We start from the raw sequence: 54,054 nt of genomic DNA, 5'->3' as shown, positions 1-54,054 counted from the left end.
TGCAGACCCAACCGCAGCGCGCGAAGCGAGCAGCGGGATGAATGAGCGCCTTGTCACTGACATTGAAGGTGCGAGGCGACAGACGCTCCGGAGCCATTCACCATTTATGGCGAGATGTGAACTGTGGCAGGCATTGGCGGTTTGAGCGGCTTTCTTTGCCTACTTTCTTTGCCGCCGCAAAGAAAGTAGGTGCCGCCCCGCACAGGGGCAACACATGCATACCGACGCGAAAACAAGGAAAGGCCAAAAAAAGCGCCCAACCGGCAAAAAAAGTCAATGCAAGGAACCACTAACACCCACCTCAGCAAGCGCAGCACCACTCCGCAATAGCGCATCGAGATCCGCCAACTGCACCGCATCCTGCCCACTACGTTGCGCACGGAACATAACCGGCGGCACCCCGAACTGCTTGCGAAACTCACGCCCAAGATGCGAAGCATCCGAAAACCCGCAACTAGAAGCAATATCGGCAACGGTGCGATCCGAACTCGTGAGTAACCAGGCGGCCGTCCGCAGACGCAACGCATTGGCAAACGCGCGCGGACTCTTCCCCGTCTCCGCCTTGAAAAGGCGTTCGAGTTGCCGCGGCGAGAGGTTCAGCTTGCAGGCCAGTTCTTCCAGCGGCACGTTGCGGCCAACCTGCTGCTCCATCAACAGTACGGCGCGCTTCACCTTCGGGTGCGTGGCAGGCTCGAGACCGGGCGGATGAGGCTGAGGCGCATTGCCCTTTTGCATTTCGCCGACCAGCAAAATGCGCAGCGCCTTCTGCACAGTCGCATGATCGAAGTGGCGCAGCAAAATGGCAGCGGCGACGTCGATCGACGCGCGGCCGCCCGAGCAGGTAATGCGGCGCCGGTCGATCGCGAACAGACGGTCGGCGACGATGGAATCGGCATTGACGTTAGGGAAGCGCTCGATGAAGTCCCAATAGTGGAACCAGCTCACGCAAATACGGTGACCATCGAGCACGCCGGCGCGCATGAGCGCGAAAACGCCTGTGCAGATCCCGACGACTGTCGTCTCGGCGCCGGCCGCGCGACGGATGTACTGAAGCGTCGCTTCGCTGGCGTGCGGGCCGGAGTGCAGCAGTCCGCCCACGACCACGAGATAGTCGACCGGTTCGGCTTCGGCGAAGGTTTCCCAAGGCGCGATCTGGATGCCGCAACTCGCACGCACGGGTGCGAGCGTTTCGCCAATCACGCGCCACGAGCAGCGCACTGGCTTGCTGTAGTCGCCTTCGTCGGCAGACAGACGCAGCATGTCGACGAAACCCGAGAACGCGGTCAGCGTGAAGTTCGGCAGCAGCACGATGCCGAAACGGATGCGCTCCTTGGGAGCGGCGTCGATGGAAACGGCGGTGGCGAGTGTGTCGGACATGGAGGCACAGGAAAGCGACGATGCGGTTTTAGCCAAGCTTCCCCGATAAGGCCCCGAGGCGCTTGTCGATTTCCGCCATCGATCTTCGCAAAAGCGAAGTTTTGAAGGAATACACGCAGCATGGCGGGGCGGTTCCGCCGCTCTGGCGCGTTCATTCTAGCGGCGGCGCCGCCGCTTTGGTCAACTCCCTAGCGGGCACACGCCCCACGCTGACCCCGTCCACGAGGCCTGCTGTCATGCCGCGCACCGCAACCGTCGAACTCAACAAACGCGCCTGTCACGGCGACGCCGAAGCCGCGCTCGCCCTGCTGGAGCAAAGCATGGCGTGCGGACACGGGCGTATCGGGCTGCTGCGCTATCTGCAGGCGCGTTGCGTGGGCGCGCCGCTCGCGCAGCGGCATCACGACTATGCAGAGCGGGTGGCGAGCAGGATGAGCGAGGGCGCGTTCGCGGCGCTGGCGGCACAGGCGCAGCGCCGCCACAGCATGGCGGCGTGAACGCTCATACGCTTGCTTACAGTACGACGGTGCGGCCGTCGTTGATGAAGACCCGGCGCTCGAGAAATACGCGCACGGCGCGCGCGAGCGTCACGCATTCCACGTCTCGGCCGACGGCCAGCAGGCGCTCGGGGTTCAGCGAGTGGTCCACCCGCTGCACTTCCTGCTCGATGATCGGGCCTTCGTCGAGATCGTCGGTGACGAAGTGCGCGGTCGCGCCGATCAGCTTGACCCCGCGCACGTGCGCCTGGTGATACGGGCGCGCGCCCTTGAAGCCGGGCAGGAAGGAATGGTGGATGTTGATGGCGCGGCCGGCCAGCCTCCGACTCGTTTCGTCTGAAAGAATCTGCATGTAGCGCGCGAGAATCAGCAGTTCCGAACCGGTCGAATCGAACAAGTCGAGGATGGCGGCTTCCTGTTCACGCCGCGTTTCAGGCGTGACGGGGAGATAGTGAAACGGCAGGTCATGCTGTTTTGCGAGCGGCTCGAAATCGCGGTGATTCGAGGCAATGCCCGCAATGTCCATCTGCAGCTCGCCCATGCGCCAGCGAAACAGCAGGTCGGCGAGGCAGTGTTCGAGCTTGGACACCATGATGAGCACTTTGGGACGCACCCGCAGGTCGTGAATGGCCCAGGTCATTTCGTGCTTGCGCGCGACGCTCGCGAACTCGTCCCGCAGGCCCGCGAGATCGAAGCGCTCGCCCGCGCCGGGCTGCACGACCTCGTGAAAGACGCAGCGCAGGAAGAAGCGCGTGCTGATGTCGTCGTCGAACACCGTGAGCTCGTCGATATAGCCGCGGTGCGCGTCGAGAAAGCCGGCGACCGCGGCAACCTGCCCCGCGGCGGCGGGGCAGGATAGCGTGAGCACGTAGCGGTGCTGCGGGTCTTCGGTGGGCATGCGCGTTCTCCTCGTGTCGTGGTGCGCCCGCTGCATCTTGCGCGTCGTGCGGGGGCGCTGGCTTGATGGCGCAAGTAAGCCACCAATCGGCATGCCGCACATAGAACCCACGCGCTGTATCGAGAGAATGAATACGCCAACCCAACGCCAAACCTGCACCAGCAACAAGAAGGTCGTTTTTGCCCCTATGGCTGTCGCGTTCCTCCTATCCGCCGCTTTTTTCTCCGGCAAGCATGGGCTGCGGCGATACGGGAGCGGAGATGGAGAGTTATCTGGGTCTGCAGGCTAGGGCGTTGAACGGGCAGTGTGCCGCGCTTTTTCGCGTGCGCACATCGGTCACCGATGTGTATATGTCGGTGAGCCGCTCGAACTACGGCAACGACGAACGGGCCGTGGTCGAAGTCGACTGCGCGCGCTTCCTGAGGCTCTGGCGTGCCGACCCGCGCAGCGAGCACGCCGGGCTCGCAGACGGCAATCCGCAAATATGGCGTGCCGACCCGCGCTTCGAACTGGCGGCCGAAGGTTTCAGTTTCGGCGAAGAAGATCCGGTGCCGCTTGCGGAAGTCAGTTGCCCGGCGAGCGCCGCCGTGCCGTATGTTGCGTTCACCGATGGCGTGATGCGGACCCTCTGGCTAGCCGCTTACTCAGCGAAGTCCTTTCCGGTGGAATGCGGCGTGAAAGACGCCGAGGCGCTGCAGCGCCTGGCTGGCACGCCTGGCAGCCGCTGGTTCAGCGTTGCCGAACTCGTTCCGCCGCAAGCCGCTCGAGCCCGTGAATGACGCGATAGCGTCAGTGTGCGAGCGCCCACATGAGCGACACGGAGAAGGCGCCCACCACGACGGACGCGCAGCGCTGGAAGAACGCGGGACGAATGAACGGTGCACGACCGTTGCGCGGCGCGGCGCCAATGGCGATCCACGTCAGGCCGATGGGAATCAGCAAGACCGCGAAGATCGCCATGGCCTGGGACCACGTCATGACGCTCGCGAACGCCGCGGGCGGGAAAATCGAGCCCGCGAACAAAATGGCCTTGGGATTGAGCACCGTGGCGCTGAACAGCGTGCGCGTGCTCACTACGCCCCTGGCCGAGGTTTCGATCGAGTTGGCCGTGAACCAGAGGCGCAAGGCGAGCCACGCCAGATAGAGGCTGCTGGCCACACGCAGCACCTTCGGCAGCCAGCCCAGCGAATGCGATGCATGGGTGAAGCAAAGCCCCCAGACGGTAATCGACACCAGGTAGCCGGCCAGTTCGGCTGCGGTCAGATGCGCGGAGCGGCGCAGGCCCTGCCGCAACCCGGCGGCAGCGAGCAGCGTGTTGGTCGGCCCCGGCATGAGCAGCACGATCGCACAGCCCGAGACCATCAGCCCGATGGTGGAAATGGAAAGCATGGGAGCGACTGGGGAATAGGGTGTTCGGATGATTGAAAGCCGACTGTAGGGCGTTATGGCAGCCAGTGACGAAAACTGTCCCGCGGCGCCCGCATTCTACGGCTTGCGCCGATATATGCCTATTTCAGCCGGGTTCGATGCGCTAAACCATCGACCGATATTCGTCATGCTGAGAGCGGCATCTGCTTTGTCCAAATGCGTGCTTATGTCGCGCGCCTAAATTATTGATTTCAATGTATCTCTTGATGCGTAACAAATCATTTCAAAATATTTCGTGCTCCACCCTAAATAACTCGCGATTCCCGCCGTTAAAGTACGCACGAGAACTCTGCCCAGAAAATTTACGGGCCGAGGAAGAATAAACACACGCCGTCCGGGGTCGAGAGCCCGCACGCTGCGGCCGCCGTTATCAACCCCTATGCCTGATTTGTCGTGGACCATGCCCGTGGCGCGCTGGTCCTTCTGGTCTTCCGCATCGGAAAGTGTGCCTGAGGTTGCGTTCGTCGATCCGATGATGCGCCGCCGCCTGAGCGCGCTTTCGCGGATGGCGCTGAAGGTGGCGGGCGACTGCGTCGATGCGCAAACCAGGCCGCGCCTGGTCTTCGCATCACGGCACGGCGAGTTGCGCCGCACAACGGACATTCTGCGCGACATCGAAGCACACAAGCCCGTTTCACCGAACGCCTTCAGCCTTTCCGTGCTCAATGCGATGACGGGGCTGTTCGGCATCGTGCGCGGCGACCGTTCGCCGGCTACGGCCCTCTCGGCAGGGGCACAGACGCTGGGCTACGCGCTGCTCGAAGGCCATGCGCTGCATACGGAAGACCCCGAAAGCCCGGTCCTGGTCGTCTACGCCGACGAACCCGCCGACGCGCGCTACGGCACGGTCGAGCAGGAAGTGCAGCGCGGCGCGTTCGCGTTGCTGCTCGATGCGAGCGAGGCGCCGCAAGGCCGGCTCGCGTGCTCCATCGCGGAAAACAAGCCGGGCTCGGCAGCACAGGCACGCCAATTCGCTACGCAAAGTGAAGCGCTGCATCACTGCCTGAGCGGCGGCGAAAGCGCCGCGTGGCAGGGCAGCGGCGGCACATGGCAATGGAGCTGGCATGTCGGCTCGGCTTGATTATGGCTGGCGGCTCTTCGCCACCGGCTTCAGTCTCGCGTTTTTCGGCGCGTGCGGGCTGCTCTTCTCGGTGATCGTATTTCCGCTCGCAGCGGTCTGGCCGCATCGCGCTTCGCGGCAACGCGCGGTCACCACGGTCATTCACTGGTTTTTCCGCTCGCTCGTGGCCGCCTTGCAGCGCGCGGGCGTCATGAAGCTCGACGTGGCCGGCGCAAACGCGCTGCGCTCGGGCGCACCCGCCATCGTTGTCGCGAACCATCCCACCTATCTCGACGTGGTGGTGCTGCTCGCGCTCACGCCTTCGGCCTGTTGCGTCGTGAAGAACGCGCACTGGCGCAACCCGTGCTTCTGGGGCATCGTGCGCGCGGCCGAGTACGTGAGCAACGCCGATCCCACAGGCTTCGTGCAGGACTGCGCGCGCCAGCTCGCGAACGGCTACAGCATGATCATTTTTCCCGAAGGCTCACGCAGCCCCGCGCCGAATCGCCTGCATGCGTTCTCGCGCGGCTTCGCGCATACGGCGCTCGAGGCCGGCGCGCCGGTTCTGCCTGTGCTCATGCACTGCGATCCGCCCGCCTTCACCAAGCAGATGCGCTGGTATCACGTTCCGCAGCGGCCCTTCCGCATGAGCGTGAACGTGCTGGCGCCCATCGGCATCCAGCCGCTCGCGCCGCGCGACATGCCTTCCGCACTCGCCGCGCGCAACGTTACGCGCACCATCGAGGCGCAAATCACACAGCACCTGTTTGACTATGGATACTTTAAAACTGGAAATTAAGCGGCTCCTGATCGAGGCGCTCGATCTCGAGCATCTCACGCCCGCCGATATCGACGACGACGCGCCGCTGTTCGACACCGACGGCGTGGGGCTCGACTCGATCGACGCACTGGAGATCGGCATCGTGCTGCGCCAGCGCTATCAACTGACCATCAACGCCGACGACGAAAACGTGCGCGGCTACTTCCGGTCGATCAACACGCTCGCGGCGCTCGTCGCGGGGCACACAAACGAAAACGAGGCGCTGGAAGCCACTGCAGGGAAAGGGGATTGAATCATGAACGAAGCTGAAATTCTCGACCGTATCCGCGAGATCTTTCACGAGAACTTCGATATCGATCCGGCGCGCGTCACGCCGGAGGCGCACCTGTTCGAGGAACTGGATCTGGACAGCATCGATGCCGTCGATCTGGCCATCAAGCTCCAGGAAATGACGGGCCGCCGCATCAAGCCGGAAGAGTTCAAGCAGGTGCGCACCGTGGGCGACGTGATCGTCGCGGTCGAGACGCTGCTCGTGACCCAGGCCTGAGGCGATTCGTGACGGTTCTTCGCGGGCACGGCGCGGCGGAGCCTGCCGGTGCAGGTGAAAGCGACGCAGCAGCTGGCCGGGCACGCAGCAAGTGGCGGTTGCTGGCCAGTCTCGCCTACCCGGTCGTGATCCTCTGCGCGTGGCGCTGGGATTCGCCGCGCTTCGTGGGCTTGCTGCTGCTCGTTCTGCTCTGGATGCAGCGCGTGGCCGGCACGGGCGCGCTCGCGGCAACGCTGCGCAAGCTCACGCCGGTGGACTGGGCCGTTGCCGTCATGCTCAATGTCGCCTCGGTGGCGATCGTCATCACCAATAGCGAACGGCTCATGCGCCTGTATCCTTCGCTCGTGAATATCGGGCTGCTCGTCGCCTTCGGCGCGACCCTCGTGAAGGGCCCGTCGATGGTCGAAAAATTCGCACGCCTGACCTATCCCGATCCGCCCGCGCACATCGTGTGCTATACGCGCCGCGTCACGCAGCTCTGGTGTATTTTCTTCGCTTTGAACAGTGCGTTTTCTGCCTGGACGGCGCTTGCCTGGCCCACGCGCGCCTGGTCGCTCTACAACGGCATGCTCTCCTATCTGATCATCGGTGCGCTGCTCGCCGGCGAGTTCGTCTGGCGCAAATGGATCATGCTGCCGCGTGCTGCGCGACGGGAGGCGGTGTGATCGCATTGCACGAGCTCCTCGTGGCGCGTTGCCGCGAGCCGCGCAGCGCCGTTTGCGTCGATGGCGCGAACGTAACGGACTTCGATACGTTCCGTGCGCATGCGCTTGGCATCGCTGAGCGCATGCGCACGCGGCCGGGCCTGCGCTTCGCGCTCTGGAGCGACGACCCGTATCCGTTCGCCTGCGCTTTGTTCGGACTGCTTGCGGCCGGCAAGGTGCCCGTGATTCCGGCGAACGCGACGCCGGGCTATCTCGCCGAACTGAGCGACGCGTACGACGCGGTGCTCGACGAAAACGAGCTTGCCGCCTGGTGTGCCGATACCCCTGCGGATCAACCCGTCGAGCCCGGCATGGCGTTCGACGCGAACGCATTGCTCACGCTCTTCACGTCGGGCAGCAGCGGCACGCCGAAGCCCGTACACAAGACGCTCGCGCAGTTCGACGCGGAAGTGCATACGCTCGAAGCCGCGTGGGGCACGCTGCTGGGCGACGCGGCCGTGCTCGCGAGCGTGCCGCATCACCACATTTACGGGTTACTGTTCCGCGTCTTCTGGCCGCTGGCCGCGGGCAGGCCGTTCGCCCGCGCGACCTGTGCCGACCCCGCTCAATTGCAGGCGCGTATCGCCGAATGTTCGGCGCAATGTGCCGCGACTGTCGTCGTCTCGACGCCTGCACAGCTCTCGCGCTGGCCCGATCTGCCGGGGTTCGCGACGCTCGCTGCGCAGCCGCGCGCGTTTTTCTCGTCGGGCGGCCCGCTGCCGCTCGACACGGCGAAGCAATATGCCGCCACGTTCGGCGCCGCGCCGCTGGAGATCTACGGCAGTACGGAAACGGGCGGCATCGCCTGGCGCAGACAAACCGAAGCGCAAGCGTGGACGCCCATGCCGGGCATCGCCGTGCGCGCGGCCGCAGCGGAAGAGGGCGGCGCGCTCGAAGTGCGCTCGCCGCACCTCGGCCACGACGGCTGGCATCGCACCGACGACAAGGCCGCGTTCGATGAATACGGCCGCTTCGTGCTGCAAGGGCGGCTCGACCGCGTGGTCAAGCTCGACGGCAAGCGTGTGTCGCTCAGCGAGATGGAGAGCAAACTGCTGCTGCATCCCGGCGTTGCCGAAGTGAGGGCGGTACTGCTCGAAGGCGGCTCGCGCGAGCGCATCGGCGCGCTCGTGGTGCTCACCGCAGAGGGCCGCGAAACGCTGCGTCGCGACGGCCGCGTTCTGCTCCTGAAAGCATTGCGCCGCCATCTCGCCGCCTGGTTCGACACTGTCGTTCTGCCGCGCCACTGGCGCATTCATCGCGCGCTGCCAGCCGACTCGCGCGGCAAGGTTCAGGCACAAGCGGTCGCCCGCGCGTTCGCGGCCAGCGAAGAAGGGTTCGAGCTGCTCGCTCAATGGGACGACGCAGAAGGGCGGGCATTCGAATTACGCGTGCCGCACACGCTCGTTCATTTCGCGGGCCACTTTCCGGGGCTGCCGATTCTGCCGGGCGTCGTGCAGGTGGACTGGGCGATGCGTTTCGCGCGCGACTGGGTGCCCGGCGTGCGCGCGCTCGCCTCGATCGATCAACTGAAATTCACCATGCCGGTACCGCCGGGCGTGCTGCTCAAGCTCGTGCTCAAGCACGACGCCGTGCGCCGCCGCGTAGCGTTCGCGTGGCGCGTCGGCGAGCGTGACTGCGCGTCCGGCGCTTTCGTATACAGGGAGCCCGCATGAGCCTCGCGGCCTGTATCGTCATTCCGATCTACAACCACAAGGACGCGATCGGCGGCACCGTGGCGAATCTGATGGTCCACGGCCTGCCGCTCATCGTCGTGGACGACGGCAGCGACGAAGCCACCCAGCAGGTGCTGGCGGACCTCGCGCGCCGCTACGCCGGCAAGCTCACGCTGCGGCGCCTGCCCGTGAACGGCGGCAAGGGCGCGGCGGTGATGGCGGGGCTGCGCGTCGCGCGCGACGCCGGCTATACGCACGCGCTGCAGATCGACGCCGACGGCCAGCACGACGCCGCGGACGTCCCGCGCTTTCTCGCCGCCGCGCAGGCCAATCCGCGCGCGGTCGTGATCGGCCAGCCCGTGTACGACGAGAGTGTGCCGAAAGCGCGCCTCTATGGGCGCTATCTGACCCACGTCTGGGTGTGGATCGAGACGCTCTCGTTCACGATTCGCGATTCGATGTGCGGCTTTCGCCTCTATCCGCTCGACCTCGCGTGCGCGCTGATCGACAGCGTGAAGCTGCCCGAGCGCATGGACTTCGACATCGAGATTCTCGTGCGCCTGCACTGGCGGCGCGTGGCGTTCGTCTCGATTCCGACCGCCGTCACCTACGCGGCCGATGGCGTCTCGCATTTCGACGTGCTGTGGGACAACGTGCGTATCAGCCGCAGCCATACGCGGCTCGTCGCAGGCATGCTCGCGCGTCTGCCGCTGCTCCTCGTGCATAAGGTCCTGCCGCAGGTTCTGGCACGGACGGCGGCTGCGGGCGACGGCAACGATCCGTGGTGGCGCACTGCCGAACGCGGCAGCCGGCTCGGCATGGCGCTGCTCGCCTGGAGTTGCGGCCTGTTCGGGCGGCGCTTCACCGCGCTTTGGCTGCATCCGATCGTCGCGTACTTCCTCGTGACGGGCCGCCCCGCGCGGGACGCCTCGCGGCGCTATTTCGACCGGCTGCAGCAGTGTTCGCCGGAGCGCGAGACGCCGCGCCCCGGCTGGTTCACGGCCTACCGCCATATGCTCTCGTTCGCGCAATCGGGCTTCGACAAGCTGGCCGCCTGGACGGGCCGCGTCGGTCCGGCCGACGTGGAGATCGACGACCCACGCGCGTTCGACGCGTTGATCGCGAGCGGCCGCGGCGCGCTCGTGATCGGCTCGCACCACGGCAACCTCGAGATGGCGCGGGCGCTGGCCGTGCGCGGCGCGCAGACGAAGGTGACGGCCATCGTCTACACGGAGCACGCGAAACGCTTCAACAGCGTGCTGGCTACCGCCCATCACGATTTCGCGCAGCATCTCGTGCCGGTGAGCGACTTCGGCCCGCAAACGGCGCTGATGATGCAGGAGCGCATCGAGCGCGGCGAGCTGCTCGTCATCGTCGGCGACCGCACGCCTGCGCGCGAAACGGGCCGTACCACCGAGGCGCAATTCCTCGGCGAGACCGCCGCGTTTGCTCAGGGACCTTATGTATTGGCGCATGCGCTCGCGTGCCCCGTTTATCTGTTGTTCTGCCTGAAAGAGCGCACGGGCTACCGGCTTTACTTCGAGCCGTTCGCCGAGCGTATCGAGCTGCCGCGGCGGGGCCGCGCCGAGCATATTGCGGCATGGGCGCAGCGCTTCGCGTCGCGCCTCGAACACTATTGCCGCAAGGCGCCTTACCAATGGTTCAACTTCTACGATTTCTGGGCGCGCCCCAGTGGGGGAGCGAATGGCAGAGACTGACCTGAAGGATGCCGGAGTCAAGGCGGATGCCGTGGTATTCGGCGGCCGCCATTTGACGATCGAGGACGTCGTGGCGGTGGCGCGTGGCGGCGCCGCCGTGCGGCTCAACGATGACCCGGCCTGGCGCGAACGCATCGCGCGCGGCGCGGAGTTTTTGCGCCGCCATCTCGAAGCCGGTGCGACCGTGTACGGTGTCAATACGGGCTACGGCGACGCCTGCGTCGTCGACGTGCCGATGGCGCTCGTCGAGGCCCTGCCGCTGCAGCTCACGCGCTATCACGGCTGCGGCATGGGCGAGTATCTCGACGACGCCTCGGCGCTCGCCGTGATCGCCGCGCGTCTGAATTCGCTGGCGTTCGGGCTTTCGGGCGTGCGACCGGTGCTGCTCGAACGTCTCGCCGATCTCGTCAATCATCGCGTGTTGCCGCGGATTCCCGCGGAAGGCTCGGTGGGCGCAAGCGGCGACCTCACGCCGCTTTCGTATGTCGCAGCGGCGCTGGTTGGCGAGCGCGGCGTGCAGTTTCGCGGCGCGCCCTGCGAGGCACGCGACGCGTGGTTCGCGCTAGGCCGCGAACCGCTCACGCTCGCGCCCAAGGAAGGCCTCGCGCTGATGAACGGCACGGCGGTCATGACGGGCCTCGCGTGCCTCGCGTTCACGCGCGCGGCGCAGCTCTCGCGCCTCGCCGCGCGCCTCACCGCGCTCGCCACGGTGGCGCTCGACGGGCGCGCCGCGCATTTCGACGCGTTCATCTTCGAAGCCAAGCCGCACGCCGGGCAGGGCGAAGCGGCGGCCTGGATCCGCGCTGACCTGGCCGGCCGACCGGACACGCCGGGCCACCGCTTGCAGGACCGCTATTCGATCCGTTGCGCGCCGCATGTAATCGGCGTCGCGAACGACGCGCTCACGTGGATGCGCCGCGACATCGAGAACGAACTGAACAGCGCCAACGACAATCCGCTGATCGATCCCGACGGCGAGCGCGTGCTGCACGGCGGCAACTTCTACGGCGGCCATATTGCGTTCGCCATGGACGGCCTCAAGACGGCCGTGGCGAATCTTGCCGACCTGATGGACCGGCAGCTCGCCTTGCTCGTCGACGACAAGTTCAACAACGGCCTGCCGCGCAACCTCACGGGCGCGACGAGGGCGCGCGCGCCGATCAATCACGGCTTCAAGGCTGTGCAGATTTCGTCGTCGGCGTGGACGGCGGAGGCGCTCAAGCACACGATGCCCGCGAGCGTGTTTTCCCGCTCGACGGAAGCACACAATCAGGACAAGGTGAGCATGGGGACGATCGCGGCGCGCGACTGCTTGCGCGTGCTGCAACTCACGGAGCAGGTCGCGGCCGCCCACGCGCTCGCCACCGTGCAGGCCGCGCGACTGCGACTGCGCGGCAATGCCGAGACCGTCATTCCCGAGCCGCTTGCCGCATTCATGGAAGACGTGGCCGCGACGTCGCCATTCGTCGACGAGGACCGTGCGCTCGAACACGAACTGCGCGCCATGACGGAGCGAATCGCAACCGGCGAATTCCTCGGGCCGAACGCGGAGGGCAGGCCATGAGCGAATCACGCAAGGTTGCGCCGATGTTGAGCGCGAGCGCGAATGTGGAAGTGCCGTTCCATGACGTGGACGCGATGAATGTCTGCTGGCACGGCCACTATCTGAAGTATTTCGAGTTCGGCCGCGCGGCGCTGCTGCGCAAGTTCGACTACGACTATCGCGAGATGCAGGCGTCGGGGTACGTGTGGCCCGTGGTCGAAGCGCATTTGAAGTATGTGCGGCCCGCCGTTTATGGGCAGCAGCTCGAAGTCTGCGCACATCTGCTCGAGTACGAAAATCGCCTGAAAATCGGCTACGAAGTCTACGATCGCGAATCGCGCACGCGGCTCACGAAGGGCTACACGATCCAGGTCGCCGTGAGCGCCGCCACGCAGGAGCTGCAGTTCGTCTCGCCGCCTGTCGTGTTCGAAAAGCTGGAGCGTGCATGGGCGCGTTGAAACGATGCGCGGCGGTGGCCGCACTGCTTGCGCTTCAGTCGATGTGGATGCCGGCGCAGGCCGCGACGGCGCCCGTGAACCTGAGCACGGACGCCGGCGACGCGGCACTCGTCTCGCAGATCGCGTCGCGTCTTGCGCGCGCGAACGGCGTGCGTGCGCATTTCACGCAAACGCAGACGCTTGCCGCGATGAAAGCCCCGCTCGTCAGCACGGGCTCGCTGCTGTTCTTTCGCGAGCGCGGCGTGATCTGGCAGGTCGAAACGCCGTACAGGAAAACGTGGATCATGCGCGACAGCGGCGTCACCGTGATCGATGCCAACGGTCAACCCGATCAGCGCACCCGGAACGACGGCGCGCAGGGCGCGCGCGGTGCGGCAGAGATTGCGAAGATGATGCGGGCGATGCTCGGCGGCGACCTGAGCGGGCTGTACTCGCAATTCGACGTAGCGGCGCGCGGCACGCCTTCGCAATGGCAGATGCGCCTCGTGCCGCGCCAGCCGCAGATCGCGCAGGCGCTGCGCGGCATCGAGATGGAAGGCGGCGACTTCCTGCACAGCTTGCGCATCACGTTCGCCAACGGCGACGTCACGCAGTATGACTTTAGCGGCAGCGCGCAGGTGTCCGAACTCTTGCCCGCCGACCAGAAACTTTTCGGAACGCCATAGTGAGTTCCTCGGAGCTTCGCACCGCAACCCAGCCGTGGCGGCAGTGGACGCTGCGCGCCATGTGGCTGCTGCTCGCGCTCGCGGCGGCGCTGTATTGCGCCTGGCGCTTTGCGGGGCCGACGCCCCTGCAGACGAACCTGCTCGCACTGCTGCCGGCAACCGAGGCCGACTCCGTGGCCGAAGAGGCCGTGGACCAGCTCGCGAGCGCGCTCGGCAACCGCGCCGTGCTGCTCGTGTCGAGCAGCGACGCGGCGCACGCGAAAGCGGCAGCGGGCCAACTGGGCGCGGTGCTGAGCGCGAGCCACGCGTTCGCTTCGGTGACGGCACAAGTTCCGCCATTCGATCTCGGCCGCATTACGCGTTTCTACCTGCCATACCGCTTTGGCCTGCTGACCGCGCAAGACCGCGCGACTGCCTCGGGGAGCACAGAAACGCTGCGCGGCGCGCTCGCCGAGCGCCTCTATGGCCTGCCGAACGCGGGTCTCGCAACGTCGCTCGCCGACGATCCGTTCGGCTGGCTTCAGCACTGGCTCGCAGGGCTGCCGCTCGCGGCATCGAATCTCACCATCGAGGACGGTTTCCTCGTTGCGCATCGCGGCAACACCACGAGCGTGCTCGTGATCGGCACGCTGCCTGGGTCTGCCTACGAATCCGACGTTCAACGGGGCGTGCTGCTTGCCGTCGCAAACGGCGAAGCGGCGCTCAAGACGTCGTGGCCCGACGTCACGGTCGCGCGCACGGGCGCCGTGTTCTATGCCGAGTCTGCGCGGCGCGCCTCGGAGCGCGACGTCCATGTGATCGGCATCGTTTCGGCCGTGGGCATCGCGCTGCTCATGCTCTGGATCTTCCGCTCGCCTCGGCTGATCCTGCTCGGTTTCGTTTCCACCGCGCTCGGCATCGTGTGCGCGCTCGCGGCCACGATGCTCGTCTTCGGCAAGCTGCATCTGCTGACGCTGGTGTTCGGCGCGAGCCTGATCGGCGAGGCGGTCGATTACTCCATTCAGTACTTCGTCGTGTACCTCGGCACGCGGCACGGCTGGGATTCGCGGCGCGGCGCGCGGGAGGTGCTGCCCGCGCTCACGGTGGCGCTCAGCACGAGCCTGCTTGGCTACGCCATTCTGACGTTCGCGCCGTTTCCGGCGCTCAGGCAGATCGCGTGCTTCGCCATCGTCGGCATCTTCACGGCTTTCGCTTCTGTTGTCTGGCTGCTGCCGAGCCTCTTGACGCAGCCCGCGCGCCGCAGTCCGCATACGCTCTTCGCGGTGGCCGCGGCCTCGCTCGCGAAATGGCAGGCGCTGATCGGCGGCCGTCGCGCGTGGGGCGTCGCGCTGGCGCTCGTTGTCATCGCCGTGCCGGGCTGGCTGCAACTGCGCAGCGATGACGACATTCATCTACTGATCCAACGGGATCCGGCGCTCGTCGCGCAGGAGCGCGTGGTGTCTAGCGCGGTGGGGGCCGACAACAGCGCGCAGTTCTTCGTCGTGCGCGGCGCGTCGCCCGAGGCCGTGCTCGAGCGCACCGACGCGTTGTGCGCGCGGCTCGGCACGCTCACGGGCGCGTCCGCGCTGAGCGGCTGGCAATCGGTGACATCGTTCGTGCCGTCCGAAGCGCGGCAGCGGGCCGATCGCGCACTGCTCGGCGCGCATGTGTTCGCCGATCCCGCCGCCTTGCGCTCGCTGCTGGGCGCAGCGGGCTTTCGTGACGAGGTGGCGCAAACGTGGCTCGATGCCTGGGCGCACTCGCGCGCTTCCATGCTGCACGTGGACGACTGGCTTGCCGAACCCTGGTCGCTGCCGTTCCGCCACTTGTGGCTCGGCCGTTCCGCGAGCACGCCCGGTGCATTCGCGGCGATCGTGATTCCGCAGGGTGTGTCCGCTGCGAACGCACCTGCGCTGCTCGACGTCGCGCACGCGTTGCCCGGCGTGAGCTTCGTCGACAAGGCGGCGAGCGTGTCGCGGCTCTTCGGCGTCTATCGATGGGACGGCACGATCTGGCTCGCGGGCGCGCTCACGCTCGTGCTCGCGCTGCTGATGTTCCGCTATGGCTGGCGCGGGGCGATCGCGGTCGCGCTGCCGGTATGGCTCGCCATCGGCGTCACGCTCGCAGCGTTCGGCTATGCGCACGTGCGCATCAATCTCTTCAACATGCTGGCGCTGATGCTCGTGCTCGGCGTGGGTGCGAACTATGCCGTCTTTCTGCGCGAAGGCGCGATGCGCGCTGCCACCGATCGCGGCGCGGTATGGACGGGCGTGCTGCTGTCCGCCGCGACCACGCTGCTCTCGTTCGGCATGCTCGGCATGAGTTCCATGCCCGCGCTCAAGAGCTTCGGCGCCACCCTGTCGCTCGGCATCATGGTGTCCGTCATGCTCGCGCCTATCGGCATAAGCGGAACAAGCGGCATGCCCACGAATCAACGGAGAAAGGCCTGATGGCGCTCCCTGTCTATTTGCATGCGCTCGGCATGGTCAACGCGCTCGGCGACGACGTCCCTGCGATCGTCGCAGCGCTCGCGCGCGGCGAGGCGCCCGGCATGGGGCCGATCGCGACACGCACCGGTACGGCGTTCGCGGGCAGCGTGAAGGCGCCGCTCGACGTCGCGCCGCCCGCATCGCTCGCCTGCTACGACTGCCGCAACAACCGGCTTCTGCTCGCTGCACTGGCACAGATCCGCAGCGCCATCGAAGCCGCGCGCGAACGCTTTGGCGCGGGCCGTATCGGCGTCGTGCTGGGTACGAGCACGTCGGGCATCAGCGCCGCGGAAACGATGTTCACGCAGCCTGTGCAGCAAGAAGCCGCTTCGGCGTTCGACTACCGCCAGATGGAGATCGGCACGGCCGCGCCGTTCGCCGCCGCGGCGCTCGATCTGCGCGGGCCGGCATACACGATCTCCACGGCGTGCACGTCGAGCGCCAAGGCGTTCGCCGCCGCACGCCGTCTGCTGCGGGCGAACCTGTGCGATGCCGTCGTCGCGGGCGGCGTCGACTCGCTTTGCGAGCTCACGCTGCAAGGCTTCGCCTCGCTCGAATCGACGAGCCCCGTGCGAACCAACCCGATGAGCGCGCAGCGTCGCGGCATCAACATCGGCGAAGGCGCGGCGGTGTTCCTGATGACCCGCGAGGAAGGGCCGGTGATGCTCGCGGGCGCGGGCGAGTCGAGCGACGCCCACCATATTTCCGCGCCCGACCCGCAAGGCGCGGGCGGCGAACTCGCCTTGCGTGCGGCGCTCGCCGACGCGGGCATCGGCGCGGCCGCGATCGGCTACGTCAACCTGCACGCAACGGCCACGATCAAGAACGACCAGATGGAAGCGCATCTGATGGCGCGCGTGTTCCCCGACGGCGTGGCCGCGAGCGGCACGAAGCCGCTCACGGGCCATACGCTCGGCGCGGCGGGCGCGAGCGAACTGGGCCTGGCATGGCTCGCGCTCGCTCGCGACGACGTCGCGCTGCCGCGCCATCTGTGGGACGGACAAGCCGACCCGGCGCTGCCCGCGCTCGACCTGATCGAAGGCGTGCGGCATTTGCCGCGCAACGGCGTGCGCCAATACGTGATGAGCAACTCTTTCGCGTTTGGCGGCAGCAACGTTTCACTCATACTCGGACGGTGATCGAGGCCATGAATTCCGCTCTTTCCTCCCCGACGGATGCGTTCCCGCCGATCGAGACGATCATCCCGCACCGCGGCACGATGCTGCTGCTCGATTCGGTCGCCGCATGCAGCGACGAATCGCTCACGGCGCTTGCCAGCGTGCGCGCCGATGCATGGTACGCCGACGAGCAGGGCGCGATGCCCGCATGGATCGGCATCGAACTGATGGCGCAGGCGATCGCCGCCCACGTCGGCCTGCTGTCGATGCGCGAAGGCAAGCCCGCGCGCCCAGGCGTGCTGCTCGGCACGCGCCGCTATGAGGCGGCTCAAGCTGCGTTCGCAGGCGGCGCGCCACTCAGCGTGACGGTTAGCGAACTGCTGCGCAGCGATGAAGGCCACGGCGCATACGGCTGCACCATCAATCAGGAAGACAAGCTATTGGCCGAGGCCACCGTGAAGGTGTATCAGCCGCGCGATTTCCAGACTTTCATCGAGGAGAATTCCAGATCATGAGCCGGCGTGTTCTCGTTACCGGCGCGAGCCGCGGCATTGGTCGCGCGATCGCCTACCATCTTGCCGCGGACGGCTTTGCCGTCACCGTGCATTGCCGCACGGGCCGCAACGAAGCGGATGCCGTCACGGCAGGCATCGTCGCACAGGGCGGCACGGCCAGCGTGCTGCAGTTCGACGTGCGCGAGCGCGCCGCATGCCGCGCCGCGCTCGAAAACGACGTGGCGGCGCACGGCGCCTACTACGGCATCGTCTGCTGCGCGGGCGTGACGCGCGACGCCGCGTTCCCCGCACTGACCGACGAAGACTGGGACATCGTGCTCGAAACTGGCCTCGACGCGTTCTACAACGTCGTCCATCCGCTCGTCATGCCGATGGTGCGTGCGCGCAAGGGCGGCCGGATCGTGACGGTGGCATCCGTGTCGGGCGTGACGGGCAATCGCGGGCAGGTCAACTACAGCGCCGCCAAGGCCGGGCTGATCGGCGCGACGAAGGCGCTCGCGGTGGAACTGGCCACCCGCAACATCACGGTCAACAGCGTCGCGCCCGGGCTCGTCGATACGGGCATGCTCGACGACGTGCCGCTCGAACACGCGCTCAAGGCCGTGCCGATGAATCGCGTGGGGCAGCCCGCCGAAGTCGCGGCCGTGGTCGGCTTCCTGATGTCCGACGCGGCGTCTTATGTCACGCGCCAGGTTATCGGCGTCAACGGCGGGATGGTCTGATGAAGCGCGTCGTCATTACCGGCATGGGCGGCGTGACCGCGCTCGGCGATCAGTGGGCGCAGGTCGAAGCCGCGCTCAAGGGCGGCGTCAACGCCGTCAAGCGCGTGCACGACTGGGACTATATCGAGGCGCTGCATACGCGCCTCGCGTGCCCGCTGCCGGCGTTCACTGCGCCTGACTATTACCCGCGCAAGAAAACGCGTTCGATGGGCCCGGTCTCGCTCTACGCCGTGCGTGCGAGCGAGCACGCGCTGGCCGACGCGGGCCTGCTCGACGATGCGTCGATCAAGGACGGCCGCATGGGGGTGGCGTACGGGTCCTCGGCGGGCTCGGTCGAGCCGGTGCGCGCGTTCGGCAAGATGCTCGAAACGGGCTCGATGAGCGATGTGACGTCGAACAGCTACGTGCAGATGATGCCGCACACCACGGCCGTGAACGTGAGCCTCTTCTGGGACCTCAAGGGGCGCATCGTGCCGACGTCGTGCGCGTGCGCTTCGGGCAGCCAGGCAATCGGCTACGCCTACGAGATGATCGCGAACGGCAAACAGACGCTGATGCTCGCGGGCGGCGCCGAGGAACTCTCGGGGCCCGGCGTGGCGGTGTTCGACATGCTCTATGCCACGAGCACGCGCAACGACGAGCCGCAACTCACGCCACGTCCGTTCGATGCCGCGCGCGACGGGCTCGTGGTGGGCGAGGGCGCGGCGACGCTCGTGCTCGAGGAATACGAGCATGCCGTGGCGCGCGGCGCGCGCATTCATGCGGAAGTGGTGGGCTTCGGCTGCAATTCGGATGGCGCGCATATCACGCAGCCCACGGCGGCGACGATGGCGGTCGCGATGCGTCAGGCACTCGACGACGCGCAGTTGGCCCCCGAAGCGATCGCGTACGTGAATGCGCACGGCACCTCCACGGATCGCGGCGACGTGGCCGAAAGCCAGGCTACGGCGGAGACCTTCGGCGCGCGCATGCCGATCAGCTCGCTCAAGAGCTATATCGGCCATACGCTCGGCGCCTGTGGCGCGATCGAGGCCTGGTGGACGATCGAGATGATGAAGCGCAACTGGTACGCGCCCACGCTCAACCTGACCGAGGTCGATCCGGCCTGCGCGCCGCTCGACTACATCCTGGGCGAGCCGCGCACGATAGACGCCGAATACGTGATGAGCAACAACTTCGCGTTTGGCGGCGTGAACACGTCGCTGATCTTCCGGCGCGCGCGTTGAGCATGCCGACATCGTTATCAGCGGGCGGCTTGCAGCGCGTCGTCGTGACGGGTATCGGCATCGTCTCGTGCCTCGGCAATACGCTCGACGGCGTTTCCTCGCGATTGCGCGACGGGCGGGGCGGCATCACGCGCGTTCAGGCGTGGCGCGAACGCGGCTTCGCGAGCCAGGTGGCGGGCGTGGCTTCGGTGGACGGCGAAGCGCCGTTCGAGCGCAAAGCCGAACGCTTCATGGGCGACACGGCGCGCTTTGCCTGCCACGCCGCGCGCAGCGCGATCGCCGATGCGCAGCTCGACGCGCACGCGCTGCGCACGCCTCGGGCCGGCGCGGTGGTGGGCTCGGGCGTCGGCACGATGTCCGCCTACGACACGGCCATGGAAAGCGCGAACGCGCGCGGCATCGACCGCGTGCCGCCCTATACGGTGCCGCAGGCGATGAGCAGCACGACATCGGCGAATCTTGCGCACGTGTTCGGAATGCAAGGCGTCACGTATTCGCCTTCGTCGGCGTGCACGACTTCCGCGCTCGCGATCGGCCAGGCCATGCAGCTGATCCAGACGGGCCGCCAGGACATCGTGCTCGCGGGCGGCGCCGAAGGCCTGCACGACAACATGACGCTGATGTTCGACGCGATGGGCGCACTCTCGCGCGGCTTCAACGACACGCCCGAACGGGCGTCGAGGCCTTATGACGCGCAGCGCGACGGCTTCGTGATCGGCTCGGGCGCTGGCATCCTCGTGCTCGAATCGCTCGCGCATGCGCAGGCGCGCAACGCGCGCATCTACGCGGAGCTGACCGGCTACGGCCAGTGCACCGACGGTGCGCAGATGGTCGCGCCGCAGGCGGGCGGCATTGCGCGCGCAATGCGCGAGGCGCTCGCCGAGGCCGGCTGCCGCCCGGACTACATCAACACTCATGCGCCTTCGACGCCATCGGGCGATATCGAGGAGCTGCTCGCGTTGCGCACCGTGTTTGGCGGCGAGGTGCCTGCGTTCTCGTCGACGAAGGCGCTCAGCGGCCATCCGCTCGGCGCGTGCGGTGCGCACGAAGCCATTTACACGCTGCTGATGATGCGCGATCGCCGGATTGCGGGTGCCGTGGGCATCGAGGCACTCGATGCGGCTGCCGCCGGCATGCCGCTCGTGCGTGAAACGCGCGACGCACGCATCGATACGGCGATGTCGGTTTCATTCGGGTTCGGCGGCAGTTGCGCCAGCCTGGTGTTTCGCGCCTGGAATGCAGTCTGAAGTTTCGGGCAACCCTGAAGATAATGAGGATTCCAATGAAAAAGACTTACCTCACGCTGAGCATGGCCGCGATCGTCAGCCTGACGTTGGCCGCTTGCGGATCGCAGCGCCTCACGCTGCCGATCCAGCCCGCAGCTTCGCTCTCGACGGCGAAAGCCGCGTCCAGCGCGGACCCCGCCACGAAAATCGCCGTGTATTTCGGTGCGCAGCCGCATCCGGAAGTGGTGCGCCACGTCGGTGATGCCTCGCACTCCTTGCGTGTCGCCCGCGCGACCGACGGCGCCGAGGCCAGCTGCAACAAGGTGCTCGCCATGGCACTCGACAAGCTGCGCGCGGACGCCCACAACAAGGGCGCCAACGCCGTCATCAACGTGACCACGCGCTTTCACGGCAGCGAAACCGGGTCGGCCACCGAATACACCTGCGGCGTGAGCCAGAGTGCAGCGGCCATCGCCGTCACAGGCGACCTCGTGGTGCTGCAAGCGAACTGAACCAACGGAGAAAAGCAATGAAGAAATTGTGGATGTTCGCCGCGCTGTGCGCGGCCTTCGCGACGTCGCACGCCTACGCACGCAATACCGTCGACACCTATTCGGTGGATGTGGCGCTGCAGAGCGAGCCCGGCAAGGTGAGCGACGACATTGCGTTGTACTTTGCGGGCCAACCGCATCCGGCGGTGAAGAAGACGCTGGGTCAGTTCTCCACGAACAAGAAGACGAACGCATTTGGCAAGAGCGACGAAGCGGCCTGCCAGCACGTGTTCCTTTCGGCCGTGCAGGAGCTGCAGGAACGCGCGCGCAAGGAAGGCGGCAACGCGGTCATCAACATCAAGAGCAACTACAAGAACGAACTGCGCGAGAGTGCCACGGAGTTCACCTGCGGCGCGGGCGCGATGATCGCCGGCGTGGCGCTCGTCGGCGACGTGGTGACGCTCAAGGGCGGCAAGTAGCCCGCAGCAGGCGGCGGCGGGCGACCCGGCTCACGCCGCCTTCATGCCGCCTTCACGGCGGCTACGTTGACCAGGGTTTCGCGCCGCTTCCCAGGCTTGGGATGATGCAGGCCGAGGCGCTCGAAGAGACCGAAATCGGTGGCACGGCTCCACCACAGATAGGGCAGCGAAACATTGCACTCCGAAAAACGGAAACCCGCTGCGCGAATCATTTCGAGGTAGCCGTTGGCGCTCTTCTGCACGTGCATGGGATGGCGGAACAGCAGGCGGATGACCCACGAGCGGATATAAGCTTCAGTGGATTCGGCGAAGAGCAGCACGCCGCCCGGCTTGAGCACGCGGTGGAATTCCGCGAGCGCGCGTTCCTGCTCGACGAGGTGATGGAAAGTCTGGTGGCAGAAGACGATGTCCGCGCTGGCCGTGGGTAACGGCAGGCTCGCGCAATCGCCGTGCAGCAGTTCGAACGCGGTTTGCGTCTGCAATTCGTCCTGGCACGTGCGTGCCGCACGCGCCGCCAGTTCGAGCGACGCCTCGTGATAGTCGACCCCGACGATGCGGCGCGGGCGGAAAGCCTCGGCCAGCAGGCGGAACGACTTGCCCTGGCCGCAGCCGACATCGACGATTTCGGGCGCGTCGGGCAACGGCACGTCGACGAGCCGCTTGAGGTCGTTGATCGCCACGCGCAGCACGTGGTGCTCCCACGTATGGGTGCGGAGAAACCAGATACCGAAGGCCGTTTCCGGGACGAACGGCACGTAATTTGATTCGGAAACCGACATATTTTTTCACCCGTTGCGAATGCGGTCATGGACGCGAATGGGCATTGTAAATGCAAGGGCGCAGCGAGGGGTGTCAGAATCACGGTTTCGCGCAGCAAAGTGCGCTTGCATTGGGCATACAGTCGTAACAGGACGTGACAGGACGTAACAGAGCGCGTCAGGACGCAGAGAAGGGAAAGGACTATGGAAAAGAGCATTGGAGAAGCCGTTACGCCGTCCACGCGACGCGAAACCGTCGACGTGGCGATCATCGGCGCGGGCCCCTCGGGCGCGGTCGCTGCGGCCCTATTGCGCAAGGCCGGACGCTCGGTGCTCGTACTGGAGCGCCAGCATTTCCCGCGCTTTTCGATCGGCGAGAGCCTCTTGCCGCAAAGCATGGCGTACCTGGAAGAGGCCGGCATGCTGCAGGCGGTGGTGGAAGCCGGCTTTCAGTACAAGAATGGCGCGCATTTCGTGTGGCGCGACGAGGTATCGTCGTACGACTTCCGCGACAAACACTCAGAGGGCTGGGGCACGACCTACCAGGTCGAGCGCGCGAAGTTCGACGATCTGTTGATCGGCTGCGCCGCGAAGCAGGGCGCCGAGGTGCGCTTCGGCCACACGGTGACGGGCATGCGCACGGGCGACGCGCCGGTGCTGGAGGCGATCGACGAAAACCAGGCGCGCTATGAAGTGCACGCGCGTTTCGTGCTCGACGCGAGCGGATTTGGCCGCGTGCTACCGCGCCTCCTGGATCTGGAGGCGCCCACCGGCATGCCGACGCGTGCCGCGATCTTCAGCCACGTGCGCGACGGGCTGCCGCTTGACGTCTTCGACCGCAACAAGATTTGCATCGCGACACACCCCGAGCACCGCGACGTCTGGTTCTGGATGATCCCGCTCGCGGGCGGGCGCTCGTCGGTGGGCTGTGTTGCCGATGCCGCTTTCCTCGACATGCCGCAAGCGGAACGCGAGGCGCGGCTGCGCGCGCTCATTCGCGAGGAGCCGACACTGAACCGCCTGATCGGCGACGCGCCGTTTCTCATGCCGGTGAACCAGATTGGCGGTTATTCGGCCAACGTCGAACGATTGCATGGCCCGGGCTTCGCGCTGCTCGGCAACGCGGGCGAGTTTCTTGACCCGGTGTTTTCTTCGGGCGTCACCATCGCGCTGCGTTCGGCGCACCTGGCCGTGAAGGTACTCGAGCGCGCGCTCGGCGGCGCGGCCGTGGACTGGCAGGCCGAATACGACGTGCCGCTGCGCAAGGGGATCGACACGTTCCGCGCCTTCGTCGAGCGCTGGTACACGGGCGAGCTGCAGGACATCATTTACTACCCGCGCCAAACACCCTTGATCCGTCGGATGATTAGCTCGGTGCTGGCGGGCTACGCATGGGACGAGAGCAACCCTTATGTAGCGGAGCCCGTGCGCAGACTCACTTCGCTGCATGAGGCGTGCAAGCTGTCGTTGTAACGAGCCAAGAGGGGCGCACTGGGTTGGTCCTGCAGCGGGACGCGGGACCAACCAGGTTATCGCGGTTTCACTGGCCCGGTGGAGGAACCGCGCCCAGCTGGATCATCAGCCCGAGCGTGTCCATGAGGAGGCGGGTTTCCTTGATCCTGCCGTCCTGAAAGCGATCGATGACCATGCCCCAGACCTTGACGGAGCGCCCCGTAGCGTCCACGCCGAGGAACGCTCCCCTGTGCGTGCCCGTCCACTCGAAGCGGGTCAGCACGCGGTCGCCTTCCGTGAGTTGTTCCTCGACGCGCCAATGCATGTCCGGGAACGCGGCTCGCATCCCTCGAACGACCTCCTTGAGGCCCTCGATACCGGGACCCTGGCCGGGGAACGGCACCTGCTCGACCATGTCCTCCCAGAAAAACCGCTCTGCGGCGTCGATCTGCCCTTGATTCAGGACTTCCTCGATGAACGCGCGAACCCTATCGCTTGTTTCATGCATGGAATGAACGTCTCCTGGTTGGCGAAATTGGGAGGTGAAAGCCGGTTGCTGCAGAGTAGACGGCCAAGCGCGACGACGCGCGTCAGAGTCACGCGAGAAGGTGCGGTGGCGCACATTTCCAGGTTTGACTGTCAATGACTTTCATCAGGCTGCGTGGCCGATGGCTGCGTTGCCTGTGAGCTTCGCGCGCCGGCGGATGGCATTCACCTCTTTGGGCGTCAGCCCGAGCGAAGCCAGAAACGCTGCATGCGAGTCGGGGTTTTCTGCCTCGAACTCTGCATGCCACCTGTCCATCTCCGCATCGTCGAAGCCGGCGCTACGCAGCATCGCCACCCACGCGTCTTTGCCACGCTTCTTTCCTCTCCGACGAAACGATGGTTGCGCGAGCAACGTCGCAATTGCATTCTGACGCTGTTTGAGACGCGCGATTTCCTCCGTTAGCACCATCAAATGCCTTTCAAGGATCTGGGCGGCTGCGTCTGCCTCGTTCGCGAGGACGTCGCGTATTGCGGCTAGTGGTAATCCGGCGGCCCGGTACGCGCAGATTGCGCGTAGACGTTCGCGTTGCGTCTCATCGTAGAGCCGGTAGCCCGCGGTGCTGCGTGCGACCGGCACGAGCAAGCCCAGCGTTTCATAGTGCAGCAGCGAGGAACGCGAGAGTCCCGCCTCGCGTGCCAGTCGTCCGAGAGTGAAACGAGCGAGACGTGTCATGACGGCAAGGGAAGTCTATCGGGTGAGAGAAAGAACAAGCGCGCTTCGGGCCGGTTCAGCTTGGCGGGCGAATAGTACGCGGCGACAAGCGCGGGGCAATCGCCGGAAAAGGCTGGTGCGTGTGCGAGAAACTCATCGAACGTGTGCAATGAATCCGATGCGCCCGCATGCGCCATCAGCCGGACCAAGGCTTCCGTAATTGTACGGTGGTATCGGCCCGGCGCGCCGAGATGCGTGGCGTATTGCGCGATACCGGCACAGGTGCGCTCGATCGCCTGGTCCAGCGGGAAGCGCTGCAGGTGTATCCACGCCACGCGCAGATGATTGCGATGATTGAACGCGGCCGGTGGCAACCTGCAGCTTGGAAAGGCTTCGAGGAAGGCGTCGTCGGTGAGATCGCGGGCGGTTTCCATTTCGATCGATACCCTGTCCGTTGAACAGGGTATCGATCGTGAAGGTGACTACGGTAGTCGAGTCAAGCGCCTTCGTGCCGCTTCGGCTCACTGGTGCCGTCGAACGCTCAGGCTCAATGTGTTGCATGAGGCGTGAAAGGCCTTCCAGCCCATCGAAAGGGGCGCATGGCGGATTGTTGGCTGCAAGCGCCCCATGTCTGGTCTGAAGGAGCGATGAAGCTGTATGTCAAGCGGCTCTCGACTAAAAGTTGGTATAGGTCTCGCCAAGAATGTCGGCCTCAACGGCACCACTAAATTTAACGCCGGAGACTGAAACGGTTTCGTGCTTTTTCGAGTCATGCCAATTCGTACCCGCAAAGCAATGGACCTTGGCGTTTTGACTATGCTCCCCCTTATGAGGCTTGAACGCCGGATTGCCCTTGATCGCGTTCTCGATCGCGGCCGCCAATCAAAAATTGCCGAAGAACCCGCGCGCCGCGACCATGCAGAACGGCGCGACGATGTCGGCGTGGTAGACCTGAAGCACTGCGGAAAGCCCACCATCCGTTGCACCACCCTGAACCGCCTGCGCGGCGACTGCCGCCTTGGCCTGAGCGAAGCCAGCTTTGACCGCGGCAAACGGATCGTTCGCGCCTGGCGCCGAGTCGACGTCGAGCACGCTGGTCAGGCCCGGCGCGACGTTGGCGTGCTTCCAGTAGGCCTGCTCGATCGCCGCATTGAAAAAGAACACCATTGGGTCGAGGTGGCCGCCGCATAGCAGCACGGGCGAGCGCGGCACCCAGTTGCGCAGATCGTTGCGCCTGAACGCCTGGCGCAGCGGCTGGGCCGGGCTCGCAGCGGGGGCCATCGCGGCGGTCGGCGTGGGAAAGGCGCCATCGGGATTGGCGATGGCGTCTTCGAGCATGCTCAGGCGATAGGCATTGCGCACGAGATTCGCGGTGCCGAATCCCATCGCGAAGAGCGGCGTCAATTCAGCGGGCGCCAGGGGCGGCGCGAGAGGCGGCGTCAACGAAGCGAACTGTGGCGCAGGCGGCGTGCTGCTGAAGAGCTGCGTTGCGGGCAGTTTGCCTTTGGCGAATAGCGTGTCCATTGACGTGACGCTCGGCAGCAGGTTCTCTATCCCAGGGGCATAGGGCGCCTCGAAAAAGTCGCCCGGCTTGCGATAGATATTGCCGTAGGCGTGCTGGTAGCTCGTGGTCACCAGCACCGTAAAGATCGTCGAGCCGAGGTCGACCTCGCCCTGGACGAGGGCATCGGCCATGGCGCCCAGCGCATACGGACCCGAGCCCGGCGCGGAAGCCGTGACGTTGATGCCGGCCGCCTGCAGCGCGCGGTGGGTCGCGAGCGCCACGTAGCCGCCTTGCGAATATCCAGTGACGAACAGCTTGCCGTTCTCACGCGTCTTGTTTGCCGGGTCGGGAAGGGCCATGGCGAATCGGGCCGCGCGCAATGAGTCGATCATGTCGGCGGATTGCTGGTCGCCGTTCAGATAGGGGTGATACGGCAAGGGGGAGCCCGAGTAGCCGGCATAGTTGCTAGCCACGACGAGATAACCTTGCGCCGCGTAGATCGCCGCCACCGCAATGCCTTCGCCCGCGCCGTCACCGTTGGCCGGGTCCGCTTGAGTAATGTCGGCGATGTTGTAGTTCCGGTAGGTCGTAGTGCCGTGTGCGTACAGCATGAGCGGACGCGGCCCCGTACACGAGGCGCCGCCGCCGGGGATCATCAGCGCGGCGCTCGACATGGTGGGTTCGCCTGCGCCGCCTATCGTGAGGTAGCGGAAGTACTTGATTTCGATGTCGCAGCGCGGCGTGCCGGCGACTTGCAGCAATTGCTGACCCGTTGCGTTCGTGTTTAGCAGTTTCGTGAAGTCGCTTGCGCTCAGGCGCAAGCTTGTTCTCTGCTCGACTAGCTGGCCGCGGAAAAAACAACTCAAGCCGCTGCATGTCGAGGCGGCCTGCACGACAACACTGGCACTCGACAAAAGGAAAGTCAGCAGTAGCCAACCCGTCTTAAGCATCGCTCCTCGCATTTCACGCTCCGTTTTTGCTGGTGTTCGGAAAATGGGGCTGCCTTGCAGAGTGAAACGAGTATAGGTAAACGAATTCGGCATTTGCTACTGGTTGTGGGAACAATTTTCCAGTGAAGTGCTTGATGAAAAGTGTGCGCAGGTGTTTTCCGGATGATTGGGATCCTATGTAATAAAACGTCTATTGTTCATAAATAAAAGGCGAATTGCGATCCGACGGGCTACTATCTACTCAGAAGGATCACACATTCAACTACCAGGAGATTGGCAATGCCTCTCGTTTTCTCGAACATCAAGACAGACTGGGACAATGCGGTCGCATTAGGCGGAATCCTCCCCGCGGCAGCTACCTACGATGACGCGACAGACGAAGGCGGCACCCTTATTTACTTGCCATTCGAGATTCAGAACGAGGAGTATCACATCACCGTACCGCTCGCGAATGGTGGCGTGGCGAATTCCTGCCACGTAACCGCAGAGCGGCCGGCACCTATTCATCTCGATACCAAAAAAGGGAAGAAAGCCGGGACGACATACACCGTGAAGAACAAGCCGAGCGCGTATTACGATTTTGTTATTAGTGGGGGGGCGGTGCCGAATGTCGTGTTTTCGCACACAAGCAAAGTCGAGATCCTCGGAAAGGGGCCTCAGAAAGTCTTCAGTGCTAGTTTTACAGGCGTCCTGACCAACGCGGTGCAGGATATCATGCGCGCCTTTGCGCTACATATGCTCGGCCTCGGATCGGCGCACGCAACGCCGGGCTGACATTCAGATCGAAGCGAGCGATTTCGGACGTATCGCTTTCCCTTTGGCGTAGCGCCGGGCGTCCTTGCGTCGCCGACCGCGCCCTACGGCACAAGCGTAGTTACCTGCCCCGGCTGCACCACTTTGATCACGCCGCCCCAAATGCAAACGAGCGTACCTTGAGCATCCAGCGCCGGCATGGCGCCCAGCGTCACGGTTGGCGCACCGCCGGGAATCCACGGCGACGGTGTAGCCGGAACGCAGGGCATCGGCGTAAACACACCCAGCGCCGCGGCGGTCGCGGCGATCACTGTGGGATTCGCCGGGCTTTGGCACAGCGCGAACGGCGTGATATTGGCGATGGGAATCGAGTCGGCAATCGTCGCGGCGGGCACGCCGCTCACTAGCACGCGATTGACGGGGAGAACGTTCAGCGTGCCCGGCGCGCCGCCGAACGAGCATTGCAATGTGGCACCGGCGCAAACTTGCGGACTGGTCATGATGTACCTCCTTGTGCGTTGCCTGCGCGAGGATCAGGCCGAAGACGGATTGGCGAGCGACTGCCACCATTGTTTCCAGCGCGGCAGCGGCTTGCCGTCCGCCGCTAGCGGGCGGTTGTCGTCGGTATAACGTTTCGCCGCTTCGAGCGGTTTTCCGGCATTGAACGGCTGCCGCAGCGCGAGGCAACCATTCGGATGGAATCGTTGCAAGACCCCATGCAGCTTGCCGTTGCGGTAATGCGCTTCTTCGAGCAGCGTGCCGTCGGCCAGCCAGGTGCGCGATACGCCGTGCAGCACGCCGTTCGCGTAGTGCTCCTCGCGCTGGATCTTTCCATCGGGGTGGTAGAAAAGCGCCTTGCCGTCGAGCTTTCCGTTCGCATACTGCACTTGCGCTGAGGAATTGCCCTCAGGATAGAAATAGGTAGCCGGGCCGCTGAGCACGCCATTCGCGTAACGCATCATCGCGACGGGGCGTCCTTCCGTCTCGATGCGCACGGGGCCGTGCAGCGCGCCGCCCAGCGTCGCGCCTTCAATGCGCGTGTCGTCGCGTTCTATCGTGACCGGTCGAATCGTCTCCATGCTCGCCTCAGTTGATCTTCACGATGCCGCCCTTGACCACCAGCATGCCGCCGCCGTCCACCGTCTGCTGTACGGCGCCCTTGTTCGTCACGCTCTGCGCCTCGTTCGAAAGCGTGCCGTCCGACTTGTTGGTCAGCGACGTCCCGGCCTGATTCGTGAGCGACACGGCGGCCTGATTCGTCAGCGACGCGTCGCTCTTCGCCGTGAGGTTGCCCGTGCTCTGCAGCGTTAGCGTGCCGCTCACCTTGATGGTGAGGTTGCCGTCCACAGTGAGCGTCATGTTGCCCGTCACTGTCTGATCGAGATTGCCGCCCACGGTCCGCGTCTCGTTGCCGCCGGCTTTCACGGTGCGTGCGCCTTTGATGTCGACGGTTTCGTCGCCCGTCTTGACGGTCGTGATGCGGTTGCCCTGTTCGACCGTGAGCGTATCGTTGCCTTCCTTGATCGTATGCGCGCGGTCGTTCTTGATCGTGCTCGTTTCGTTGTGGTCTATGGTCCACGTCGCGTCGTTGATCACCTTGGCGTTCAGGTCCTTTTGCGCCTGCAGGAAGATTTCCTCGCTGTCCTGTTTGTCTTCGAAACGCAATTCGTTGAAACCGTTGCCGCCTTTCGAGGTATTCGTCTTGATGCCGGATTGCGTCTGGTTGTCGGGCAGCGTATAAGGCGGCAGGTTCGCGCCGTTATACACGCTGCCCGTAATGAGCGGCCGGTCCGGATCGCCGTCGATGAAAGTCACCACGACTTCGTCGCCCACGCGCGGCATGAACTGCATGCCAAAGCGCTTGCTCGCCCATGGCTGTGCCACGCGAATCCAGCACGAACTCTGTTCGTCGTTCTGGCCGTCGCGGTCCCAGTGAAACTGAACCTTCACGCGGCCGTACTGATCCGTCCACAACTCCTCGCCGCTTTTGCCCACCACCGTCGCGGTCTGCGTGGGCATGAAGGGGCGCGGCGTGATACGCGCGGGCCGCCATGTCGTCGCGAACGGAAACGCTTCGAAGCGGTTGCGATAACGGTTGTGGTCGGCTTCGTGAATCACGCTGCGTACGACCCATTCGATGTTGGCGTCGCTCGATTCGTGATCGGCCAGCGTAAAGCGGCAACCCGGCGCCAGCGCGCGGCAGTCGCTTTCGCCAATGAGGATTCGTGTGGGTGCACGCAGCGCGTCCACGCGGTGCCTGGAGAGTGTGGAGCCATCGCCACTGGTGGCATAGCGCCCTGGGTACTCGTACACGCTATGCCCGTTCGACGCCGCCTGTGCCTGCGAATAGAGCTGCGCGGTCGGCGTCTCCCACGCGTAGTCGGTATGCGAGAAGAGCCCGGTGGCCGTCTCTTCGACGACCTCGCAATGGACGATCTGCGTCGATTCGCGTGTGCCGCTCGTGCCGCCTGTGTAGTGCAGTGTTGCGTCGCCGGGCAAGGGCGTGAAGGCGTCGTTGCTGTCGGCAATGACGAGCGTATGGCTGCCCGTATCGTGGCGGAAGAAATAGAACCAGCCTTCCTCTTCGCAAAGGCGGCTCACGAACGCAAAATCCGATTCCGCGTACTGCACGCACCATTCGCGCGTAGCCGGCGTGCCCGTGATGGAGATGGAGTAGTCCGTCAAGCTGTGCCCCCCGAATACGGCCTGGATGATCTCCTGCGCGTTTTTGCCCTGAAATAAGCGGTTGTTTCGCGAGAGGGTGAGCAGCCACAACCACGAACGCAGTTCCAGGGTGAAGTGGCTGGCATCTATCGTCGAGGGCAACTGCGCGGCGCGCGTGCAAACGGCGTCGATGAGCCGAGGCGATTCGCCCCACGCGAGCGAGAGCGTTGCATGGTTGGCCGTCATGCCCGAGGGCGCGGGCGGCGGCAATCCGCCGTGAGCGTGCAGCGTCAGCGTGGTGGGAGCGTCCAGTGCCTCGCGCGCCTCGAAGCTGGCGGGAAAGAGGGTGCTGAACGCGCTGCCGGTGAGGCTGATGCGCGCATCGGTGTCGGCGGAGATGGGGCGGTTCATCGCGAGGGTAGTGTTTCGTGGCTGGTGGTGTGCATCGTCATTCGAGCGCCCACTGCGCGAGCGTGCCGACCAGCTCGTTCATCAGCACGTTGTCGATCTCGCGCGCACCACCCGCGGCGCGGCAGCGCGCGAGCACGGCGTCGATGATCCTGCTGTCGAAGGCGAACTGTTTGCCCGTCGCATCGCGGTACCGTATGCGCAGTTGTTCGAGCTTCTTTTCGATGATGGCGCGCAGCACCGTGTCGTCGAGCGCCGCATAAGGCACGGCGGTCATGCGCGCGAGAAACGCCGGGCGAAACGCGTGCAGCAGTTCTTCGTGCAGCCGCCGCGCAAAGGCATCGGTGGCAAGCGTTGCGGCAGGCGTATTGAGCAGCAATTCGGCGCCGACGTTGCTGGTGGCGAGGATCACCGTGTTGCGAAAATCCACCACGAGCCCGGTGCCGTCTTCCATGACGCCCTTGTCGAAGACGTTGTAGAAGGCTTCGAGCACGTCGACATGCGCTTTTTCGATTTCGTCGAGCAGGACGACGCTATAAGGGCGCCTGCGCACCGCCTCGGTGAGCTGGCCGCCGCTCGCATAGCCCACATAGCCCGGCGGCGCGCCGCGCAGCTGCGAGACGGCATGCGCTTCCTGATACGCGGCGAGGTCGATCACGATGAGATTGCGCTCGCCGCCATAGAGTGCATCCGCAAGGGCGTAGGCCGTCTCTGTCTTGCCGACCCCCGTTGGTCCCACGAGCAGGAAAACGCCTACCGGGCGCAACGGGTCGGCGAGCCCCGCGCGCCAGGCCTGGATGCGCATGGCGATGCGGTCGAGCGCCGCGTCTTGCCCCACGATACGCTGCGCGAGACGGCCCTTGAGCGTGCGCACGGCGTGCGCTTCGTCAGCGAGCATCTTGCCCACGGGAATGCCGGTCCAGCTTGCGATCACGGCGGCGATGGTTTTCGAGTCCACGCAAACCGGCACCATGGGGTCGTCGTCGCGAATCGCTTCGAGGCCGCTTTCGAGGCGCGCCAGTTCAGCGGCGAGGTCTTCGCGCGGGTCCGCGGCCTCGTTGTTCTCGTTCGCGTCCGCGTTTTCTGGCGGTTCGTGCGTGCCTTCGTTGAAAGCATCGCGAGGCGCCGCGTCGAGGGCGGCCAGACTCGCGCGTACCGCGAGAATCTCACGCACGGTAGCGGCTTCGTCACGCCAGCGTCCCTCAAGCGTCTCGACAAGCGTGGCGTTGTGCGCATGTTCGGCTTCGAGCGCGGCGAGACGCTGCGTGTGATTCGCGCCGAGTACCGTTTCCGTGCGCAGGCGCAGCAGCTCGTCGTCGAGCGCGCGCTGCCGGTGCCTGGCCGCTTCGAGTTGCGGCGGCGTGTCGTGCTGCGCCAGCGCCACGCGCGCGCAAGCGGTATCGAGCACGGCGATCGCCTTGTCGGGCAACTGGCGCGCGGAGATGTACCGGTGCGAGAGTTTCACCGCATCGACGATGGCGGCGTCGAGGATCGTCACGTTGTGATGCGCTTCGAACTTTTGCGCCAGCGCGCGCAGCATCGCGATGGCCGTCGGCTCGTCGGGCGCCTCGATCTGCACGAGCTGGAAGCGCCGCGCGAGCGCGGGGTCGCGCTCGAAGTACTTCTTGTATTCGAGCCACGTCGTGGCCGCGATCGTGCGCAGCTCGCCGCGCGCAAGGGCGGGCTTGAGCAGATTGGCGGCGTCGCTGCCGCCTTCCGCGCCGCCTGCGCCGATCATCGTATGGGCCTCGTCGATGAAGAGCACCACCGGTCGCGGCGAGTGCCGCGCTTCATCGATCACGGCGCGCAGACGCCGCTCGAACTCGCCTTTCAGGCCCGCACCCGCCTGCAGCAGCGCGAGGTCGAGCATGCGCAGCGAGACTTCCGCAAGCGGCGGCGGCACGTCGCCCGCCGCGATGCGCAGCGCGAGACCTTCGACCACGGCCGTCTTGCCCACGCCCGGCGCGCCCACGAGCAACGGGTTGTTCTGTCGCCGCCGCAACAGGATGTCGAGCGTTTGGCGAATCTCCGCATTGCGTCCGATGATCGGGTCGATGCGTCCGGCCCGCGCTTCGGCGGTGAGGTCGAGCGTGTATTGGTCGAGCAGGGCGGGCGCTGGCGCCTCGGGCTTGAGGGCACCGGTCAGCACGGGAAGGCTCGCGCTGTCGTCCATGGCCGCTTCGAGCGGTGCGATCGGCAATGTCGAGGCAAGCGGCGACATCGCTTCGATAGGCGCGAGCCAGACACTCATATTGGCGCGCAGCGCGGCGCTCGCCACGCGCAGCAGCGTGGGCGCCCCATGCACGGCGCGGGCGCGCAGCGTGTCGTTTTCGAGCAGGGCGATAAGCAGCGTCGCCGCGCGCACGCGCGGTTGCTGGAGCACGACGGTGGATTGCACGAGCGCGTCCTGGAGCCACACGAGCAGGTCGGGCGAGAACGACGGCATGCCCGTGTTGCCGCGCTTGAAGCGCGCGATCGTCATGCGGATCTCGGCGCCGAGCGCGGCGCGGTCCACGCCGAAGTGCGGCAGCACGCACGCGAGATCGCCGCCCTCGGGTTCGGCGAGTGCGAGCAGCCAGTGTTCGATTTCGACCACGAAATGTGTTTCGCGCAGGCATTGCTGCGCGGCGCGTTCGAGGGCTTCGCGCGGCTCGCGCTCGAGGCGCGCAACGAGCGTCTTGAGATCGAGCGTCACGGCCCGGTACGCCCCGGAACGTCTTCGGGCGCGAGGCGCGTGAGGCGCGCGGGCGCCGATTCCGCGGCGCCGGCCCAGGCGGTCCAGCCGAGCTTCGGCGGCGCGAGCCGCGAGAGGCGCGCGCGCGGCAATTCGCCCGCGGCGAGCTGCAGTTCGAGATGCACCTTGAGTTCGGCGCCGAACCATTCGGAGGCCAGCGAATTCAGTGCTTCGTGAGCGGGCGCGCCGGGCAGGAAGGCTTCGTACTGCGAACGCCTGAGCGGACCCAGCCGCACGCGTATGCCCTGGTGTTCGTCCCAGATCCTCGTGCCCGCTACGGCATCCTGACCGAGCCGCCGGTTGCGTCCACCGGAGCCGATCGCCGTGCGGCTCGCCGGAGGCAGCGTGCGCCATCCGCCTTCGAACGGCGTCGAGCGCACGTGCACGCGGAAATGATGCAGCACCATGACGTCGAAACCCGCGATCGAGCGTCGACGGTTCGCGAAGAGGCCCGCGCGCGCCAGCACGGCGCGCAGGTCGAGCGGCTCGGGCGGTATTGCGGCTTCCTGCCCCGCGCGGTTGTACGAGGCGCGCGAGTTCAGCGAGGCGTTGCCCGTCAGCGCGCGCAGCACGACATCGGCCGAGCGCTGCGTCGTGGCGGGCAGCGGCTCGGCGCTGCGGTACTTGCGCTGTGCGCGATAGAGCAGCGCCAGCAGCCGGTGCTGGAAGATGTCGAGAAACGCCGCCGCCGAGCGGTCCTTGCGGCGCAGACGGTCCTGCAGCCATTCCTGCCATGCACCGGGTAAGGGGCCGTTCGGGCCGCCGAGCGCGAACGCGTTAACCTGGAGCTGGGGCGGTCCCGCATGTCCGGATTGTGCGGAAGCTTCTTCGCCCGCCTGAGGCGCAAAAGCGAGCGAGCGCGGTAAGCCGCGCCGCAATGGCCCGAGCGCGCTCGCCGGAAACGCGGGAGACAGATTGCCGCTCAACGCGAGCGCTTCCTGGCCGGGGTCGAGCCCGGTCCCGAGCGGCTGCGCGTGCGGCTGCAACAACTCGAGCAGGCGCACGGCCTGCGTGAATTCGAACGCGTGCGGTTCGTCGAACAGCCGCTGCGTCAGAGAACGAGCGGCCTGCCCATCGTCGGCCGCCATGTGCGGATCTCCCGACCGTCGCGCACGAGCGAGGTCTGTACGAAACGGTTGACGCTCGCATAGAGCGAGAAGAATTGCGCGAGCACGCCGGAAAAGAGAACGGTGCTCGCGCCCACGAAGCTCGCTTCGTCGAGTTCGATCCGCACGCCGAGTCCATTGCGCCAGCCGCGCCAGCGGTCCGTACCGACATGCGCGACGATCGGTTCGCTCGACACGGCCACGAGCCCCGCGATCTGGCGCTGCGACGGGGCATGCGCGCCGAGATTGTGGAGCATCAGCATTTCGCGCAGCGACTGCAGCGCCTGCGGACCTTCCACGATCGACGTGTGATTGAGCACGAGTTGCGACACGAGGCGCCAGCGCGACGTGCCGTCGAGCGCGGCCACGATCTGCGGCGTGGGCCGATGCGCAATGCGCACGCTCGCCACGGGGCCCGGCACTTCGAACGACAGCGCGGCGCCCGGCGCGAGCCGGTGGGCCAGATGACGATTGGTACACAGCAGATCCGCAGTGAGCGTGCGCGCTGCGGGCGCGGCGGGATTGAAGCGCGTATCGACGAATGTGAGCATGACGTCGCTGCCGGGACGTGACGGATGCAGCCCGCTCACGCGCCGCGCGTACCAGTACACAGCCGAATCCGCGCCGTGCATCGAGCCGTACCAGGGCGGCACGTCCGTGACCGTGCGGCCCGCCACGGCGCGCACGTTGCGCACGGCGTAGATCTCGGTGCTCGATTCGCGGTGCGCGTCGGGGCTCACGCGCATTTCACGCGCCGTCCCGTCGGGCCGCAAGGGTTCGGAGGTGCGCGCGAACAGATTGAGCGCGCTCGCGCAGCCGAGCTGGATATCCTGCGTATGCAGCGTGAAGCGCCCGCGCGGGGCGGCCGTGAAGCCGATCACGAGATCGAGGCTGTCGAGTGCATCCGCAGGCGGCTTGAACGGCAGATCGAAGAACGCGAACTTCTCGGGAAAGGCGAAGTACTCGACGAGCAGTCGGCAGGCCGGATGCGCACCGTCTTCGAGCGGCAGCAGCGCGTCTTCTTCGTCGAAGCCAACTGGGGAGGGCAGGCCGCGTTGCGCCTGTAACGTACCCTCGGGGGTCTGTAGCCAGGTGGCGGCGCTGTGTGCGCCGAGCAGGTCGTAGAGCGCGGCGGACGTGACGGGCGACCCCGTGAGGCGCACGCGCAAGCGCTCGATCGGCAGCGCGCCCAGCTTGTGCGGCCCGATGCCCCGCAGCGTGAGCCGCAGTGCCGATTGCAGCGACGCGTTGCCGGTGAGCGCCTGGGCTTCCTCGGCGTCGAGCAACTGGGCGGCGGCGAGGGTGATCGGCCAGAGCGTCACGTCGCTGCACGTGCGCCAGTGGATCGTCGCGCCGCTCGCGTCCACGTGCATGAGGGTCGTGTCGCGCGGCACGCGATAGCCCGCGGCGATGCTGCCTTGCGTGGGATCGGGCTCGAACTGCACGATCGTCATGGAAGGCACCGGCCGCGACGCGTAGGGATAAAACTGTTCGAGAAGGCCGTCCGTGAGCGTGGTGTATTCGTCGTCGAGCGTGCGCTGGAGGCGAGCGGTTAGCACCGCGAAGCTTTCGATCAGGCGTTCGACGTTCGGATCGGCGCTCTCGCCGGGGCCGAGTTCGAGCCGCCGGGCGATCTTCGGATAACGCTGCGCAAAGCCTTCGCTCGCGCGGCGCAGATAAGTCAGCTCGCGCTGGTAGTAGTCGAGCAGTTGCGCATCAAGCGAGTCGTTCATCGACGATCCCGATGGACTGCGTTTCGCCATCCTGCCCGGCGACATAGGTGACGACGTGCTCCACGCCGTCGCTGCCGCGCAGCGTTCCCCGAATGCGCAGGCACAGCCGCCATGGCGCGGCGGCGTCCGCTTCGATTTTCACGCGCGGCTCGCGAAGGCGCGGCTCGAACGCGCGAATCGCCTCGGCCACTTCGCGCTCGATCACCGCCCGGTCCTCCGCGCGTGCCGCGCTTTGGCCGCTCCAGTCGGGCAGGCCGTAAAGCAGGACGTCCGGCGCCCGCGGCAGGCGTGGCGTGCCGCGGCGCGTGTTGAGAAGGCGCAGCAACTCCGCGCGCACCGACGCGCGCAAGCCGGCCGCGTCCAGTGTGCGCGCGGCGAGCTCGTCGACGGACTCGTGCGCGTCGAAGGGCGCGTCGTCGGCCAGCCGCTCGAAGAGCGGCATGGGCGCGATGGCGATGAAGGCGCGGACGTTCGCCATAGGTGGTGCGCGCTAGGCTGCTGCCTTCACGACCTTGTTCGCGGCCAGGTCCCACGTCGTGGCCGCGGTGCCTTCCTTGGTGGCGTCGTCCTTCTGCGCGGTGAGTTCCCACTTGATCTTCGTGAAGTTCAGCGAGAGCGTTTCCACGGGCTTGCCACCCGCGCCGCCCGACACGCTCACGTTGCTCAGCACGACGTTGTTCAGCGTATAGGTGATGAACGGCATGATCTTGCCGTCGCTTTCGGCGGCGTTGCGGCCCACCACGATGGTCGCGCTCGCGATGGCCTTGCCGGAGCAACAATATTCGTTGAGCGTGGGCGTGGCGACGTCGACGAACTTCGTCACGGTGAATTCGCCGAGATGGGGCTTGCCCGAGGTGCGCTCCGAGTTGCTGACGTCGTTGGTGACCTGCATCGCCACGTTGTGGCTATACGACATCAACTCGATCTTGTCGGTATAGCCTTCCAGCGTGCACTCGCCTTTGATGTCGCTGCCGAGGTCGAGAATGATCGAATCCATGGTTTGCTGCTCCCGAAGCAGTAAAGAACCGCGCGGGCCGCGTGCGCGGCGCCAGGCGCGTTCAGGGACCAGGGGCGCTCATGCGCCGCCTGGCCGTCGTCTGTTCATCGAATCGCTTTTTTGCGGGTGGATCAGGCGGCCGCCGGCGGCGGCAGCGTCGCCACGAGCCGGATCGAGGCAGTGAGTTCCTCGAGCTGGAAGTGCGGCCTCAGGAATACCGTCGCGCGGTACGCGCCGGGTTTGCCCGGCACATCTGTCACGTCCACGCGCGCCTCGCGCAGCGGATACTGGGCCTTGATTTCCTGTGGCGCGTTGTCGTTCACGAGCACGTAGTCGGCAATCCACGTGTTGAGATAGGCGCGCACGTTATCGCGCGTCATGAAACTGCCGACCTTGTCGCGCATGATCGCCTTGATGTAGTGCGCAAAGCGCGACGCCGCGAGGATATACGGCAGCATGGCCGAAATGCGCGCGTTCGCCGTGGCCTCGGGCGTGTTGTAGAGCGCCGGCTTGCAGGCAGTCTGGCCGCCGAAGAACACCGCGAGCCCTTCGTTCTTCTTGTGCACGAGTGCAATGAAGCCGAGCGAATCGAGCTCCTTTTCGCGGCGGTCGGTGATCGCCACTTCCGTGGGGCACTTCATGGCCTTGTCGCCCGAAGCCGTCTGAAAGATATGGTCCGGCAGGCGCTCGACCGCGCCGCCGCCTTCCACGCCGCGAATCGCGGCGCACCAGCTGTACTGCGCGAACGCGTTGGTGATCCGTTGCGCGAGGGCATAGGCGGAGTTGCCCCACAGGTACTTCGAGTGGTCGGTGCCGTCGACATCTTCGAAGAAGTTCATGCCCTCCACCGGATTGCTGTCCGGATGATAAGGACGCCGCATCAGGATGTGCGGGAGCGTGAGCGCAACATAGCGCGAGTCTTCGCTCTTGCGGAATTCGCGCCAGCGGGCCATGTCGATCGTCTCGAAGACCTTCGAGAGATCGCGCGGCACGCCCAGCTCCGTGAAGCTCGACATGTCGAACAGCTGCGGGTGTGCCGCTGAAATGAACGGCGCGTGCGCGGCAGCGGCCACGGAGGCGAGCTTTTCGAGCAGGCTCACGTCAGGCGTCTGGCGCGTGAAGTAGTAGTCGCCCACCAGCACGCTGAAAGGAAAACCGCCGAACGTGCCATATTCCTCTTCGTAGATCTTCTTGAAGAGCGCGCTCGTGTCGACGTCGATGGCCTTCTCGAGATCGTTTTGCAGGTCTTTCTTCGAAGCGTTCAACAGGCGCAGTTTCAGGCGCGTGCCCGTTTCGGAGCCCTTCACCAGAAAATGCAGTCCGCGCCACGACGACTCCAGCGCCTGCATGTCGGGGTGATGCAGCACCTCGTTGAGTTGCTCGCTGATCAGCTCGTCGATCTTGCGGATGTGATCGTTGATCATCGCCACCGTGTCGCGGCTGATGGTCATGTTCTTGTCGAGCACCTGCAGCGCGAACTCGGCGAGTAGTTCGCGCGCGTGCTGCTGCTGCTCCTCGTATTGCGCCATGCGTCCTTCGTGCACGATGCGGTCGAGCAGCGTGACCGTACCCGCCTGCGCGGTCGCGGCGGCCTGTATATCGGACATGATTGTCTCCTCGCGTTGGGCTTAGCTGGCCGGCGTGTCACTGGAAGGGCTGGCGGGTGCAGCGGCGTCGCCCGCGGGCGGCGGCAGCTGCGCAGTCGGCGTGTCCAGCGGGTGGGCCGAGCGGATTTCGCTCAACCCCTTCGGGTCATGGACTACTTCCTGGAGCAGCTTGTCCAGTTCGTCGTTGCCGTCGAGCTTGGTGAGGAGGTCGCGCAGGCGCAGCCGCGCGTCGTAGAGCTGTTTGAGCGGGCCGATCTGCTGGACGATGCTCACAGGATCGAAGTCGTCGATATGCTCGAACTTCAGGTCGACGTTGATCTTGCTGCTGTCGGCAGCGAGCGTGTTGTCGACCTGCAGCGTCACGCGCGGCCCAATCGACTTCATCACGTCGTTGAAATTGTCGCGGTCGATGTCGACGAAGCGGCGCTCCGTCATTTTCGGCAACGGCTCGACAGGCTTGCCGGACAAGTCGGCAAGGATGCCCACGACGAGCGGCAGTTCACGCTTTTCGATGGCATTGCCCGTTTCGACGTCGTACGTGATCTGGACACGCGGCGGTCGGTTCCGTTCGAACCAGTGCTGGGTACTGTCGGCCATGGTCACCTCGGTGGCGGTCGTTCTTCTATTGCAGTGTGTAACGGGAGAGATGCACGTTTGTCGTCAATCTAGCCTTTTCATGATGCGTTTTCTTTAAGACGACAATGCCCCGCAAAACGTAATTAAACGATTGCCAGGTGTATTCCCGGTCCTTCAGAAAAAGCACAGCTAAAGCATGCCCCGGATTCGTCAGACGAGAGCATTCACGGCGTCAAGCGTTCGCGCTGCGTGCGGCTTAACCTTGTCCTTCGTCGCGCACGTCGTGAAGATAGACGGTCACGACTTTAGGACAGTAAACGCGGAATTTCAAAGTATATTTACGGCGCATAGACTCATTTCCTTTCAAGTTTATTTGCGCATTGTTTTTGAATTGATCGATTAGAAAATCGTTATTGCAATTTTGCGTGGGGCGCTTGTAGACTACGCGCGAAACAGCTTGCGCTGCAGAACATGCGCCTTGATTAGAAATACGAACTAGCATGAGCTATCCTGCGCGCGGGCAGGAGGCATCGCGGACAAGAGGCGACGCACACAATGGGGATTGCGCAGTGATCACCACGTTATTCGCCGGCGCGTCGCGCGCCGCGAAGCCGTGCGGCTGGCGTGCCGCCGCGCTGGCGTTCGCGCTCGCGCAGGTGCTCGCGGCGTGTTCGTCGCTGCCCAAGGTACAGGTAGATACCCTGGCCATTGCCGTCTCCACTCAGGCGAATCAGGACACGCCCATTGCCGTGGACGCCGTGCTCGTGCGCAATCAGAAACTGCTCGACGCGTTGCTCGGCCTGCCTTCGGCGAAGTGGTTCGCTCAGCGCGATCAATGGCGCCGCGATCATCCCGAAGACATCACGGTCGTGTCGTTCGAAGTCGTGCCGGGTCAACAGATCGCAGCGGCGCCGTTTCCGTTTGGCGGCAAGCGGGGCGCAGGCGTGGTGGTGTTCGCCGACTACCAGACACCGGGCGCGCACCGCGTGAGGCTCGATACGGGGCCCGCTCACGCGCTTCTGCTGCTCGGCGACCAGGATCTGAGCGTGCAGGCCGCACATTGAGCAGCCAAACGGTGTGACGCAACGGTGTCATGTAGTGGCGCGCCAACACTGAACGACGAAACGTCTAGCAATAGAAAGCAAACACATCATGCGTACTTCGTTTCCCGATCCGGTCTGCTGGTTCGACGGCATGCCCTTGCTGCCGCAACATTTCCAGACCCAGGCGCTGCACGCGGCGGGGCACGCCGCCTTGCTCGCCGGCGCCGCGCGCGCGCATTACTGGGGCGTGCTCTCTCTGGAGCACGACGCCGCGGGGCTCGCCCAGGGGCTCGTGCGCATCAGCGCGCTCGAGGCGATTCTGGCCGACGGCCTCACCATTCGCCACACGCCGCACGATCCCGTGCTGGAGATCGACGTAAGCCACGCGTTCAGCGCGCCGGACGAGGAAGTCACGATCTATCTCGCGGTACCACCGCTGTATCGCGGCGGGCAGCTCGATCCGCAGGCCGGGCGCTACACCCAGCGCGAGAGTCCGGATGTTCCCGATCTTGTCTCGGGTGGCGAGCCGGCTTCGATCACGACGTGGACGCCGCGGCTGCATCTCATGACGGATCTCGGCCGTCACGAATTCGACCGCCTGCCGCTCATGCGCGTGAGGCAGCAGGGCGGCGGCGTGGCGATTGCGGACTACGCGCCGCCTTGTCCGTTCGTGCGCGCCGACTCGGTGCTCGGGCAACGCGTCATGCAGCTGCTGCTGCGCGTGCGCGAAAAGTGCGTGTTCCTGGCCGGACGTCTGCAGGCCGCGCAACGCGCGGAAGAGCGCGACGATTCGGCCCAGATCGAGCGCCAGCTTTGCGCGCTCTGGAGCCGCCTGCCCGAAGTGGAGGCGACGCTCGTCACCGGCATCGCGCATCCCGCCGAACTGTATCGCGCCGTTGCGGGCATGACAGGCGCGCTCGCGGCGCTGCGTCCCGCGCGCGGCGTGCCCGCCTTCGCGACGTTCGATTACATGGCGCTGCTCGCGTCGTTCGAGCCGCTGCTCGCGTGGGCGGACGAAGCGCTCGCGACAATCCGCCAGGGGTATCGCGTACGCGCGTTCACCGAGGAAGGCGGCAGTTTCTGGATTGCGCCGCCGTTCGAAAGTGGCGGCAACGTGGCGCGCGAACTCGTGATCGGTTTGCGCATGCCGCCCGACGCGGGCGAGCACGACGCGAGCGTGTGGCTCGATCATGCCGTCGTCGCGTCGCGGCCCTACGTGCCCACGCTCGCGCGCCAACGCATGCGCGGCCTCGCGCGCCGGCGGCTCGCGCGCGAGGAGCGCGCGGCCTACGCGACGGGCGACGACACGACGCTCTTCGCGGTGGCCGTGGAGGATGCGTGGTTCGACCGCGCGCAGCCGTTGTGCATCGAAGTCCGTACGACCGTACCGGGTCGCGCGCCCTGGGCCGTGCAACTCTTCACGCCCACGGGCGACGCCGCCGACGACGCACGCCAGGGGGGAGCCGATCATGCTTGATGCCAGCGACCCGACCGACGAGCGCCTGCCGCTCATGCGCGCGTTCGTCGTGGCGTTCGCGTTTGCGGAGAACGCGCGCTTGCGCGCGGTTGCGCAGGCGGCGAATGCAGCCAGCGCCGCGAATGCCGCGAGCGCAGAGACGCCCGCCGATCCCCAGCGCGATGCCGACGCGCTCGCCACGCAACTGCAGTCCGCCACACGCAAGCTCGCGCGCGATGCGATGGCCTGGACCGGCGCGGCGGCCGAAGCGGACATCGCCGCCGCGCAGTACGCCTATGTCGCGCTGCTCGACGAATTGCTGCTGTTTTCGGCGTGGAATGGCGCGAGCGCATGGGAAACGCATCCGCTCGAAGCGCGCATTTTCGGCACGCGTGCGGCGGGCGAGCGCATTCCGGCCGCCATCGAAACCTTGCTTGCGCAGCGCGATCCGGCACAGCGCGATCTCGCCAACGTCTATCTCGCCTGCCTCACGCTAGGCTTTCGTGGACGCCTGCGCGGCGAGGCGGGCGCCTTGCGTCACGACCAGTTGCGCCACGCGCTGTTCGCGTTCGCCATGCAGCGCGACCCCGAGCCCGACCGGCTTGGCGCGCCGCTCGAACGCGCCGCGCTGGCGCCGCGCGAAACCCGTCCGCTCACGCAGATGTTTCCAGACCGCGCACGGCTCGCGCTATTCGTGGGCGGCGGATTCGCGGTGCTGCTCGGTATCTCACAGTTGCTGTGGCTCTACGCGACGGCGCCCGTGCGGCCATCGCTCGAACAGTTCGAAACGGTCTCGTTGGCGCAAGGGCGTCCGGCGCAGGCGAGCCATACGAGTACCACGGGCATGGTGCTGCCGCGCGCACGGACGGTGCGCAGGCTGCGTCCGGCGGTTCCGCCAGGCGACGTTCAAGCTGCCATGCCGCAAAGTCAGGACATGCCCGCGGCGGCTACGGTCTCCATGACGCCGCCCGCCACGCTCGCACTCGCGACACGGCGCATCGTCACGGTGAGCGCGCAGAACGCCGACGAAGGCAGCGAAGACAGCGAAGACAGCCCGGACGCCACGCCGCGCGGAGCACGGCCATGACGACCACACTCGTAGTCGTCCTGATCGTCCTCATCGCGCTGTTGATCGTGGGGCTCGCGGCCGTGCTCGTCGTGCGCTGGCTGCGCGGGCGCGACGAACGCAGGCCGCTGCGCAACTTCTCCGCGATGATGCGCACGGCGCACAACGCGATGGGCGTGCACGATCCATACTCGGTGCCGCGCGTGCTGGCCACGGGCGCACCGGCGGCGCTCGACGCGCTGGCGCTCAGCTGGCGTCTCACGCCCGTTGGCGAGCCGGCGTGGTTCGGCAGGCTTTGGCACGACGCCGAAGGCATTCTGATCGCAGAGCCAGGCGAGTCGCTCGGTGCGCGTGCGGCCGCCGAACGCCGGCGCGGCTCGACCGGCGGGCGCTTGCTGCGCGGTCTGCTGCGCAACCGGCCGGGCCGGCCGCTCGACGCGCTCGTGTGGGTGATCGCGCTCGATACGCTCATCGACGAAAACGGGACCGCGCGCGCGGACACCGACGCGGCGCTCGAAGCCTCGCGCACAGTGCTCGCGCTGCAGCGTCAACTGGGCCAGATGCTGCCGCTCTACGTGGTGGTGACGGGCTGCGACGCGCTGCCGGGCTTCGATGCGTTCGCGGCGACGGTCACCGAAATGGGCACGCTCGACGGCGCGCTGGACGGCGACGTCTTCCTGTTGCCGCAGCGCATCGACACCCTGCGCGAGCCGTTGCGCGAGCACATCGAGTCCACCTTGCGCGGCGCAGCCGACGGCACCGCGCCGCTCCTGCGCGGCATCTGGTGCGTGGGTGCGATGCCGCAGGCGCAGGAGCGCGAGGAGCCCGCCATCACGAACGCGGCGCGCGGAGAGGCGCGCGCCGCGGCGGCGCCGGCCTTCGCGTCGCGCCTGTGGCACGACTTGCTGATGCCGGGGCAGGGGCTCGCGCTCGCCATTCCGCGCGTGCTGGCGCTGCGCATGCGTCGCTACCGTGTCGCCACGTTCGCAGCGATCGCGTTGGGCGTGTGCTGGTGCGTGGGCCTGGGCGTCGCCACCTGGCACGTGCGCAGCGACGCACGCTTGCTCGCGAGCAGTTACGACGCGCTCGCGCTCGCCAGCGTCGCCTGGCACGAAACGGGCACGAGCAGCAGCGAAACGGCGGCGGCGAACGCGCTGGGCAGCGCGGCGAACGCCTTCGTCAAGGTGCCGCGCTGGCAGCTCGCCACGCCGTTCATGCCGCTGTCGTATTTCGGCCTGCACCGCCGGCTCGACGACGCGCAATACCACGTGCTGAGCGGGCTCGTGTTCTCGCCGCTGCGCGCGCGGCTCGTCAGCCGTCTCGCAGAACTGAACTGCGACGGCGCCAACGAGTCGGGCGACAACGCGAGCCTCGTGGCCGCCGCGCGGCGTCCCCAGGACCTGCCCGAGTACACGCAGGGCACACGGCTCGTCACGAACGCGGCGCAGACCGAGCGGCTGATCACGAACTACAACGAACTAGTGGAACGCGATTCGGGCAACACCGTGATGCTCGCTCAACTCATGCGCGGTGCGGTGGGCGTGAGCTTTTCCCCCGATCATGTGGCCGACCGTGCGGGGCTGGACGACGCCATACGTGCGACTGCAGTGGAAGGCGGCGAACTGTCGTTCGACGGCACCGAGGCGCGCGCCGCGCACGCACGGGCGAGCGTGTGCTTCGAGGAGACCTTCGATCGCTGGTTCGACGACATCTATCAGGACTCCTCGCTCACGACGAACGCCGCGCAAATCCAGGCCATGCTTGCCGATCTCAAGGCGCCTGGCGCCGTGCCGACCACCGCCTCGCTCTCCGAACTGGCCACGCGCATCGACGCGCTCGCGATCCAGGTCGACACCGCGGACCACGGCTGGGCGGGCACGCACGGCCAGGAACTCGTGCCGGGACTCACGGCGACCTTCGACACCGCAAAGGGGCTGCGCCTGATCGGCGCGACGCCGGTGGCGAGCGTGCTGGAGCACGAACAGAGCGAACAAAGCGCGTTCGCGGCGCGCTGGCTCGCGAGCGGCAACCTGCCTGGCGTGCTGGCCTCCAATCCCACCACAGGGCTGCAACTGGCCTCGGACCTGCTGCCGCTGCGCGACGCGTTGCGCACGCTGCTCGGCCAGTCGTTCGTCGCGGGCGAAGGCAGCGCGACGGCCGAAATTCGCGGCGTGGATGCCGGCTCGGCGCAGCGCGCGCTGGCGATCCTGCCCGCCTACAAGCAATACTCCGCAGGGCTTCTTGCGCAGGCGCCCGAAGCGTGGCGCGGCGCGCTGCTCGCCGCGGCGGGCAATGCGACCGTGCACAGCATGGTGGCCGCACTGTCGGCACCCGTTGCAACAGCGGCAACATCGGGCGGCGGCGCGCGCAACGTCGCCTACGCGCCGCAGACGCAGGGCGCGTCCTTCGACATGCTGCGCAAGAATGCGACCGATCTCGTGGAAGCGTTCGACTCGCTCGGCCGCGCCGATCTCGCGCAAGCCGTCGCCCTGCGCGTGAGCGATGCCGCGCTCGATGTGCTGCGCTCGACCGATGTCCAGTTGCAATCGCTCGAACCGTTCCGCCCGCTGCGCGGCGACTTCTCGGCATGGAACGGCAATGCCGGCGGGTCGATGCGCGCATTCGGCGCCGCTACGCCCGAAGCGCTGCAAACCTACCTTGCCGCGCAGTCGAGTGCGGTGGCGGACACGGCCACGTTAGCGTCGAGCGCGCTCGACTGGCTGACCACGCAGAATCCGCCGCTCTCCGCTGCGGACGCTCGGCTCGTGGCGCGCTGGAAGGCGCTCTTCGCGGACCTCGCGCAATACCGCGCGCGCAGCCCGGCGAGCGCACTGGTGGCGGTGCCGTCGATCATCTCCAACCAGCTCGACAAGATGGACCTCGACACGTGCAGCGCCTCGCTCGCCCAGGTGGACGTGCCAGGCTCGGGCGACATCGTCGCGAGCGCGGGCATGCGGCTCGTCTCGTCCGCGCGCGAGCGCTGCTACCGGCTGCAAATCGGCACCGGCGGGGAGGCCTACGAACAGTTGCGCAACTATTTTGCGCGCTACCTGGCCGGCCGCTTCCCGTTCTCAGCGGATGCAAACGCCCAGGCCGCCGACCTGCGCCAGACGGCGGCCTTCGTGGCGCTGCTCGACGCGAAGCTCGCGGATGCGCAACGCGGCATGAGCGCCGCGGTGGCGAGCGGCGGCCCGCAAGCGGGCGCGCAGCAGTTTCTGGCGAAGCTCGCGCGCGCTAAGCCCTGGCTCGACGCGCTGGTGGCGCGCGGCGCTGACGGGGCGCTCGTGGGTGTGGACGTGGCGGTGGATTGGCGTATCGATCGCGCCGACGAAGCCGGTGCGGACCAGGTCATCCAGTGGTCGCTCGCGAGCGGCAGCCAGACGCTCGCCTGGCCCGCCGCGGCGGGAACGCCGCTGCGCTGGGCGCCGGGCCAGCCCGCCGCGCTGAGCCTGCGCTGGGCGAAAGACGGCCCGTGGCGGCCCATGCAGGACGCGTCGCAGCCGACGCTCTCGGTCGACGGCGAAGCGGCCACATGGGCGGCAAACGACACGTGGTCGCTATTGCGCCTCGTGCGCCTGCATGCGGTGCCGGACGACGGCGTCGATACCGGCACGGGCGCGGGCAACGCGCCTATGGTGCTGAGCGTGCCGGTGCGCGACCGCAACGGCGGCACGCAAACGGCGCGCATGTTCATGCGTGTGGGCATGACGGGCGCGTCGAAAACGGCGCTCGCGTGGCCTGACCTGCCGTATGCGGCGCCGGGCTACAGCGCATACGGCAGCCCAGCGTTCACCTATGGACCGTATCCGTCGAGCACACAAGCGGGGCGCGGATGAACCCGGCATTCGACATCGAAGCACTCGTTCAACCGATACCGGGGGGCGCGCCGGCCGGCGTTTCGCTCCTGCACGACGCCGCCTTCGACGCGATCAAGGCGGCGCGACGCGAGGACGATCCGGCATTGCCTGCGGGCATCTGGCAAACCGCGCTCAAGGTCGCGGACTGGGCCGCCGTGGAAGCGGGCTGCGAGGACCTCCTCGCTCGCCGTAGCAAGGATTTGACGCTCGCTGCATGGCTGGGCGAGAGCTGGCTGCATCGATACGGATGTGTTGCCTTGCCGGATTGCTTCGTCTTGCTGAGTGAATTGTGTGTGCGCTATTGGGACGACATTCATCCGTTGCCGCGCGATGGCGATTTGGGCTTTCGGGCCGCGCCGCTCGCCTGGGTGGCCCAGCAGTTTCCGACCTTGCTGGGTGGGCGGGTCGCGTTGTGCGCGGGGCCGGATGGATCTGCGCTGACGCTTGCGCGCTGGCAGGGTGCGCAGCGCGATGCGGTGGCGGTGAAGGACCGCAAAGACGTGCCGGCCGCGAAGCGCGAGGAGGCTGCACGCGTGGCGCAGGCGTTGGCTCAGGCTGCGCATGCGGCGGAGCCTGCCGCGTTGCGCGATCAGTTGCAGGCGCTGCGCGCGGCGCGTGGGCCTATTGCGAGACTCGATGCGTGGTGCACCGAGCGGCTCGGCGCGGAGGCGCCGTCGTTCGGGGTGCTGCTGGAAACGCTGGAACGCATGGAGAGCGTCTTGCGCGACTGGCTCACGACGCATCCCGAGTGGGAGGACGTACCAATGGTTGACGTTGCAACGATTCAGGAGAATGCGGTGGTCGAGCCTGCAATGATTCAGGTTGCTGCGGCTGTAGGGGTGCCGGAGCCGGCTGTGCCGAGGAGACTGGATGCGCCGCAGTCGCGTGATGAGGCGTATCGGTTGCTCGCTATCGTGGCGGACTATCTCATGCGCTATGAGCCGCATAGTCCTGTGCCTTATATGCTCAAGCGGGCGCTTGATTGGGGCGGGAAACCGTTGCCCGAGTTGCTCGCCGAGTTGATGGCCGGTGAGCGTGGCAGGGCGCTGGGGGCGGCGCTTGGGTTGTTGCCAGAGAGTGGACAAACGCAGTAGGCGAGGCGTGTACCCGATTCATGATTGGAGATGACCGAAATGTCCAAATATGCTGCGCAGATCATCATCAATGTCCTGTCTGGTAACAACGACGGCACCATTCTGAACGGAACCCAATCGATCGTGGCCAAGGGCGTTAGCCAAGGGGTGCCGACTTACGTCTTTACGGCAAACACGGATAGCCCGCAGGCGGTGTCCCAGGCGGCGGCTAACCTGATGCAGCCGTGGCGCCTCTATATACGCGGTCACGGATCCGTTTCGAGGCAAACGCTGGGCGGGGTGGACGCTGCGCTGTTAGCCCAGTACCTTTCGCACTGCGGGCTGGCCGGCAACTTGCCGGCCATCGTTTCGGTCACGGCTTGCAGGCTGGCATTGGGAAAGGATCAGGCGAAGGACCAGATTCCGTACGTTGCCTCCGGAAACAGCTACGTTGGCGACCTGCACCGGATTCTCGGTCAAACACACGGAATCTACGTGAGCGCGAGCGGACGCACGATGAACAATGCGGTGATCAATCAGGGGGCGCAGATCGGAAGGAAACTCACGAAGAATCCGGTCACAAACCAGCGGCACCACAATCAGCTCTTTTCCAAGGTCGTCTTCTATTGGGACGAGCAACGCGCGCAGCGCTTCGGATTTGCACGCACGGAAATGGATATCGACGAAGACGCGGACTATATGGATATCGATGAGGACATGATGGACATAGGCTAGGGCCGCCAGGCCTCGCCCTCAGGGAAGGTGTGCTTCTCGAGTGAGTCCAGCTTCATTTCGATGCTATACCCAGGCTTCTGAGGCGGAATATAACGCCCATTCCGGATCACAACAGGATCAACAAAATGCTCATGCAAATGATCGACATACTCGAGCACGCGATTCTCCAGCGAACCCGAAACACACAAATAATCGAACAGTGAAATATGCTGCACATACTCGCACAGCCCAACGCCGCCCGCATGCGGACAAACGGGCACACCGAACTTCGCTGCCATCAGCAAAACGACGATGACTTCGTTAAGCCCACCTAACCGACAAGCATCCACCTGACAAAAATCGATCGCCTGCGCCTGCAACAGCTGCTTGAACATCACGCGATTGTGACAGTGTTCACCCGTGGCAACCCCAATCGACCCCAAACGCCGGCGAATCTCCGCATGGCCGAGAATATCGTCGGGGCTCGTCGGCTCCTCGATCCACCACGGATCGAATTCTGCGAGCCGCCGCATGTTCGCCACCGCTTCGTCCACGTCCCACACCTGGTTGGCGTCCATCATCAGCTTCAGGTTTTCGCCGATCTCCTCGCGCAGAATGCGCGCGCGCCGCACGTCTTCGTCGAGATTGCCGCCCACTTTCTGCTTGAAATGCGTCCAGCCAAGCGCGACGCCTTCCCGTGCGAGGCGCCGGATCTTGTCGTCGTCGTAGCCCAGCCAGCCGGCCGAAGTCGTATAGGCGGGGTAGCCCTGCGCGAGCATTTCCACTTCGCGCGCGCCCTTGGTCTTCGCGTGGCGATGCAGAATGGCCAACGCTTCGTAAGGCGTAATCGCATCGGTCACGTAGCGAAAATCCAGGCAGCGCACGAGTTCCTCCGGACTCATGTCCGCGAGCAGTTTCCATACGGGCTTGCCAACCGATTTGGCCCACAGGTCCCACACCGCATTGACGACTGCCGCCGTTGCCAGATGAATCGCGCCCTTGTCGGGGCCGATCCAACGTAGTTGGCTATCCGAAGTAAATGCGCGCCAGAATGCGCCCATGTTCGCCGTAATGTCTTCGAGCCGCTTGCCGACGATGAGCGGCGCTAGCGCGTTGACCGCCGTCACGCAGATTTCATTACCGCGTCCGATCGTGAACGTGAGCCCGTGCCCTGTGAATCTGTCTGGAGAATCGGTTTCGAGCGTGACGTAAGTGGCGGAGTAGTCCGGCGCGGCATTCATGGCGTCGGAACCGTCGAGCGAACGCGAAGTGGGAAAGCGGATGTCGCGAACGGATAGCTTGCTGATCGTAGTCATTCGAACTCCCCGGTGAAGGGACGGCTTTCGATAGGGGAAAACCAGACGTTTGCACGCGTTGACAACGCTGAATCTGCTACCTAGCATGCTAGCATGTCTTCTCAAAATCAAGCGTGCCGTGAACTCTTCATCCGAAATGGCGAGTGTTGGCGATCCTTATGTCGCACTGCAAAAGATTAGAGGCGGCGAGCGCGGCAGCCTGACCGATGCAGTCGAGCACGCACTGAGAGAAGCGATTGTGACGCTCGCGCTGGAACCCGGGATGATGATCGACAAGACGGCGGTCTGCGAACGCATGGGCGTGTCGCGCTTTCCGGTTTCCGCCGCGCTGGCGAAGCTCGCGCATGCGGGTCTCGTCGAGGTTTTGCCGCAGCGCGGCACGCGCGTCAAACCGATCGCGCTCGACGATATTCGCCAGCATCTGTTCATTCGCAGCGCGCTCGAAGTCGAAACGGTGCGCGGAGTCGCGCGCATGAAGGACCGTGCCACGATCGACGCACTGGCAGCCAATCTCGATGAGCAGCGCAAGATTGCCGGTAATGGCCAGCGTCTCGAGTTTCATGAGCTCGATCTGGCGTTTCATGAAATCCTGTTAGACGCGGTGAACCTGCCGCGCGTGAAAGAGATCGTCGCGGTGTCGCGCAACGCGCTGGACCGCGCGAGGCAACTGCTGGCGAGTCCCGAGCGTCTCGTGCACACGCTCGAGGAGCACGAACGGATTTTCGAAGCCATTCGCGCCGGCCGTGCCGACGCAGCGGCCAAAGCAATGCACGACCATCTCGATCAGGTCATCGAGGAATTGCGCCGGTCCGCGAAAGAACGGCCAGATCTCTTTGCACCTTGAGCGCTTTGGTCGTACGTCGAGCAATGCCCATCCTTCAACCCCCTTTGTGCAGCGCTGCAAGCCACGCCGCGCACGCAATCAAGAGGCCCCGGTAATGTGTCTGGCTTTTCTTCGCGGATCAGCGCCATGACGCCGCTCATCTCCGTCAACAAGCTGAGCAAGAGTTTTCCCGGCGTGAGAGCGCTTCACGAAGTGCAATTCGATCTCATGGCGGGCGAAGTGCACGCGCTGATGGGCGAGAACGGCGCGGGCAAGTCGACCCTGATGAAGATTCTCGCGGGCGTGTATACGCGCGACTCGGGCGACATTCTCTACGATGGCCAGCCTGTCGCGTTCGCGAGTCCGGGCGAGGCCCAGGCCGTGGGCGTCGGCATCATTCATCAGGAACTCCAGCTGATGAATCATTTGACCGTCGCGCAGAACATGTTCATCGGCCGCGAACCGCGCGGGCGCCTCGGGCTCTTTCTCGACGAAGACAAGCTCAATGCGCAGGCGCGCGAGATTCTCGCCCGCATGCACGTGCACCTCGATCCGCGCACCGTGGTCGGCTCGCTCACGGTGGCAAGCCAGCAGATGGTCGAAATCGCCAAGGCGCTGTCGTTCGATTCGCGCGTGCTCATCATGGACGAGCCGACTTCCGCGCTCAACGACGCGGAAATCGCCGAGCTTTTCCGCATCATTCGCCAGTTGAAAGAGCGGGGCGTGGGCATTGTCTACATCTCGCACAAGATGGATGAGCTCAAGCAAATCGCCGATCGCGTCACCGTGCTGCGCGATGGCGAGTACGTCGCCACCGTCGCCGCCGCCGATACGAGCGTGCAGGCCATCATCGGCATGATGGTCGGCAGAACGCTCGCCGATGTTGCACCGTACCAGGCGCCGGCGCACCAGGGCGAAGTCGCGCTCGACGTGAAGCATCTGAACGCGGGCCCGCTCGTGCGGGATGTGAGCTTCACGTTGCGCAAAGGCGAAATACTGGGCTTTGCGGGACTCATGGGCGCGGGCCGCACTGAGGTCGCGCGCGCCGTGTTCGGCGCGGACCCGGTCGAATCCGGCGACATCTTCGTGAAAGGCGCGAAGGTATCGATCAAAACGCCGAGCGATGCGGTCGCGCACAGCATCGGGTATCTCTCCGAGGACCGCAAGCGCTTTGGTCTCGCGACCGGCATGGACGTCGAATCGAACATCGTGATGTCCAATCTCGGCAAGTTCCTCTCGCTGAACGTGTTTCTGCGTCGCATGCAAATCCGCAAGACGGCGGCGCATTTCATCAGTCTGCTCGCCATCCGCACGCCTTCCGCTACGCAGCCGGTGCGTCTGCTGTCGGGCGGCAACCAGCAGAAGATCGTCATTGCGAAGTGGCTGGAGCGCGACTGCGACGTGCTTTTCTTCGACGAGCCCACGCGCGGCATCGATGTCGGCGCGAAAAGCGAGATCTACAAGCTGTTGCGGGCGCTCGCCGAACAAGGCAAGGCGATCGTGATGATCTCGTCGGAACTTCCGGAAATCCTGCGCATGAGCGACCGGATCGTAGTGATGTGCGAAGGCCGTATCACTGGCGAACTCTCCGCCAGCGAGGCGACCCAGGAGCGCATCATGCATCTCGCGACCCAGCGCGAAACCCTGCAAGCGGCATGAGCCTCAAGAGGTCGAATCCATGACTATGCAATCGGATACTGCGGCGCTGACCGACCAGAAACGGTCGTCCGGCATCAAGGCGCGCATTTTCTCGCCCACTGCGCTGCAGAAAATGCTCGCGTTCGCGAGCCTGATCCTGCTGCTGATCTTTTTCAGCTTCGCTTCGCCTGCCTTCATGCAGATGGACAACATCCTCGGCATTCTGCAGGCCACCGCCGTGAACGGCGTGCTCGCCATTGCCAGCACGTTCGTCATCATCACGGGCGGCATCGATTTGTCGGTTGGCACGCTGATGACCTTTACCGCGGTGATTTGCGGCGTTTTCCTGACCTACTGGCATTTGCCGATGTGGATCGGCGTACTGGCGGCAATCGGCACGGGGGCGGTGTGCGGCACCATTTCCGGCACGCTCACGGCGAAGATGAAGATCCCGCCGTTCATCGCCACGCTGGGCATGATGCTGCTGCTCAAGGGGCTCTCGCTCGTCGTCTCGTCCGACAAGCCGATCTATTTCACCGACACCGAAAACTTCTACATGATTTCGCAGGACTCGCTGATCGGCTATTTTCTGCCCAGCGTGCCCGTACCGAACGCCGTGTTGATTCTGTTTGTGCTAGCCATTGTGAGCTCGATCACGCTGAACCGAACGGCGCTCGGACGCTATACGTTCGCGCTCGGCAGCAACGAAGAGGCCGTGCGCCTTTCAGGCGTGAATGTCGATCGCTGGAAGATCGCCATTTATGGCCTTGGCGGCGCGATTTGCGGCATTGCGGGACTCTTGATCGCTTCGCGCCTGAACTCGGCGCAACCGGCACTTGGCCAGGGCTACGAGCTGGAAGCCATTGCGGCCGTGGTGATCGGCGGCACGTCGCTGAGCGGCGGCTCGGGCACGATACTCGGCACCATCATCGGCGCGTTCATCATGAGTGTGCTGACCAATGGCTTGCGCATCATGTCGGTCGCACAGGAATGGCAGATCGTGGTGACGGGTCTCATCATCATCCTCGCGGTTT

General features: G+C 65.6%; 52 protein-coding genes (1 of these 52 cut by a window edge). 31 read left to right on the top strand and 21 right to left on the bottom strand.

Annotated elements, in window-relative coordinates; all coding sequences use genetic code 11:
- Positions 1-273 precede the first annotated feature (273 nt).
- On the bottom strand, positions 274-1,377 hold the full coding sequence (locus tag AB3X99_RS34915) for a GlxA family transcriptional regulator (protein ID WP_368619588.1): 1,104 nt from the start codon (positions 1,375-1,377) through the stop codon (positions 274-276).
- A 236-nt stretch (positions 1,378-1,613) separates the two neighbouring features.
- Here AB3X99_RS34915 and AB3X99_RS34910 point away from each other — a divergent pair, with 236 nt between their 5' ends.
- On the top strand, positions 1,614-1,874 hold the full coding sequence (locus AB3X99_RS34910; RefSeq protein WP_368619587.1) for a hypothetical protein: 261 nt from the start codon (positions 1,614-1,616) through the stop codon (positions 1,872-1,874).
- 16 nt (positions 1,875-1,890) lie between these two features.
- On the opposite strand, the gene purU is transcribed toward AB3X99_RS34910, so the two are convergent.
- Positions 1,891-2,772 carry a formyltetrahydrofolate deformylase gene (gene purU / locus AB3X99_RS34905; RefSeq protein ID WP_342946207.1) on the bottom strand — a complete coding sequence of 294 codons (882 nt, stop codon included), beginning with the start codon at positions 2,770-2,772 and terminating at the stop codon, positions 1,891-1,893.
- 260 nt (positions 2,773-3,032) lie between these two features.
- Between purU and AB3X99_RS34900 the strand changes: the two genes are divergently transcribed.
- Positions 3,033-3,551, top strand: coding sequence for a hypothetical protein (locus AB3X99_RS34900; protein WP_368603514.1), 519 nt, complete (start codon positions 3,033-3,035; stop codon positions 3,549-3,551).
- A 10-nt stretch (positions 3,552-3,561) separates the two neighbouring features.
- Here AB3X99_RS34900 and AB3X99_RS34895 read toward each other — a convergent pair whose 3' ends face one another.
- A complete protein-coding gene (locus AB3X99_RS34895) occupies positions 3,562-4,161 on the bottom strand; it encodes a LysE family translocator (RefSeq protein WP_069267951.1) in 600 nt (199 codons plus the stop codon).
- 418 nt (positions 4,162-4,579) lie between these two features.
- Here AB3X99_RS34895 and AB3X99_RS34890 point away from each other — a divergent pair, with 418 nt between their 5' ends.
- Genes AB3X99_RS34890 through AB3X99_RS34805 form a run of 18 tightly spaced genes read left to right on the top strand, consistent with a single transcriptional unit; the run spans position 4,580 to position 21,594 of the window.
- Entirely contained in the window at positions 4,580-5,281 is a 702-nt protein-coding gene (locus AB3X99_RS34890) for a beta-ketoacyl synthase chain length factor (protein WP_069267952.1), read from the top strand.
- Positions 5,265-6,059, top strand: a complete 795-nt coding sequence (locus tag AB3X99_RS34885; RefSeq protein WP_069267953.1) for a 1-acyl-sn-glycerol-3-phosphate acyltransferase — start codon at positions 5,265-5,267, stop codon at positions 6,057-6,059. Before AB3X99_RS34890 ends, AB3X99_RS34885 begins: the two co-directional genes overlap by 17 nt.
- Positions 6,034-6,333, top strand: a complete 300-nt coding sequence (locus AB3X99_RS34880) for a phosphopantetheine-binding protein (protein WP_069267954.1) — start codon at positions 6,034-6,036, stop codon at positions 6,331-6,333. Before AB3X99_RS34885 ends, AB3X99_RS34880 begins: the two co-directional genes overlap by 26 nt.
- A 3-nt stretch (positions 6,334-6,336) precedes the next feature.
- Positions 6,337-6,588: an acyl carrier protein gene (locus tag AB3X99_RS34875; RefSeq protein WP_069267955.1), complete on the top strand. Its 252-nt coding sequence runs from the start codon at positions 6,337-6,339 to the stop codon at positions 6,586-6,588.
- 8 nt (positions 6,589-6,596) lie between these two features.
- Positions 6,597-7,253: a hypothetical protein gene (locus tag AB3X99_RS34870; RefSeq protein ID WP_368603512.1), complete on the top strand. Its 657-nt coding sequence runs from the start codon at positions 6,597-6,599 to the stop codon at positions 7,251-7,253.
- Positions 7,250-8,965 (top strand): AMP-binding protein, encoded by a 1,716-nt coding sequence (locus AB3X99_RS34865; RefSeq protein WP_368619586.1) that lies wholly within the window; start codon positions 7,250-7,252, stop codon positions 8,963-8,965. Before AB3X99_RS34870 ends, AB3X99_RS34865 begins: the two co-directional genes overlap by 4 nt.
- Complete coding sequence (locus AB3X99_RS34860; protein ID WP_368619585.1) at positions 8,962-10,683, top strand: glycosyltransferase; 1,722 nt, start codon at positions 8,962-8,964, stop codon at positions 10,681-10,683. Before AB3X99_RS34865 ends, AB3X99_RS34860 begins: the two co-directional genes overlap by 4 nt.
- On the top strand, positions 10,670-12,247 hold the full coding sequence (gene hutH, locus AB3X99_RS34855) for a histidine ammonia-lyase (RefSeq protein WP_368619584.1): 1,578 nt from the start codon (positions 10,670-10,672) through the stop codon (positions 12,245-12,247). The genes AB3X99_RS34860 and hutH overlap by 14 nt, the downstream gene beginning before the upstream one ends.
- Positions 12,244-12,684: an acyl-CoA thioesterase gene (locus AB3X99_RS34850; RefSeq protein WP_368610389.1), complete on the top strand. Its 441-nt coding sequence runs from the start codon at positions 12,244-12,246 to the stop codon at positions 12,682-12,684. The genes hutH and AB3X99_RS34850 overlap by 4 nt, the downstream gene beginning before the upstream one ends.
- Positions 12,672-13,349 carry an outer membrane lipoprotein carrier protein LolA gene (locus AB3X99_RS34845; RefSeq protein ID WP_368619583.1) on the top strand — a complete coding sequence of 226 codons (678 nt, stop codon included), beginning with the start codon at positions 12,672-12,674 and terminating at the stop codon, positions 13,347-13,349. The genes AB3X99_RS34850 and AB3X99_RS34845 overlap by 13 nt, the downstream gene beginning before the upstream one ends.
- A gap of 59 nt (positions 13,350-13,408) precedes the next feature.
- A complete protein-coding gene (locus AB3X99_RS34840) occupies positions 13,409-15,778 on the top strand; it encodes an MMPL family transporter (protein WP_368619590.1) in 2,370 nt (789 codons plus the stop codon).
- Positions 15,775-16,956, top strand: a complete 1,182-nt coding sequence (locus AB3X99_RS34835; RefSeq protein WP_368619589.1) for a beta-ketoacyl-[acyl-carrier-protein] synthase family protein — start codon at positions 15,775-15,777, stop codon at positions 16,954-16,956. Before AB3X99_RS34840 ends, AB3X99_RS34835 begins: the two co-directional genes overlap by 4 nt.
- Before the next feature lie 8 nt (positions 16,957-16,964).
- Positions 16,965-17,450, top strand: coding sequence for a hotdog family protein (locus AB3X99_RS34830; RefSeq protein ID WP_368619582.1), 486 nt, complete (start codon positions 16,965-16,967; stop codon positions 17,448-17,450).
- A complete protein-coding gene (locus AB3X99_RS34825) occupies positions 17,447-18,172 on the top strand; it encodes a 3-ketoacyl-ACP reductase FabG2 (RefSeq protein WP_368619581.1) in 726 nt (241 codons plus the stop codon). The genes AB3X99_RS34830 and AB3X99_RS34825 overlap by 4 nt, the downstream gene beginning before the upstream one ends.
- A complete protein-coding gene (locus AB3X99_RS34820; protein ID WP_368619580.1) occupies positions 18,172-19,398 on the top strand; it encodes a beta-ketoacyl-ACP synthase in 1,227 nt (408 codons plus the stop codon). The genes AB3X99_RS34825 and AB3X99_RS34820 overlap by 1 nt, the downstream gene beginning before the upstream one ends.
- A 2-nt stretch (positions 19,399-19,400) precedes the next feature.
- Positions 19,401-20,645: a beta-ketoacyl synthase N-terminal-like domain-containing protein gene (locus AB3X99_RS34815; RefSeq protein ID WP_368619579.1), complete on the top strand. Its 1,245-nt coding sequence runs from the start codon at positions 19,401-19,403 to the stop codon at positions 20,643-20,645.
- A gap of 35 nt (positions 20,646-20,680) precedes the next feature.
- Complete coding sequence (locus AB3X99_RS34810; RefSeq protein WP_368619578.1) at positions 20,681-21,136, top strand: signal peptidase; 456 nt, start codon at positions 20,681-20,683, stop codon at positions 21,134-21,136.
- A gap of 17 nt (positions 21,137-21,153) precedes the next feature.
- The gene (locus AB3X99_RS34805; protein ID WP_069267967.1) at positions 21,154-21,594 is read left to right on the top strand and encodes an excinuclease ABC subunit A; all 441 of its coding nucleotides are present in this window, start codon (positions 21,154-21,156) and stop codon (positions 21,592-21,594) included.
- Between the two features lie 41 nt (positions 21,595-21,635).
- On the opposite strand, the gene AB3X99_RS34800 is transcribed toward AB3X99_RS34805, so the two are convergent.
- On the bottom strand, positions 21,636-22,373 hold the full coding sequence (locus tag AB3X99_RS34800; protein WP_368619577.1) for a class I SAM-dependent methyltransferase: 738 nt from the start codon (positions 22,371-22,373) through the stop codon (positions 21,636-21,638).
- 183 nt (positions 22,374-22,556) lie between these two features.
- Here AB3X99_RS34800 and AB3X99_RS34795 point away from each other — a divergent pair, with 183 nt between their 5' ends.
- The gene (locus tag AB3X99_RS34795) at positions 22,557-23,825 is read left to right on the top strand and encodes an NAD(P)/FAD-dependent oxidoreductase (RefSeq protein ID WP_069267969.1); all 1,269 of its coding nucleotides are present in this window, start codon (positions 22,557-22,559) and stop codon (positions 23,823-23,825) included.
- 67 nt (positions 23,826-23,892) lie between these two features.
- Here AB3X99_RS34795 and AB3X99_RS34790 read toward each other — a convergent pair whose 3' ends face one another.
- The 5 genes from AB3X99_RS34790 to AB3X99_RS34770 all read right to left on the bottom strand — a co-directional run bounded on the left by AB3X99_RS34790 (position 23,893) and on the right by AB3X99_RS34770 (position 27,456).
- Positions 23,893-24,312, bottom strand: a complete 420-nt coding sequence (locus AB3X99_RS34790) for an ester cyclase (protein ID WP_368619576.1) — start codon at positions 24,310-24,312, stop codon at positions 23,893-23,895.
- Positions 24,313-24,456: 144 nt separating this feature from the next.
- Entirely contained in the window at positions 24,457-25,023 is a 567-nt protein-coding gene (locus AB3X99_RS34785; RefSeq protein WP_368619575.1) for a MerR family transcriptional regulator, read from the bottom strand.
- Positions 25,020-25,436, bottom strand: a complete 417-nt coding sequence (locus AB3X99_RS34780) for a hypothetical protein (RefSeq protein ID WP_368619574.1) — start codon at positions 25,434-25,436, stop codon at positions 25,020-25,022. Before AB3X99_RS34780 ends, AB3X99_RS34785 begins: the two co-directional genes overlap by 4 nt.
- 241 nt (positions 25,437-25,677) lie before the next feature.
- On the bottom strand, positions 25,678-25,884 hold the full coding sequence (locus tag AB3X99_RS34775) for a hypothetical protein (RefSeq protein ID WP_368619573.1): 207 nt from the start codon (positions 25,882-25,884) through the stop codon (positions 25,678-25,680).
- The gene (locus AB3X99_RS34770; RefSeq protein ID WP_368619572.1) at positions 25,885-27,456 is read right to left on the bottom strand and encodes an alpha/beta hydrolase family protein; all 1,572 of its coding nucleotides are present in this window, start codon (positions 27,454-27,456) and stop codon (positions 25,885-25,887) included.
- Between the two features lie 279 nt (positions 27,457-27,735).
- Between AB3X99_RS34770 and AB3X99_RS34765 the strand changes: the two genes are divergently transcribed.
- On the top strand, positions 27,736-28,230 hold the full coding sequence (locus tag AB3X99_RS34765) for a hypothetical protein (RefSeq protein ID WP_342946198.1): 495 nt from the start codon (positions 27,736-27,738) through the stop codon (positions 28,228-28,230).
- Positions 28,231-28,313: 83 nt separating this feature from the next.
- Here the strand turns inward: AB3X99_RS34765 and AB3X99_RS34760 are convergent, their stop codons facing one another.
- From AB3X99_RS34760 to AB3X99_RS34710, 11 genes are all read right to left on the bottom strand, one after another.
- Positions 28,314-28,709 carry a DUF4280 domain-containing protein gene (locus AB3X99_RS34760; RefSeq protein ID WP_368619571.1) on the bottom strand — a complete coding sequence of 132 codons (396 nt, stop codon included), beginning with the start codon at positions 28,707-28,709 and terminating at the stop codon, positions 28,314-28,316.
- Between the two features lie 33 nt (positions 28,710-28,742).
- Positions 28,743-29,288 carry a toxin-antitoxin system YwqK family antitoxin gene (locus AB3X99_RS34755; RefSeq protein ID WP_342946196.1) on the bottom strand — a complete coding sequence of 182 codons (546 nt, stop codon included), beginning with the start codon at positions 29,286-29,288 and terminating at the stop codon, positions 28,743-28,745.
- 7 nt (positions 29,289-29,295) lie between these two features.
- Positions 29,296-31,284, bottom strand: coding sequence for a type VI secretion system Vgr family protein (locus AB3X99_RS34750; RefSeq protein ID WP_368619570.1), 1,989 nt, complete (start codon positions 31,282-31,284; stop codon positions 29,296-29,298).
- 37 nt (positions 31,285-31,321) lie between these two features.
- A complete protein-coding gene (gene tssH / locus AB3X99_RS34745) occupies positions 31,322-33,976 on the bottom strand; it encodes a type VI secretion system ATPase TssH (protein ID WP_368619569.1) in 2,655 nt (884 codons plus the stop codon).
- Positions 33,973-35,103: a type VI secretion system baseplate subunit TssG gene (gene tssG / locus AB3X99_RS34740; RefSeq protein WP_368619568.1), complete on the bottom strand. Its 1,131-nt coding sequence runs from the start codon at positions 35,101-35,103 to the stop codon at positions 33,973-33,975. The genes tssH and tssG overlap by 4 nt, the downstream gene beginning before the upstream one ends.
- A complete protein-coding gene (gene tssF / locus AB3X99_RS34735; RefSeq protein WP_368619567.1) occupies positions 35,067-36,854 on the bottom strand; it encodes a type VI secretion system baseplate subunit TssF in 1,788 nt (595 codons plus the stop codon). Before tssF ends, tssG begins: the two co-directional genes overlap by 37 nt.
- Entirely contained in the window at positions 36,838-37,332 is a 495-nt protein-coding gene (gene tssE / locus AB3X99_RS34730; RefSeq protein ID WP_368605829.1) for a type VI secretion system baseplate subunit TssE, read from the bottom strand. Before tssE ends, tssF begins: the two co-directional genes overlap by 17 nt.
- A 12-nt stretch (positions 37,333-37,344) precedes the next feature.
- Positions 37,345-37,851 (bottom strand): Hcp family type VI secretion system effector, encoded by a 507-nt coding sequence (locus tag AB3X99_RS34725; RefSeq protein ID WP_069267982.1) that lies wholly within the window; start codon positions 37,849-37,851, stop codon positions 37,345-37,347.
- 131 nt (positions 37,852-37,982) lie between these two features.
- On the bottom strand, positions 37,983-39,458 hold the full coding sequence (gene tssC, locus AB3X99_RS34720) for a type VI secretion system contractile sheath large subunit (RefSeq protein WP_069267983.1): 1,476 nt from the start codon (positions 39,456-39,458) through the stop codon (positions 37,983-37,985).
- A gap of 21 nt (positions 39,459-39,479) precedes the next feature.
- Positions 39,480-40,055 (bottom strand): type VI secretion system contractile sheath small subunit, encoded by a 576-nt coding sequence (tssB, locus tag AB3X99_RS34715; RefSeq protein ID WP_069267984.1) that lies wholly within the window; start codon positions 40,053-40,055, stop codon positions 39,480-39,482.
- Between the two features lie 235 nt (positions 40,056-40,290).
- Positions 40,291-40,536 carry a hypothetical protein gene (locus AB3X99_RS34710; protein WP_141710855.1) on the bottom strand — a complete coding sequence of 82 codons (246 nt, stop codon included), beginning with the start codon at positions 40,534-40,536 and terminating at the stop codon, positions 40,291-40,293.
- 67 nt (positions 40,537-40,603) lie between these two features.
- Between AB3X99_RS34710 and AB3X99_RS34705 the strand changes: the two genes are divergently transcribed.
- The 6 genes from AB3X99_RS34705 (at position 40,604) to AB3X99_RS34680 (ending at position 49,264) form a co-directional block, all read left to right on the top strand.
- Positions 40,604-41,098, top strand: a complete 495-nt coding sequence (locus tag AB3X99_RS34705) for a hypothetical protein (RefSeq protein WP_368619566.1) — start codon at positions 40,604-40,606, stop codon at positions 41,096-41,098.
- Between the two features lie 88 nt (positions 41,099-41,186).
- Positions 41,187-42,554 carry a type VI secretion system baseplate subunit TssK gene (tssK, locus tag AB3X99_RS34700; protein WP_368619565.1) on the top strand — a complete coding sequence of 456 codons (1,368 nt, stop codon included), beginning with the start codon at positions 41,187-41,189 and terminating at the stop codon, positions 42,552-42,554.
- Positions 42,547-43,620: a DotU family type IV/VI secretion system protein gene (locus AB3X99_RS34695; RefSeq protein ID WP_368619564.1), complete on the top strand. Its 1,074-nt coding sequence runs from the start codon at positions 42,547-42,549 to the stop codon at positions 43,618-43,620. Before tssK ends, AB3X99_RS34695 begins: the two co-directional genes overlap by 8 nt.
- Positions 43,617-47,435, top strand: coding sequence for a type VI secretion protein IcmF/TssM N-terminal domain-containing protein (locus tag AB3X99_RS34690; RefSeq protein WP_368619563.1), 3,819 nt, complete (start codon positions 43,617-43,619; stop codon positions 47,433-47,435). Before AB3X99_RS34695 ends, AB3X99_RS34690 begins: the two co-directional genes overlap by 4 nt.
- Positions 47,432-48,550, top strand: a complete 1,119-nt coding sequence (tssA, locus tag AB3X99_RS34685) for a type VI secretion system protein TssA (protein ID WP_342946186.1) — start codon at positions 47,432-47,434, stop codon at positions 48,548-48,550. The genes AB3X99_RS34690 and tssA overlap by 4 nt, the downstream gene beginning before the upstream one ends.
- A gap of 39 nt (positions 48,551-48,589) precedes the next feature.
- The gene (locus AB3X99_RS34680; RefSeq protein ID WP_342946185.1) at positions 48,590-49,264 is read left to right on the top strand and encodes a C80 family cysteine peptidase; all 675 of its coding nucleotides are present in this window, start codon (positions 48,590-48,592) and stop codon (positions 49,262-49,264) included.
- Here the strand turns inward: AB3X99_RS34680 and AB3X99_RS34675 are convergent.
- A complete protein-coding gene (locus AB3X99_RS34675; protein WP_368619562.1) occupies positions 49,261-50,559 on the bottom strand; it encodes an L-fuconate dehydratase in 1,299 nt (432 codons plus the stop codon). The genes AB3X99_RS34680 and AB3X99_RS34675 overlap by 4 nt on opposite strands.
- An 85-nt stretch (positions 50,560-50,644) precedes the next feature.
- Here AB3X99_RS34675 and AB3X99_RS34670 point away from each other — a divergent pair, with 85 nt between their 5' ends.
- From AB3X99_RS34670 to AB3X99_RS34660, 3 genes are all read left to right on the top strand, one after another.
- Complete coding sequence (locus AB3X99_RS34670; RefSeq protein ID WP_368619561.1) at positions 50,645-51,403, top strand: GntR family transcriptional regulator; 759 nt, start codon at positions 50,645-50,647, stop codon at positions 51,401-51,403.
- Positions 51,404-51,529: 126 nt separating this feature from the next.
- Entirely contained in the window at positions 51,530-53,041 is a 1,512-nt protein-coding gene (locus AB3X99_RS34665) for a sugar ABC transporter ATP-binding protein (protein WP_368619560.1), read from the top strand.
- A gap of 19 nt (positions 53,042-53,060) precedes the next feature.
- A protein-coding gene (locus AB3X99_RS34660; RefSeq protein WP_069267992.1) for an ABC transporter permease crosses the window boundary here: on the top strand, positions 53,061-54,054 show its 5' portion. It continues 32 nt past the right edge of the window; only the first 994 of its 1,026 coding nucleotides appear in the window; it begins with the start codon at positions 53,061-53,063; its stop codon lies off the right edge, out of view.

The sequence above is a fragment of the Paraburkholderia sp. BR10882 genome, assembly GCF_040948855.1.
In the GTDB taxonomy this organism is placed as follows: Bacteria; Pseudomonadota; Gammaproteobacteria; order Burkholderiales; family Burkholderiaceae; genus Paraburkholderia; species Paraburkholderia nodosa_A.
The sequence above is the reverse complement of the archived record's forward strand: the minus strand, read 5'-3'. Positions and strand labels throughout refer to the sequence as shown.

Coding starts and splice junctions, on each gene's coding strand:
- AB3X99_RS34725 (WP_069267982.1), bottom strand. CDS start 37,851: ATGGATTCGATCATTCTCGACCTCGGCAGCGACATCAAAGGCGAGTGC.
- tssF (WP_368619567.1), bottom strand. CDS start 36,854: ATGAACGACTCGCTTGATGCGCAACTGCTCGACTACTACCAGCGCGAG.
- AB3X99_RS34845 (WP_368619583.1), top strand. CDS start 12,672: ATGGGCGCGTTGAAACGATGCGCGGCGGTGGCCGCACTGCTTGCGCTT.
- tssE (WP_368605829.1), bottom strand. CDS start 37,332: ATGGCGAACGTCCGCGCCTTCATCGCCATCGCGCCCATGCCGCTCTTC.
- AB3X99_RS34875 (WP_069267955.1), top strand. CDS start 6,337: ATGAACGAAGCTGAAATTCTCGACCGTATCCGCGAGATCTTTCACGAG.
- AB3X99_RS34695 (WP_368619564.1), top strand. CDS start 42,547: ATGCTTGATGCCAGCGACCCGACCGACGAGCGCCTGCCGCTCATGCGC.
- tssB (WP_069267984.1), bottom strand. CDS start 40,055: ATGGCCGACAGTACCCAGCACTGGTTCGAACGGAACCGACCGCCGCGT.
- AB3X99_RS34820 (WP_368619580.1), top strand. CDS start 18,172: ATGAAGCGCGTCGTCATTACCGGCATGGGCGGCGTGACCGCGCTCGGC.
- AB3X99_RS34750 (WP_368619570.1), bottom strand. CDS start 31,284: ATGAACCGCCCCATCTCCGCCGACACCGATGCGCGCATCAGCCTCACC.
- AB3X99_RS34880 (WP_069267954.1), top strand. CDS start 6,034: ATGGATACTTTAAAACTGGAAATTAAGCGGCTCCTGATCGAGGCGCTC.
- AB3X99_RS34665 (WP_368619560.1), top strand. CDS start 51,530: ATGACGCCGCTCATCTCCGTCAACAAGCTGAGCAAGAGTTTTCCCGGC.
- AB3X99_RS34830 (WP_368619582.1), top strand. CDS start 16,965: ATGAATTCCGCTCTTTCCTCCCCGACGGATGCGTTCCCGCCGATCGAG.
- purU (WP_342946207.1), bottom strand. CDS start 2,772: ATGCCCACCGAAGACCCGCAGCACCGCTACGTGCTCACGCTATCCTGC.
- AB3X99_RS34825 (WP_368619581.1), top strand. CDS start 17,447: ATGAGCCGGCGTGTTCTCGTTACCGGCGCGAGCCGCGGCATTGGTCGC.
- AB3X99_RS34915 (WP_368619588.1), bottom strand. CDS start 1,377: ATGTCCGACACACTCGCCACCGCCGTTTCCATCGACGCCGCTCCCAAG.
- tssG (WP_368619568.1), bottom strand. CDS start 35,103: ATGGCGGCCGACGATGGGCAGGCCGCTCGTTCTCTGACGCAGCGGCTG.
- AB3X99_RS34680 (WP_342946185.1), top strand. CDS start 48,590: ATGTCCAAATATGCTGCGCAGATCATCATCAATGTCCTGTCTGGTAAC.
- AB3X99_RS34800 (WP_368619577.1), bottom strand. CDS start 22,373: ATGTCGGTTTCCGAATCAAATTACGTGCCGTTCGTCCCGGAAACGGCC.
- AB3X99_RS34805 (WP_069267967.1), top strand. CDS start 21,154: ATGAAGAAATTGTGGATGTTCGCCGCGCTGTGCGCGGCCTTCGCGACG.
- AB3X99_RS34910 (WP_368619587.1), top strand. CDS start 1,614: ATGCCGCGCACCGCAACCGTCGAACTCAACAAACGCGCCTGTCACGGC.
- AB3X99_RS34755 (WP_342946196.1), bottom strand. CDS start 29,288: ATGGAGACGATTCGACCGGTCACGATAGAACGCGACGACACGCGCATT.
- hutH (WP_368619584.1), top strand. CDS start 10,670: ATGGCAGAGACTGACCTGAAGGATGCCGGAGTCAAGGCGGATGCCGTG.
- AB3X99_RS34690 (WP_368619563.1), top strand. CDS start 43,617: ATGACGACCACACTCGTAGTCGTCCTGATCGTCCTCATCGCGCTGTTG.
- AB3X99_RS34765 (WP_342946198.1), top strand. CDS start 27,736: ATGCCTCTCGTTTTCTCGAACATCAAGACAGACTGGGACAATGCGGTC.
- AB3X99_RS34770 (WP_368619572.1), bottom strand. CDS start 27,456: ATGCTTAAGACGGGTTGGCTACTGCTGACTTTCCTTTTGTCGAGTGCC.
- AB3X99_RS34860 (WP_368619585.1), top strand. CDS start 8,962: ATGAGCCTCGCGGCCTGTATCGTCATTCCGATCTACAACCACAAGGAC.
- AB3X99_RS34810 (WP_368619578.1), top strand. CDS start 20,681: ATGAAAAAGACTTACCTCACGCTGAGCATGGCCGCGATCGTCAGCCTG.
- AB3X99_RS34780 (WP_368619574.1), bottom strand. CDS start 25,436: ATGGAAACCGCCCGCGATCTCACCGACGACGCCTTCCTCGAAGCCTTT.
- tssA (WP_342946186.1), top strand. CDS start 47,432: ATGAACCCGGCATTCGACATCGAAGCACTCGTTCAACCGATACCGGGG.
- AB3X99_RS34785 (WP_368619575.1), bottom strand. CDS start 25,023: ATGACACGTCTCGCTCGTTTCACTCTCGGACGACTGGCACGCGAGGCG.
- tssK (WP_368619565.1), top strand. CDS start 41,187: ATGCGTACTTCGTTTCCCGATCCGGTCTGCTGGTTCGACGGCATGCCC.
- AB3X99_RS34840 (WP_368619590.1), top strand. CDS start 13,409: ATGTGGCTGCTGCTCGCGCTCGCGGCGGCGCTGTATTGCGCCTGGCGC.
- AB3X99_RS34760 (WP_368619571.1), bottom strand. CDS start 28,709: ATGACCAGTCCGCAAGTTTGCGCCGGTGCCACATTGCAATGCTCGTTC.
- tssC (WP_069267983.1), bottom strand. CDS start 39,458: ATGTCCGATATACAGGCCGCCGCGACCGCGCAGGCGGGTACGGTCACG.
- AB3X99_RS34675 (WP_368619562.1), bottom strand. CDS start 50,559: ATGACTACGATCAGCAAGCTATCCGTTCGCGACATCCGCTTTCCCACT.
- AB3X99_RS34790 (WP_368619576.1), bottom strand. CDS start 24,312: ATGCATGAAACAAGCGATAGGGTTCGCGCGTTCATCGAGGAAGTCCTG.
- AB3X99_RS34815 (WP_368619579.1), top strand. CDS start 19,401: ATGCCGACATCGTTATCAGCGGGCGGCTTGCAGCGCGTCGTCGTGACG.
- AB3X99_RS34890 (WP_069267952.1), top strand. CDS start 4,580: ATGCCTGATTTGTCGTGGACCATGCCCGTGGCGCGCTGGTCCTTCTGG.
- AB3X99_RS34670 (WP_368619561.1), top strand. CDS start 50,645: ATGCTAGCATGTCTTCTCAAAATCAAGCGTGCCGTGAACTCTTCATCC.
- AB3X99_RS34710 (WP_141710855.1), bottom strand. CDS start 40,536: ATGCTAGTTCGTATTTCTAATCAAGGCGCATGTTCTGCAGCGCAAGCT.
- AB3X99_RS34900 (WP_368603514.1), top strand. CDS start 3,033: ATGGAGAGTTATCTGGGTCTGCAGGCTAGGGCGTTGAACGGGCAGTGT.
- AB3X99_RS34895 (WP_069267951.1), bottom strand. CDS start 4,161: ATGCTTTCCATTTCCACCATCGGGCTGATGGTCTCGGGCTGTGCGATC.
- AB3X99_RS34795 (WP_069267969.1), top strand. CDS start 22,557: ATGGAAAAGAGCATTGGAGAAGCCGTTACGCCGTCCACGCGACGCGAA.
- AB3X99_RS34850 (WP_368610389.1), top strand. CDS start 12,244: ATGAGCGAATCACGCAAGGTTGCGCCGATGTTGAGCGCGAGCGCGAAT.
- AB3X99_RS34885 (WP_069267953.1), top strand. CDS start 5,265: ATGTCGGCTCGGCTTGATTATGGCTGGCGGCTCTTCGCCACCGGCTTC.